This window comes from Rhizobacter sp. SG703 (assembly GCF_012275445.1).
In the GTDB taxonomy this organism is placed as follows: domain Bacteria; phylum Pseudomonadota; class Gammaproteobacteria; order Burkholderiales; family Burkholderiaceae_C; genus Rhizobacter.
Genome location: NZ_JAAZQK010000013.1, coordinates 112,145 through 167,055, shown reverse-complemented (window position 1 = coordinate 167,055; position 54,911 = coordinate 112,145). Strand labels below are relative to the sequence as shown.

The following is a 54,911-nucleotide window of genomic DNA, read 5'->3' as shown; positions in this document are numbered from 1 at the left end:
GCCGTCGCACATCATGACCAGCGCGGTCTCGTTGATGCGCGAGAAGGCGGCCACGCGGCGCCTGCGGCTGAACGCGGTGTGCGCGCCGGACCTCGGCAGCCTGCAGCTGGACCTGCGCAAGTCCAAGCAGATCGTCTTCAACCTGCTGTCGAACGCGATCAAGTTCACGCCCGAAGGCGGCGTGGTCACGCTCGCGATGAAGCGGGTGGCGCGCGCCGAGGTCGACGGCGTGCTCGAGGCGCAGGACACGCGCGTCTTCCGGCCGGCCGAGCGCACGCTGGCGTCGTTCCTGGAGATCCGCGTCGAGGATTCCGGCATCGGCATCGCGCCCGGCGGCATCGGGCGGCTGTTCCAGCCGTTCGTGCAGATCGACTCGTCGCTGTCGCGCGAGTACGAGGGCACCGGCCTCGGGCTGACGATGGTCAAGCGGCTGGTCGAGCTGCATGGCGGCGGGCTGATGCTGCGCAGCACGCCGAACGTCGGCACCACCTTCGTGGTCTGGCTGCCGTGGCGGCCGGCTGCCGACGAGACGCAGCGCGAGCCGCCGCTGCCCGAGCCGGTGGCGCTGCCGGCGTCGCACGGCGGGTCGCGCGAGGCCGCTCCCGATGCGCCGCTGATCCTGATCGTCGAGGACGACCCGCGCACCGCGACCTTGATGCGCGCGCAGCTCGAATCCGACGGCTACCGCGTCGAGGTCGCGCGCAGCGCCGAAGACGGCCTGACGCGGGCCGCGGCGCTGATGCCGGCCGCGCTGGTGCTCGACATCATCCTGCCGGGCCGCGACGGCTGGGACCTGCTGTCGCAGCTGAAGGAGCAGCCGCAGACCGGGCACATCCCGGTCGTCATCGTGTCGATCACCGCCGAGGCGCGGCGCGGCTTCGCGCTCGGTGCGTCGCAGGTGCTGACCAAGCCGGTGTCGAAGGACGACCTGCTGGCCGCGCTGGCGGCGGTCGGGCTGGACGGGCAGTTGCCGGCGGCGCGGGTGCTGGTGGTCGACGACGACCCGAAGGCCGTCACGCTGGTCGGCAAGCACCTGAAGTCGGCCGGCCTCGTGCCGATGCTGGCCTACAGCGGCCGCGAGGCGCTGGAGGTGGTGCGCCAGCAGCGGCCGGCGCTGATCGTGCTCGACCTGATGATGCCGCAGCTGTCGGGCTTCGACGTGATCGAGGCGCTGCGCGGGCGCAGCGACACCGCCGACATCCCGATCATCGTGTTGACCGCCAAGCTGCTGACGGTGCAGGACCGGGCGCTGCTGAGCGGGCGCGTGCAGCAGGTGATGGAAAAATCCGATTTCCAGCCGGCCAGCCTGCTGGCCGAGGTGAGGCGGGCGCTGGCCAAGGGCCGGCCGCGACAGGCACGAACGGCCTGACAACGAACAAGGCGAGGACACTCCATGGCACGCATCCTGGTCGTCGAAGACAACGCACAGAACCGCAAGCTTGCGCAGCTGGTGCTGCAGAAGGGCGGGCACGAGGTGATCTGCGCCGAAGGCGGCGAGGAGGGCGTGCGGCTGGCCCGCGAGCAGCTGCCCGAGCTGGTGCTGATGGACATCCAGATGCCCGGCATGGACGGCCTGGAGGCGACGCGGCTGCTGCGAGCCAGCCCGGCGACGGCGGGCCTGAAGATCATCGCGCTGACGGCGCTGGCGATGAAGGGCGACGAGGAGCGCATCCTGCGGTCCGGCTTCGATGCCTACCTGGCCAAGCCCTTCGACTACGCCGAACTGGTCGGGATGGTGCAGCGGCATCTCGCGTAGGCCGGAGCCGGCCGACAGGCCGCGACCGATCGAGCAACGCCCCTCGCGGAACCGGCTTCGCCGGGCCGCCGGGTGGCGCCCTTCGGGGGCCGAGCCCGGACACGAACAGTCCTGAGGATTGTTCGTGCCTGGCGAGGAGCTGGGCCTCTGGCCCAGCGCGGCCTGCGAGGCAGGAGCGATGGCGACCGGGGGGCACAATACTTCCATGAGCAACAAGATCCTGTTCGGCTTCCACGCCGTCACCGTGCGGCTGAAGACCGCGCCGAAGTCCATCCTCGAGATCCACGTCGACGCGAGCCGCCGCGACCAGCGCATGCGGCAGTTCGTCGAGCGGGCGAACGAGGCCGGTGCCAAGCTGGTCGACAGCGACGACGACCGGCTGCAGAAGCTGTGCGGCACGCACCGCCACCAGGGCGTGGTCGCTCGGGTCGAGGCGATGGCGATGAGCCATTCGCTGGACGACACGCTCGACGCCGTCGAAGAGCAGCCGCTGCTGCTGGTGCTCGACGGCATCACAGACCCGCACAACCTCGGTGCCTGCCTGCGCGTGGCCGACGGCGCCGGCGCGCATGCGGTGATCGCGCCGAAGGACCATGCGGTGGGCATCAACGCCACCGTGTCCAAGGTGGCCAGCGGCGCGGCCGACACGGTGCCGTACTTCATGGTCACCAACCTGGCACGGACCTTGAATGAACTGAAGGAGCGCGACATCCTGATCGTCGGCACCTCGGACGACGCGCAGCAGTCGCTGTACGACATCGACCTGGCCCGGCCGGTCGCGCTGGTGCTCGGCGCCGAAGGCAGCGGCATGCGCCAGCTGACCGGCAAGACCTGCGACGTGCTGGTGCGGCTGCCGATGCGCGGCGCGGTCGAGAGCCTGAACGTCTCGGTGGCCAGCGGCATCTGCCTGTACGAGGCGCTGCGCCAGCGGATGAAGCAGCCCGACTGACATCGCCCACCGGAGCACGCCATGCCGACCATTGCCGTCAACCACCCGCTCGTCCGCCACAAGATCGGGCTGCTGCGCGAGGCCGACATCTCGACCAAGAAGTTCCGCGAGCTGACCCACGAGCTCGCGCGGCTGCTCGCCTACGAGGCCACGGCCGACTGGCCTTTGACCCGGACGACGATCGAATGCTGGAGCGGTCCGGTCGAGATCGACCAGATCAGCGGCCGCAAGGTCACGGTGGTGCCGATCCTGCGGGCCGGCCTCGGCATGCTCGATGGCGTGCTCGACATGATCCCGAGCGCGAAGGTCAGCGTGGTCGGGCTGTCGCGCAACCACGAGACGCTGCAGCCGGAGCATTACTTCGAGAAGTTCGTCGGCCACCTCGACGAGCGCACCGCGCTGATCGTCGACCCGATGCTCGCCACCGCCGGCTCGATGATCGCGACCATCGACCTGCTGAAGCGCCGCGGCTGCACCGACATCCGCGCGCTGGTGCTGGTGGCCGCGCCGGAAGGCGTTGCCGCACTGCAGCAAGCCCACCCCGACGTGCGCTGCTGGACGGCGTCGATCGACAGCCACCTGAACGAGCTGGGCTACATCATCCCGGGCCTCGGCGACGCCGGCGACAAGATCTTCGGAACCAAGTGAATTCGCGGCCTGCAGCGTGCTGCAGTGCCGCATGAATGTTCGTTGGATACCCCTATTGGCCCCGGGCCGTTCACCAAAGCGTCACCGCTTCGGATCACACTCTGCGTTCGTGCTGAGCACGGTGTGACGGTCGCGACACCGTCGTTAACTGTGGAGCGACGTTGAGTGACATTCAGACCCTTGAAGGACCGCTGTTCGAACCCTATCGTCTGTCGGTGACCCGAGGGAGACCCCCGATGAAGAGCCCGTTTCGTTTCTGGATGACCGGTGGCATCGCGATGATCGTCGCAGCCCTGGGTGGTACCCGCGCCTTCGGCGCTGAAGAGCGCCTGACGCGTGCCAGCGTCAGCCGGTTCGGCGTGACCGAGACCGTGCAGCGCATCGAAGCCTGCGCCGAGCGGCACGGCATGCCGGTGCTGGTGCGCCTGCAGCAGAGCGTCGGCGAAGACAACGAGCGCCAGCGCCTGGTGATCGTGTTCGAGTCGACGCAAGGCGGCACGCCGGTGTTGATGACCAGCTCCGACGCGTCGCCCGACCTGCTGTTGCGGGTGGTGGTGCAGCGCGGCGCGAACGGCAGCACCGAGGTGATGTGGCGCGGCGCGGCGCTCGACGAGTTGCCCGACGGGCTGTCGCCGGAACTGCTGCACGATCTCGCCGACCTGCCGGCATTGGTGGCCGAAGCGCTGACCTGATCGGGCCGGTCGCCCGGACGCCGATCCGGGGTTCGTCGTCCACTGCGAAGGCTGCTCCCGGATTCAGATCCACCCGAGGGCGCCGACGATGGCGCCGAGTGCGACCAGCCACAGCGGGCTCAGACGCGTCTTCAGCATCACCGCGACCGTGACGGCGATCAGCACGATCGCAGCGGGCCGGTCGCGCACCGGGTCCGCGAGGATCCAGCCGGTGGCCAGCAGCAGGCCGAGCGTCAGCGGCGCGAGGCCGGTCTTGAACGCCCGCACGCCCAGCGTGTCGCGGCGCGAATGGCTCCAGCGCGTCGCCCACAGCGCGAGCGTGGTCGACGGCAGCATGATGCCCAGCAGCGTGGCCGCGGCGCCTGCGAGGCCGGCCGCGTTGAAGCCGAGCACCGCGACGAAGAGCACGTTCGGTCCCGGCGCCGCCTGCGCCAGCGCGACCGACGCGGTGAACAGGTCGTCGCTGAGCCAGTGCCGCTCGCCGACCACGTAACGGTGCATGTCGGGCGCGGTGGTGATCGCGCCGCCGACGGCCAGCAGGCTCAGCATCAGGAAATGGCTGAACAGCGCGAACAGGTCGCCGGCGCTCAGCCCGTGCAGCCCAAGCTCGTTCAACCGACCCCCTTTGCCCTGCGGGCAGTCCCCCCGAGGGGGAGCGAGCACCTTCGGAACGACCGTGCGGTGCTCATCGGCGCAGCCTCCACCAGGCGGCCGCGATCCCCAGCGAACCCAGCCCGGCCAGCACCCAGACCAACGGCCAGCGCATCAGCGCGACCATCACGAAGGTGCAGGCGCCGATCGCCAGGCTGAGCGGCAAGCCCATCTCGTTGCGCTTCAGGCTGGTCGCCAGCTTCAGCCCGGTCGCGATGATCAGCCCGGCCGACACCGCGCCCATGCCGCGCAACGCGCCGCTGACCATCGGGTGCTGCGCGGCCCGTGCATACAGCGCGGCCAGCAGCAGCACGATGACGAGCGGCGCGAGCAGCATGCCGGCCAGCGCGGTGAACGCGCCGCGCAGCCCGAAGAAACGGTCGCCGATCATCAGCGACAGGTTCACGATGTTCGGCCCCGGCAGCACCTGGGCGACCGACAGGATCTCGACGAACTCGTCGCGGCCGAGCCAGCGCTCGCGCTCCACCAGTTCGCGCTGCGCAACCGCCAGCACGCCGCCGAAGCCTTGCAGCGCAAGGCGGTTGAAGACGCGGAACAGCTCGCGAAGCGAACCCGGCTGGCGCAGCGCAAGCTCGGTGTCAGGCATCGCGGAACACCGGTGGGCGGGGAGCGTCGGCGGCGGCCTGCGGGCTCAACGGATGACCCGCATCGCTTCGGGGTTCACCAACCGGGTCGGTGTGCCGTTGATGAAGTTGACGACGTTGTCGAAGGCGGCGCTGAAGTAGAGCTCGTAGCTGTCCTGCTCCACGTAGCCGATGTGCGGCGTGCAGACCGCGTTCTCGAGCCGCAGCAGCGGGTGGCCCTGCAGGATCGGCTCGCTCTCGAACACGTCGACCGCCGCCATGCCGGGGCGGCCGCGGTTCAGCGCCGACACCAGCGCGCCTTCCTCGACCAGCTCGGCGCGCGAGGTGTTGACCAGCAGCGCGGTCGGTTTCATGCGGGCCAGGTCGTCGGTGGTGACGATGCCGCGGGTCTCGTCGACCAGCCGCAGGTGCAGCGACAGTACGTCGCAGGTCTCGAAGAAGGCCTCGCGCGAATCGGCCGCGTGGTGCCCGTCGGCCCGCGCCTGCTCGCGCGAGCCTTCGCTGCCCCAGACGACGACATTCATGCCGAAGGCCCGGCCGTAGCCGGCCACCATCTGCCCGATCTTGCCGTAGCCCCACAGGCCGAGCGTCTTGCCCTTCAGCACCATGCCGAGCCCGAAGTTCGGCGGCATCGACGCCGATTTGAGGCCCGACTGCTGCCAGGCGCCGTGCTTCAGGTTGCCGATGTACTGCGGCAGCCGGCGCATCGCCGCCATGATCAGCGCCCAGGTCAGTTCGGCCGGCGCGACCGGCGAGCCGACGCCTTCGGCCACCGCGATGCCCAGCCGCGTGCAGGTCTCGAGGTCGATGTGCGAGCCGACGCGGCCGGTCTGCGAGATCAGCTTCAGCTTCGGCAGCTTTTCGAGCAGCTGGCGCGGGAACTGGGTGCGTTCGCGGATCAGCACCAGCACTTCGGCGTCGCGCAGGCGCACCGCCAGCTGGCCGATGCCCTTGACGGTGTTGGTGAACACCTTGGCATTCAGTTGCTCCAGGCGCTGGGCGCACTTGAGCTTGCGGACCGCATCTTGGTAGTCGTCGAGGATGATGATGTTCACGGCTTTGATTGTGCATGCTCGGCGGGGCGTCGCCACCCCACGCCGGCAGGATGTGGCCAGGAAGGCTAGCATCCGCCCCCACACCCCTTTTGTTGCCCTCATCCGGAGACCGCGATGTCCCTCACCATGTACTCGGCCAGCGTGCCGATCTTCCTGCGAACCCTCGGCCACATCGGCAAGTGGCTGGACAAGGCAGAAGCCCATGCGCAGGCGAAGAAGTTCGACATCGGCGTGCTGCTCGGCACGCGCCTGTCGCCCGACATGCTGCCGTTCACGCGGCAGGTGCAGATGACCAGCGATGCGGCGAAGTTCGGCGCGGCCCGGCTGGCCGGCATCGAGTCGCCGAAGTTCGACGACGTGGAGACGACGCTGCCCGAGCTGCGCGAGCGCATAGCGAAGACGGTGGCCTTCCTCGAGTCGATCCCCGCCGAGAAGATCGACGGCAGCGACGACAGGGATGTGACGATCCCGCGCCGCGACGGTCCGCTGACGCTGAAGGGCGAGGTCTACCTGCGCACCTTCGTGCTGCCCAACTTCTACTTCCACACGAACATGATCTACGCGCTGCTGCGCCACAACGGCGTCGAGCTGGGGAAAAGCGACTATCTGGGTCCCCTCGGCGCCTGAGGGGTGCGCATGTGTGGCGTATGACGCCGACGCACCAAGCGGCCGCCGCGGAACCGGCTTGGCCGGGCCGCTGGCGGCGCCCCCTTGAGGGGGAGAGAGCGTCAGCCCGAGGGGGCCCGCTGAAGGCGCTTCGGGGGTGGGTCTGTCAGAGCGGGACGAATTCGGTGTCGCGGCCAGCCATCGGGAACGCGGCGTCGAGCTGGCGGCGCACCGCCTTGCGGTCCTCGGGCGGCAGCACGGCGAGCAGCGTCTCGCTCAGTTCGAGCAGTTCGCCGATGTCGCCGGCGATGCGCAGCTGGCGCTTCAGCAGCGCCGCCGACGCCCCCTGCAGCCCGGCGGCCGATTGCATGAAGCACTGCTTCATCTCGACGAAGACACGGCGTGCCGCAACGCGGGCCAGGCGCTCCTGCGGCATCCCGGGGATGCTCTGGAGGGTGGCGAAGTCGAGGTCGAACGAGGAGCGTGCGGTTTTCATGTCGATGGCCTGGGGCTTCACGTGCATGGCTTTCGGCCGACGCACGCGCAGGTGTAGGTGCACCGGCATTCTGTACAGCGGTGGCTGACGCAGATCGCACGAAATGAGGTGCTTCTGCCTGCCGTTCATCGCGCCGGCTACGCTGTGCGGGAACTGACGAGGGGGAACGAGCGATGACATGGCTGAAACGTGGCGCCCTGGGCCTGGTGATCGTGTTGCTGCTGGCGGCAGCGCTGCTGTGGACGTATGCGCGGCGCACGTTGCCCCAGGTCGACGGCGAGCAGCGCGTCGAAGGCCTGCGGGCCGAGGTGCGCATCGAGCGTGACGCGCAAGGCGTGCCGACCATCCACGCGGCATCGCGCGAGGATGCGATGTTCGGTCTCGGCTTCGCCCATGCGCAGGACCGGCTGTGGCAGCTCGAGACGCACCGCCGCATCGGGGCCGGCCAGCTGGCCGAGGCCTTCGGCGAGCCGGCCCTGGACACCGACCGCTTCCTGCGCGCGCTCGGCGTGCGCCGGGCCGCGCAGGTGCAGTGGGAACGGGCCAGCCCGGCCACGCGGTATGCACTCGAGGCCTACAGCGCCGGCATCAATGCGTTCCTGGAGGGCTCGCTGAAGGCGCGGCCGCCGGAGTTCGTGCTGCTCGGGCTGCAGCCGCAGCGCTGGACGCCGGTCGACAGCCTCGCCTGGGCGACGATGATGGCCTGGGACCTCGGCGGCAACTGGTCGACCGAGCTGCTGCGCATGCGCTTGTCGCTGAAGATGCCGGTCGAGCGGATCAACGAGCTGCTGCCGCCATACCCCGGCGAGAAGGCGCTGCCGACCGCCGACTATGCGGCGCTGTTCCGCGGGCTGAAGGTGGACGGCACGCTCGGCCGCCAGGCGCTGCTGACGGCGCCCGAGTCCGGCGTCGAAGGCGTCGGCTCCAACAACTGGGTGGTCGCCGGCTCGCACACCGACAGCGGGTTGCCGCTGCTCGCGAACGATCCGCACCTGAAGCTCAGCGCGCCGTCGCTGTGGTACCTGGCGCGGCTCGACGCGCCCGGCTTCCAGGTGGCCGGCGCGACGATGCCGGGGTTGCCGATCGTCGTGCTCGGCCAGAACGACCGCGTCGCCTGGGGCTTCACCAATACCGCGCCCGATGTGCAGGACCTCTACCTGGAACGCATCCGCCCCGACGACGCCACCCAGTACCAGACGCCCGACGGCTGGGCGGCGTTCGAGCACAGCACCGAAGTGATCAAGGTGAAGGGCCATGCCGATGTGACGATGACGGTGCGCCGCACCCGCCACGGGCCGGTGATCTCCGATGCCGGCGGCCCGACCGAGGGCCTGACCGGCGCGCCGAACGCGCCCACCTATGCACTCGCGATGCGCTGGACGGCGCTCGACCCGGATGCCGATTCGGTCGATGCTGGCATCGGTTTCAATGCGGCCCGCTCGGTCGACGAGTTCATCGCGGCATCGGCGGAGTACGTCGCGCCGATGCAGAGCATGGTGGTGGCCGACGTGCAGGGCCGCATCGCGATGGTGGCGGCCGGGCGCGTGCCGGTGCGCGGGCCGGCCAATGACTTGAAGGGCCTGGTGCCGGCGCCGGGCTGGGATGCGCGCTACGACTGGGTCGGCAGCGTGCCGGCCGGCGAGACGCCGCGCGAGGTCGATCCTGCGCGCGGCTGGATCGCGACCGCGAACCAGCGCATCGTCGGGCCGGACTACCCGCATTTCCTGACCAGCGAGTGGGCCCCGCCGTACCGCCACCAGCGCATCGAACAGCTGCTGGCCGCGACGCCGAAGCATTCGATCGACAGCCTGCGGGCGATCCAGCGCGACCAGTTGTCGCTGGCGGCACTGAAGCTGCTGCCGGTGCTGAAGCGCGCGGTGTCGACCCACCCGCTGGCCGCGGCCGCGCAGCGCGAGCTGGCGTCGTTCGACGGCACGATGGCGGCCGACCGCGCCGTGCCGCTGATCCTGTCGGCCTGGACGCGGCAGCTGACGCAGGCGGTGTTCAGCGACGAACTCGGCAGCGCGCTGTACGAGCGGCAGCTCGGCAGCCGCAGCTTCCGCGAGGCGCTGGAAGGCGTGCTGGAGCGCCAGGACGGCTGGTGGTGCGACAACAAGACGACGCCGGCGGTCGAGACCTGCGCGCAGCAGGTGGACGCGGCGTTCACGCGGGCGCTCGACGAGTTGCAGCAGTCGCAAGGCGCCGATGTCTCGGCCTGGCAATGGGGCCGGGCGCACCAGGCGCGGGCCGAGCACCGGCCGTTCAGCAAGGTGAAGGCGCTGGCCCGCTGGTTCGAGCTGCGTGCGCCGGTCGGCGGCGACACCTACACGGTCAACGTGTCGCGGGTCGGGTTGCGGCCCGATGCGACGACCGGCGAGCTGTACCTGGACGAGCACGGCCCGTCGCTGCGTGCGTTGTACGACCTCGGCGACAAAGGCCGCTCGCGCTTCATGCAGTCGAGCGGGCAATCGGGCATCGTGTTCTCGCCGCTGTACCGGAACTGGGTCGACCGCTGGGCGCGCGTCGAGGATGTGGCGGTGTGGGGCGGCGTGGCGGAGCACACGCTGGTGCTGCAGCCGCAACCCTGAGGTCCTGGGCGCCGGGCCGGTTGGGCCGGCCGGAGCGCCGCATGGATCAGCGCGACAGCAGCGCCACGATTTCGCGCGTGCCTTGCAACTGCGCGCCCAGTGCTGCGAGCGCGGTGTTCTGGCGCGCGATGATCTCGTCGGCGCTCGACGTGGCATCGGGCCAGGTGCCGTGGGCGTCGCTCGCGAGCGTGACCTCGTAGCCGAGCGTGAGGGCGGCCTGCGAGGTGTGCGTGACGCAGACCTCGCTCTGCAGCCCGCATACCAGCAGCCGGCGGACGCCGGATTCGCGCAGCAGCGCATCGAGTGCGGTGTTCTCGAACGCGCTCCAGGCCTGCTTCTCGACGCAGGCCTCACCGGGCAGCGCTGCGACGGCGGGGTGCAGTTGCCATTGCGGCGTGCCCTTCACCAGCACGCCCTGCGGTTCACCGTGCTGCACATGCAGTACCGGCAGGCCGGCCGCGCGTGCCGCGTCCAGCAACTCGGCGGCGCGGTCGAGCAGGCGATCGCCTGCGTCGATCGGGTCGCACTTGACGCCGTCGAAGGCGCCGGTCTGCAGGTCGATCACCAGCAGCGCTTGTGTCTTGTCGACGGCCATCAGGTCTTCTCCCACGGCGTCAGGTCACACCTGGCCGAACAAGGCCTTGCGTTGCGCGGTGTAGGCCCACCACGGCGCGGCGGGGGCACCGCCCATGAAATCGGTGGCGGCCATGAAGGTGTCGAGCACGCAGGGGTCGTGGCGCTCGCCGGTGATCGCGCACAGCCGCTGGTACAGCACGAACGCATCCTTGCCGCGCAGGTCTTGCGGCGCCTCGATGCCGATCAGCCGCAGGTCGGCGGCCAGCGCCGGGCCGATGTTGGGCAGTTGTTCGAGCGACTTGCATTCGGCGGCACTGGCCGCCTTGGGAGCCTTGATCACCACGGCAGCCTCCGTCACACCAGCATGTTGTTGCGGATCAACCCGACCGCCAGCCCCTCGAGTTCGAAGTCGACGTCGCCGAACGGCACGACGATCGGCTCGAAATCGGGGTTCTCCGGCAGCAGCTCGATGCTGGTGCGGGTGCGCTTGAAGCGCTTCACGGTGACTTCGTCGCCGAGCCGCGCGACGACGATCTGGCCGTTCTTCGCGTCCTTGGCCTTCTGCACCGCGAGCAGGTCGCCGTCCATGATGCCGGCGTCGCGCATGCTCATGCCACGCACCTTCAGCAGGAAGTCGGGCCGGCGGGCGAACAGGCTGGCTTCCATCAGGTAGGTCTGGTCGATGTGCTCCTGCGCGAGGATCGGGCTGCCGGCCGCGACGCGCCCGACCAGCGGCAGCGTGAGTTGCGACAGGCTGGGCAGCGGCAGGCTGAACTGCTTGCCGCGGCTCTGGTTCAGCGCACGCAATGTGTCAGACTGCAGACGGATGCCCCGCGAGGTGCCCCCCACCAGTTCGATGACGCCCTTGCGGGCCAGCGCCTGCAGATGTTCCTCGGCGGCGTTGGCCGACTTGAAGCCGAGCTCGTTCGCGATTTCGGCGCGGGTCGGCGGTGCGCCGGTGCGCTCGATCGCGCTCTGCACCAGGTCGAGGATCTGCTGCTGGCGGTCGGTGAGCTTCGGGGTTTCGTTCATCGCGGGGCCTCGGGTTGCGGATTCGCGCGGCGCAGCGGCCGCGGACTGAACATCCATCCAGTGACTGTATTTTTATCCAGCTTCGTGAAAAATGCAAAGAACTGACCAGACCATCGTCGTGCTCGGCACCGGCGGCACCATCGCCGGCATCTCGACCGCGCCAGGCGACAACATCGGCTACACCGCGGCGCAGCTCGGCGTCGCGCAACTGGTGAAGGCGGTGCCGGCGCTCGCCGCGGTGCCGCTCGAGCCCGAGCAGGTCGCCCAGGTCGACAGCAAGGACATGAGCGACGACGTGTGGCGCGCACTGCTGCGCCGGCTGGCCCACCACCTGGCGCGGCCGGAGGTGGCCGGCGTCGTCGTCACGCATGGCACCGACACGCTGGAGGAGACCGCGTGGCTGCTGCAGCGGGTGCTTGCGCCCGGCAAGCCGGTGGTGCTGACCGCTGCGATGCGGCCGGCCACCTCGCTGCAGCCCGACGGACCGCAGAACCTGCTCGATGCGGTGACCGTCGCGCAGCATCCCGGCGCGCGCGGCGTGCTCGCGGTGCTCGGCGGCGTGGTGCATGGCGCGGCCGATGTGCGCAAGGTCCATACCTATCGGATCGAGGCCTTCGAGTCGGGCGATGCCGGCCCGGTCGGCCGCATCGAGGAAGGGCGGCTGCGGCTGTTCCGCCCGTGGCCGGCCGGCGAGCCGCTGGCCGCCGCGCTGGCGGGCCGGCTGGTCGACGGGCCGGCGTGGCCGCGCGTCGACATCGTGCTGAGCCACGCAGGCGTCGACGGCGTGCTGGTCGATGCGCTGGTCGAGCGGGGCACGCGTGGCATCGTGGTCGCCGGCACCGGCCACGGCACCGTTCACCACGCGCTGGAATCGGCGTTGCTGCGCGCCCGCTCGGCCGGCGTGCGGGTGCTGCGCTGCAGCCGCGTGGCCGGCGGCCCGGTGTTCGCGCAGCCGGACGATGTGCTGCCGGCCGGCGGCGAGCGCTCGCCGTACCAGGCGCGCATCGAGCTGCTGCTGCAGCTGCTGGCCGACTAGGAAGCGCGGTCCGGAGCCGGGCCGAACCAGCGCCGCAGCGCGTCGTCCAGGCCGTCGGAGACGTGCCCGTCGCCGGCCCAGGCCACGCAGGCATCGGGACGGACCAGCATCGACAGCCCGGTGTCGACCGCGACGCAGCGCACCCGCTGCGTCAGCGCTTCCGCGCGTCGAGACGCCTCGCGGCCGGGCGACGCATCGAGCAGCACGCCGCGGCCGTCCTGCATCAGCGCGACCAGCGACGCATCGCCGATCATCCGGCCGACCTCGTCGCGCGCCGACCCGAGCTCGTAGCGGGTCGACAGGCCGCTCATCATCTCGCCGATGACGCGATTGACGTTGTCGAAGTCCATCAGCTTCGCGACCAGGTCCCGCATCGCACCCGCCTGCGGATCGGGCCGCAGGATCGCGACCTGCGCCAGCGTGTTCGCCAGCACCGCTGCGGCCGCGGGGCGGCGCTCGGCGGTGTAGGTGTCGAGCAGGCGTTCGGGCATCTCGCCGCGGACGACGGCTGCGAGCTTCCAGCCGAGGTTCGCCGCATCGACGAGCCCGAGGCTCAGCCCCTGCCCGCCGAACGGCGAATGGACGTGCGCCGCATCGCCGGCCAGCAGCACCCGGCCGTGGCGATAGGTGTCGGCCAGCCGCGTGTTGTCGGCCCAGCGGCTGCCGCTGTCGAGCGCGTTGACGCGCACGTCCTGCCCGCTGATGCGGCGCAACACCGCTTCGATCTCGTCGCGCGTGACGGCGGCCTCGCGGTCTTCGGGCGGGCCGCTGAAGTCGAGCATGAACAGGCGGCCCGGCGCCGGCCCGTGCGAGAACACGCCGCCCGGGGTGCGATGCCAGCCGACGGGCAGCAGGCGGTCGGGGTGGTCGATCTCGGCGATCGCCTGGTAGAGCGTCGAGGTCGGCGCCGTGCCGGGGAATGCGAAGCCGGCCAATTTGCGGACGCGGCTGCGCCCGCCATCGCAGCCGACGAGCCAGCCGCAGCGCAGCGCGCCGGTGCCGGTTGCCGAAGCCCAGCGCACGTCGACGCCATCCGGTTGCTGCTCGACGCCGATGACCTCGCAGCCGCGGCGCACGTCGATGCCGAGTGCATCGGCACGGTCGGCCAGCATCGCCTCGACGCGCTGCTGGTCGACCGGCCGGGCACGGCGCTGCGGCTCCTTCTGCGCGTCCTTGCGGATCAGCGCCAGGCCGGCGAAGTGGCCGCTGAATTTCGACCCCGGCCCGCGCGCCGCCGCACCGGGCAGTGCGGCGAATGCCTGCATTGCCGCGACGCTGCGTGCCTCGGCCGCGTCGAGGGCTGCGCCCATCCCGCGGCGCGCCAGCGCTTCGCTGCCGAGCGGTCCGACCGACATCGCCTTGATCGCCGAGCTCGGGGCGGCCAGCCGCTCCAGCACCAGCACGCGCGCGCCGCCCACGCGCAGCTCGATGGCTGTCAGCAGCCCGACCGGCCCCGCTCCGACCACCACCACATCCACCGATTCGTCCATGGACTTCATCCAAAAATGTACTGAGTATAGTAAATGTACTCAGTACAATAAAGCCATGTCAATCCCGACCGACCTGCGATCCCGAAAGCGCCTGGCCACGCGGCAGGTCATCTCCAACGCCGCGACGCGCCTGTTCCTGGAGCGCGGCTTCGACCGGGTGACGGTGGACGAGATCGCCGCCGCCGCCGACGTCGGGCGGATGACGGTGTTCAACCACTTCCCGCGCAAGGAAGACATGTTCTTCGACCGCGACGAAGAGGTCCGCGAGGCGTTTCGCGACGCGTTGCGGCAGCGCGATCCGGGCGTCACGCCGGTCGAGGCGCTGCGCCGGCTGGCGCACCGGCTGGTCGAGGAATGCAGCCCGTACCTCGAGTTTTCGATGGACAGCCAGGGCTTCGTCGCGACCATCGAGGGCAGCGACACGCTGAAGGCCCGGGCACGGGCGATCCGCGACGAGATCGCGCAGGTCGTCACCGAAGCGCTGGCCGACTCCGCGGGGCGGGACGCCGCCGACCCGGCCGCGCACCTGGCCGGCGGCCTGCTGCTGGCAGTCTGGACCGCGGCGCTGATCCAGGCGCACCGGAGCTTCCGCGAGACACAGGATGCGGCGCAGGCGACGGCGCTCTTCCTCGCCCTCGTCGACAAGGGAACCCTGGGCCTGAACGCCGCGATGGCCGGCACGCCCTACGCCTGAAGCGCGCAAGAAAAACGGCCCGCGAGGGGCCGTTCTTTCCGAAGCGCAGGGCGCCGTGGCGACGGGGCTCAGGCCAGCGTCAGCGTCACTTCCACGTTGCCGCGCGTCGCGTTCGAGTACGGGCAGATCTGGTGCGCCGTGTCGACGATCTTCTGCGCGACCGAGCGCTCGACGCCCGGCACCGTGATGGTCATCGCGACCTCGATGCCGAAGCCTTGCGGGATCGGGCCGATGCCCACGCTCGCGGCGATCGACGTGTCGGCCGGCAGCGCCACCTTGTGCTGGCCGGCAGCGACCTTCATCGCGCCGATGAAGCAGGCCGAGTAGCCGGCCGCGAACAGCTGTTCCGGGTTGGTGCCGACGGCGCCGTTGCCGCCCAGTTCCTTCGGCGTGGTCAGGCGCAGGTCGAGCACGCCGTCGGATGATTTCGAGGTGCCTTCGCGGCCGCCGGTGGAGGTGGCGTGGGCGGTGTACAGGGTCTTTTCGAGCTTCATGGTGTCTTCCTCTTCAGGGGTGGGGGATGGGTGGGTGAGGGGTGGGAAAGCGAATCGGGATACAGCGTTCACGCATGCGCCGCATCGGGCGCGTCATCCAGCAGCTGCTGGCGCAGCTGCTGCAGGCGTTGGGTCAGGTCGGTCAGCTCGCCGACGCTGCAGCCGCTGGCCTGCGCCAGCTGCGACGGCACGCTGCGCGCCTTCTGGCGCAGCGCGCGGCCTTCGGGCGTCAGGCTGACGATCACGCGGCGCTCGTCGTCGGCGGCGCGCTGGCGCTGCAGCCAGCCGGCGGCTTCCATGCGCTTGAGCAGCGGCGTCAGCGTGCCGGAGTCGAGGAACAGCCGCTCGCCGAGCTCGCCCACCGTCAGCCCGTCGCGCTCCCACAGCACCAGGAACGCCAGGTACTGCGGGTAGGTCAGGCCGAGCGGCGCCAGCAGCGGCTTGTACAGCTTGGTCATCGCGAGCGAGGTGGAATACAGCGCGAAGCAGACTTGGTTATCGAGCTGCAGCCAGTCGATGTGGGCGGGCAGGGCCGGTGCGGGCACCGCGGCGGAACCGGTTCGACGAGGGCGGTGGGGCGTGACCATGGACGAGACTGTATCGTCGATCAAGCAATTAGATTGCGAGCAATATAATTGTCGAGCAGCCAACAGGGAGATCGTGGGCTAGACCGCACGCGTAGGGTGGAACCGGGCAGGGTCACCGGCTACGCAGCCAGCTGTGGAAAGGCCTTGTACAGGTCCAGCACCTTGCGGGCCGCCGACTGCGCGACCTTACTCATCACCGCCGGCGTCACGCTTTCGCGCATGCGCAACGCGCCGCTGTCGACCAGCTGGCAGACGTTCGACGCGATCTCCCGTGCGGTGTCGGTGCGCGACGAAGCGCCGGAGGTGGAGCGCGACTGCGCGCGCGTCGGCAGCGCATCGCGCGCGGCGTTGCTGCCGCGGGTGCGCGCGCCCTCCGGCGTGGCAGTCCGCGACGGCAGGCCCGGGCGGTTCAGCGTGGGGCCCGACAATCCTTGCGAGGGCGGGCGCTTGATCTCGTTGATGGACATCGCGGGCCTCAGACCTTCATGAACATGAGCGTGTGGTCGGATTCGGCCGGCTGGCCGAGCAGCGCCGAGGCCTTCTGCTGCTCCTCGCGCAGCAGGTAGCTCAGCGGGCTCTCGACGCCGTCGGCCGGTCCGTCGACTTCCTTCGTCGTCGCCATCAGCAGCGTGATCGCATCGGCGCGAAAGCTGTTGCGGTCGCCGCTGTGGCCCTGCATCAGCTCGTCGGTCACCTCGTCGATCAGCGCGCGAAAGCGCCCGAGCAAGGCCGGGTTCACCGTCGGCGGGGCGGTCGGCTCGGCGACGCGCGCACTGCCGTTGCGCTGCCCGGCGTTGCTGCCGGACCGGTCGCCTGTCTGCGCTTTCTGGAGGGCCATCATGGGAACGGACGATAGGCGGCGAGCCCCGTCGTTCGCGCCGGCGACCGGAAGCCGCGTGCGGCGGCGCGAAGCTCAGGCGCCCAGCGCGTCGAGTTCGCCGGTCACCTCGAGCCAGCGGCCTTCGGCGGCTTCGAGCTCGTCGCCCAGCTGCTTCAGCCGCTTGCCCTGCTCGACGCGCTGCGCCGGGCTCAGGTCGGCGCGGCCCGACGCCTCGGCGATGTTGGTCTTCTCCTGCGTCAGCGTCGCGATGCGCTTCTCGAGCGTCGCCAGCTCGGTGCGCAGCGGCTTGGTCTGCTCGGCCGCCTTCTGGCGCTGCTGCGCGCCGGCCTTGCGGTCGTCCTTGCCGGCCTTCGGTGGGTTGGCCACTGCGGCGGCCGCGGCGGCCTCCGCCTTCCTGGCCTTGGCCTTCGCCGAACCGGCCTCGCGCGCTTCCTTCGCCATCTCGCGCGAGGTCTCGAGCAGCCACTTCTGGTAGTCGTCCAGGTCGCCGTCGAAGGGTTTCACCGCGCCCCCGGTGACCAGCCAGAACTCGTCGCACACCTCGCGCAGCAGCGCGCGGTCGTGGCTCACCAGCATCACCGTGCCTTCGAATTCGTTCAGCGCCATCGACAGCGCCTCGCGGGTGGTCAGGTCCAGGTGGTTGGTGGGCTCGTCGAGCAGCAGCAGGTTGGGGCGCTGCCACACCAGCATCGCGAGCACCAGCCGCGCCTTCTCGCCGCCGCTCAGCGAGCCGACGGCCTGCGTCACCATCTCGCCGACGAAGCGGAACGAGCCGAGGAAGTCGCGCAGCTCCTGCTCGCGCGCCTGCGGGCCGACGTCGCGCGCGAGGCGGATCATGTGCATCAGCGGGCCGTCGTCGAGCGACAGCACGTCGAGTTCCTGCTGCGCGAAGTAGCCGATCGACAGCCCCTTGCCCTCGGTGACCTCGCCGGCCACCAGCGGGATCTCCTTCGCGATGGTCTTCACCAGCGTCGACTTGCCCTGGCCGTTGGCCCCGAGGATGCCGATGCGCTGGCCGGCCAGCACCGAGCGGTTCACGTTGCTGACGATCGGCACGCCGGCGTAGCCGCATGACATCACCGAGAACGCCAGCATCGGGTTCGGCAGCGAGACCGGCTCGCGGAACTCGAACTGGAAATCGCTGCTCGTCAGCACCGGCCCGAGCTTCTCCATGCGCGCCAGCGCCTTCACGCGGCTCTGCGCCTGCTTGGCCTTGCTGGCCTTGGCCTTGAAGCGGTCGATGAACTTCTGCAGGTGGGCCATGCGCTCCTGCTGCTTCGCGAAGTTGGCCTGCGCCTGCATCAACCGCTCGGCGCGCATTTCCTCGAACGCGGTGTAGTTGCCGGTGTAGCGGGTCAGCCGGGTCTCGTCGAGGTGCAGCGTCACCTTGGTGATCGCGTCGAGGAACTCGCGGTCGTGGCTGATCACGATCATCGTGCCCTCGTAGCGTTGCAGCCAGGCTTCCAGCCACACCAGCGCGTCGAGGTCCAGGTGGTTCGTGGGCTCGTCGAGCAGCATCAGGTCGGCCGGGCACATCAGCGCGCGCGCCAGCTGCAGCCGCATGCGCCAGCCGCCCGAGAAGCTGTTGACCGGGTCGTCGACCTGGTCGACGCGAAAGCCCAGGCCCATCAGCAGCGCCTGCGCGCGCGGGCGGGCCTCGAAGCCGCCGGCCTCGGCGATCAGCTGGTGCGCCTCGGCCATTGCATGGCCGTCGTCGGCCGCCTCGGCCGCGGCCAGCGCGGCATTCGCGGCATTCAGCCGGGTGTCGCCTTCGAGCACGTAGTCGGTGGCCGAATCGTCGGTTTCCGGCATCGACTGCGCGACCTCGCCGACCAGCCAGCGCGGCGGGATCGACACGTCGCCGGCATCGGACTGCAGCCGGTGCGTCAGCAGCGAGAACAGCGAGGACTTGCCGGCGCCGTTGCGCCCGACCAGGCCGACCTTCTCGCCGGGCTGCAGCGTGACGCTCGCGTCCTGCAGCACGATCTTGGTGCCGCGGCGCAGCGTGACGTTCTTGATGACAATCATGGGTAACTCACCAACGGGAAAAAAGCATGGAGAAGAAAGCCACCGAGGGCCTGACCACCCGGCTGCTGCACGCGGATCGCCGCGGCGGCGTCGAGCATGGTGCCACGCACAAGCCGCTGCATCCGTCGTCGGCCTTCGGCTACGACACGGCGCGTGAACTGGTGTCGGTTTTCAAGGGCGAACGCAGCGGGCATGTCTACGCGCGCCAGGGCAATCCGACCAACGTGGCGCTGGAGACCAAGCTGACGCTGCTGGAAGACGGCGTCGGCACGGTCAGCTTCGCGACCGGCATGGCGGCCATTGCGTCGTTGATGTTGGCGCTGCTGAAGCGCGACGACCACATCGTCGCGAGCCGCTTCCTGTTCGGCAACACCGCCAGCCTGCTGAACACGCTCGAAGGCCTGGGCTGCGGGCTGACGCTGGTCGACGCGACCGATGCGGCCGACGTCGAACGCGCGATCACGCCGCGCACGCGGCTGGTGTTCGTCGAGACCATCGCGAACCCCGGCACGCAGGTCGCCGACCTGGAAGCCATCGGCCGGCTGTGCAGCGAGCGCGGGCTGCTGTACGTGGTCGACAACACGATGACGACGCCCTACCTGTTCCGCCCGAAGACGGTGGGCGCGGGGCTGGTCGTCAATTCGCTGACCAAGTCGATCGGCGGCCACGGCAACGCGCTGGGCGGCGCGGTCACCGACACCGGCGTGTTCGACTGGAGCCGCTTCGCCAACATCGCCGAGCCGTACAAGAAGGGCGAACCGCGCGGCTGGGGCCTGCTGCAGATCCGCAAGCGCGGGCTGCGCGACATCGGCGCGACGCTCGCGGCCGATGCGGCGCACCGCATCGCCACCGGCGCCGAGACGCTCGCGCTGCGCATGGACCGCGCCTGCGACAACGCGCTGCGCCTGGCCACCTGGCTGGCCGCGCAGCCGGGCGTCAAGCGGGTCAACCACCCCGGGCTCGAGACGCACCCGCAGCACGCCAACGCGAAGCGCTGGTTCAAGGCGGGCGGCGCGCTGATGAGCTTCGAGCTCGACGATGCGCGCGACTGCCTGGCCTTCCTCGACGCGCTCGCCGTGGTCATCAAGTCCAGCCACCTGGGCGACAACCGCACGCTCGCGATCCCCGTCGCGCACACCATCTTCTGGGAGATGGGCGCGCAGCGGCGGCAGGCGATGGGCATCGCGGATTCGCTGATCCGCGTGTCGGTGGGGATTGAAGACCATGAGGATCTGCGCGCGGATTTCGAACGCGCGTTGCAGGCAACGTCCGTGGCCGCCTGAGGCGCTCAGCGTTTCCAGCGCTGGAGCGCTTCGCGGGTCACCAGCAGCACCTGGTCGTCGCCGGCGCTGGTGTCCAGCCACGCCACTTCGAGCTTGCGGAATGCATGCTCGAAGTGCGGCCGCTCGTTGCCGATCTCCAGCAGCAGCACCGCGTCGGCGGTCATCTTCGCCGGCGCGTCGTGCAGGATGCGGCGCACCAGGTCCATGCCGTCGTCGCCGCCGGCCAGCGCGAGCGCCGGCTCGTGGCGGTATTCCTCCGGCAGCGCGGCCATGCTGGTGCTGTTGACGTACGGCGGGTTGCACAGGATCAGGTCGTACGGCCCGCCGACGTTCGCCAGCAGGTCGGACTGCATCAGCGTGATGCGCCGGCCGAGCTTGTGCTTGTCGACGTTGATGCGGGCCACCGCCAGCGCGTCGTCGGAGATGTCGGCCGCGTCGACGACCACGTCGGGATAGGCCAGCGCAGCGATCACCGCGAGGCTGCCGTTGCCGGTGCACAGGTCGAGCACGGTGTGCGTCTGGTCGGACAGCCAGGCGTCCAGCGTGCCTTCGCCTTCGCCGTCGACCAGCAGCTCGGCGATGAACGAGCGCGGCACGATGCTGCGCTCGTCGACGTAGAACGGCACGTTCTGCAGCCAGGCTTCGCGGGTCAGGTAGGCGGCCGGGCGGCGCGAGCGGATGCGCTCGTCGACCAGCGCGAGCGCGGTCGCTTCTTCGTCGGCCGACAGCTCGCGCTGCGCCTGCTCTTCGAGCGCGTCGAGCGGCATGCCCAGCGCCCACAGCACCAGCCAGGCCGATTCGTCGAACGCGTTGGTGGTGCCGTGCCCAAACGAAACGCCCGCCGTCTTGAGGCGGGCGCTCTGCGCGGTGATGAGATCGATCAACTTCATAGCAGCAAGCCTTCCAACGTGCGCCGGTAGATGTTCTTCAACGGGTCGAGGCTCGCGACCTCGACGTTCTCGTCGATCTTGTGGATGCTGGCGTTCAGCGGCCCGAACTCGACCACCTGCGGGCAGATCTTCGCGATGAAGCGGCCGTCGGAGGTGCCGCCGGTGGTCGACAGCTCGGTGCGCACGCCGGTCTCGGCGAGGATCGCCGCGCCGATCGCGTCGCTCAGTTCGCCGATCGGCGTCAGGAACGGCTCGCCGCCGAGCGTCCAGGCCAGGTCGTAGCGCAGCCCGTGCGCGTCGAGCACCGCCTGCACGCGCGACTTCAGCGACTCGGGCGTCGATTCGGTCGAGAAGCGGAAATTGAAGTCGATCACCACCTCGCCGGGGATCACGTTGCCGGCACCGGTGCCGCCATGGATGTTCGACATCTGCCAGCTGGTGGCCGGGAAGTAGCGGTTGCCGCGGTCCCATTCGACCGCGCCGAGCGCCGCCAGCGCCGGCGCGGCGCGGTGGATCGGGTTGTCCGCCAGGTGCGGGTACGCGATGTGGCCCTGCACGCCATGCACCGTCAGCTTGCCCGACAGCGAACCGCGCCGGCCGTTCTTGATCATGTCGCCCAGCGTCGAGAGCGAGGTCGGCTCGCCGACGATGCAGTAGTCGATGCGCTCGCCTCGCTGCGCCAGGCGCTCTTTCAGCATGCTGCAGACCTTGACGGTGCCGTCGACCGCCGGGCCTTCTTCGTCGCTGGTGATCAGCAGCGCGATGCCGCCGCACCGGTCGCCGTGCGCCGCGACGAACTCCTCGATCGCGACCACCATCGCGGCGATCGAGGTCTTCATGTCGGCCGCGCCGCGCCCGTACAGCTTGCCGTCGCGGTGCGTCGGTACAAACGGGTCGCTCTGCCACTGCGCGAGCGGGCCGGTCGGCACCACGTCGGTGTGGCCGGCGAACATCAACCGCTTGCCGCCTTTGCCAGGTCGCAGCGCCCACAGGTTGGTCACGCGGAAATCGGCCGGGCCGCTCTCGATCGTCTCGCAGTCGAAGCCGAGCGGCGCGAGCCGTTCGATCAGCAGCGCCTGGCAGCCGCCGTCGTCGGGGGTGACGGAGCGGCGGCTGATCAGGGCTTCGGTCAGTTCAAGCGTGCGGGACATCAGAAGCGGGTCGAGAACCCGGTGTTGCGGTCGTCGTGCACGTCCAGCGTGATCTCGGTGAAGGTCGGCTGGTCGTCTGTCTCTTCCTTCTTCGGGACCTGGCGCGACACCGGCTCGGTGTCATTGGCCAGGCGCCACATCAGGTTGGTCGGCGAATCGGAGAACGCGAGGCCTTCGTCGCGGGTGATCACGCCTTCGGTGATCAGGCGGGCCAGGTCGGACTCGAAGCTCTGCGAGCCTTCGGCCATCGACTTCTCCATCGCTTCCTTGACGCCGTTGAAGTCGCCCTGCTCGATCAGCTCGGACACCAGCTTGGTGTTCAGCAGCACCTCGACCGCCGGGCGGCGCCCGCCGGCGGTGGCGCGCACCAGCCGCTGCGAGACCACCGCGCGCAGGCCGGCGGCCAAATCGGCCAGCAGTGCGGGGCGCGATTCGGGCGAGTAGAACGACAGGATCCGGCCGAGCGCGTGGTAGCTGTTGTTCGCATGCAGCGTCGACACCACCAGGTGGCCCGACAGCGCGTACGAGATCGCCATCGTCATCGTCTCGCGGTCGCGGATCTCGCCGATGTAGATGCAGTCGGGCGCCTGGCGCAGCGCGTTCTTCAGCGCCACCTGCAGCGACTGCGTGTCGCGGCCGACCTCGCGCTGGTTCACCACCGAGCGCTTGTTGCTGAACATGAACTCGATCGGGTCCTCGATGGTCAGGATGTGGCCGGCCATCTGCTGGTTGCGCTGCTCCAGCATCGACGCGAGCGTGGTGCTCTTGCCGGTGCCGGTGGCGCCCACCATCAGGATCAGGCCGCGCTTCTCCAGCACCAGCGTGTTCAGCACCTGCGGCAGGTTCAGGCTGCCGAGCGCCGGGATGTCGTGCGGGATGCAGCGGAACACCGCGGCGATCGAGCCGCGCTGGCGGAACGCGCTGAGCCGGAAGCTGCCGACGCCCGACAGCCCGATGCCGACGTTCAGCTCGCCGGTGTCTTCCAGGTCTTCGAGCTGGGTCGGCGTGAGCAGCTCGGCCAGCAACTGGCGGGGCTGCGTGGCGGTGAGCGGCTGGTCGCTCAGTTGCAGGATCTGGCCGTTGATCTTGATCAGGATCGGCGTGTTGGCCGACAGGTAGACGTCGGAGGCGCCCTTGTCGGCCATCATCCGCAGCACGCGTTCCATGTTGCCGCCGTTGGAGGCTGTCATCGCTGTGTCCTTTCGGGACATTGTTGAACGGAGGAAAGCATCATGGCACGCCGGCCGGCGGGTTCGCGGGTCAGGCGCGCAACAGTTCGTTGATGCTGGTTTTCGCGCGGGTTTGCGCATCCACGCGCTTGACGATGACGGCGCAGTACAGGCTGTACTTGCCGTCGGCGCTCGGCAGGTTGCCGCTGACCACCACCGAGCCGGCGGGGATGCGGCCGTAGCTGACCTCGCCGGTGGCGCGGTCGTAGATCTTGGTGCTCTGGCCGATGTAGACGCCCATCGAGATCACCGAGTTCTCCTCGACGATGACGCCTTCGACCACTTCGGAGCGGGCGCCGATGAAGCAGTTGTCCTCGATGATGGTCGGGTTGGCCTGCAGCGGTTCCAGCACGCCGCCGATGCCCACGCCGCCCGACAGGTGCACGTTCTTGCCGATCTGCGCGCACGAGCCGACGGTGGCCCAGGTGTCGACCATCGTGCCTTCGTCGACATAGGCGCCGATGTTGACGTACGACGGCATCAGGATGACGTTCTTCGCGAGGTAGCTGCCGTGGCGCGCGACGGCCGGCGGCACCACGCGCACGCCGGCGGCGCGCACTTCTTCGTCGCTGATGTGCGAGAACTTGGTCTTGACCTTGTCGAAGAAGGTGAGTTCGCCGGCATGCATCAGCTGGTTGTCGTTCAGGCGGAACGACAGCAGCACCGCCTTCTTGACCCACTGGTTGACCTTCCACTGGCCGACGGCCTCGCGCTCGGCGACGCGGATGCGGCCCTTGTTCAGGTCGGCGATCACCGATTCGACCGCCTCGCGCACTTCCGGCGAATTGACGGCGGTGATCTGGGCGCGGCCTTCCCAGGCGAGGTCGATGACGCTTTGCAGTTGCTGTTGGCTCATGGGGGTTCTCGGAATCACAAGGATTTGACGAAGGAAACGATGCGCCCGGCGGCTTCGAGGCATTCGGCGACCTCGGCCACCAGGGCCAGCCGGATGCGGCCCGCGCCCGGGTTCAGGCCCTGCGCTTCGCGTGCCAGCAGGCTGCCCGGCAGCACCGCGACATTGTATTGAGCCAGCAGCCCGCGGGCGAAGGCAACGTCGTCGCCGCCGGGCACGGCGGCCCACAGGTAGAAGCCGGCGTCGGGCAGGCGCACGTCGAGCACCTCGGCCAGCAGCGGCGTGACCTGCGCGAACTTGCGGCGGTACTGCTCGCGGTTGTCGACCACGTGGGCCTCATCGCGCCAGGCGGCGATGCTGGCCTGCTGCACCATCGGGCTCATCGCGCTGCCGTGGTAGGTGCGGTACAGCAGGAACTGCTTCAGCACGGCCGCGTCGCCGGCCACGAAGCCGGAGCGCATGCCCGGCACGTTGGAGCGCTTGGACAGGCTGGTGAACACGACGAGGTTGCGGAAGTCGTGCCGGCCGAGCTGCCGCGCGGCGTCGAGCGCGCCGAGCGGCGGGTCTTCGCGGAAGTAGATCTCGGAATAGCACTCGTCGGACGCGATCACGAAGCCGAAGCGCTCGCTCAGCGCGAACAGCCGCTTCCATTCGTCGAGCGGCATCACCGCGCCGGTCGGGTTGCCGGGCGAGCAGACGTAGAGCAGCTGCGTGCGCGCCCAGACCTCGTCGGGCACCTGGGCCCAGTCGGCCGCGAAATTGCGCGCCGGGTCGCTGTTGGCGAAGAAGGTCTGCGCGCCGGCCAGCAGCGCGGCGCCCTCGTAGATCTGATAGAACGGATTCGGGCAGACGACGGTGGCGCCGGGGCGGGTCGGGTCGACGAGGGTCTGCGCCAGCGCGAACAGCGCCTCGCGCGATCCGTTGACCGGCAGCACCTGCGTGGCGGCGTCGAGCGTGACGCCGTAGCGGCGAGCGACCCAGTCGGCGCAGGCCTGGCGCAGCGCGATGTCGCCGGCGGTGGCGGGGTAGCTGGCGAGGCCGTCGAAGTGGGCCGACAAGGCGTCGAGGACCAGCTGCGGGGTGGCGTGGCGCGGTTCGCCGATGCCGAGGCTGATGGGCTTGAAGGCCGGGTTGGGGGTGATGTCGCGGGTGAGGGCGCGCAGGCGCTCGAAAGGGTAGGGGTGGAGCTTGGCGAGCAGCGGATTCATGCGGCGATTATCGGTTCTTGCTTGCAAAGGCGCGGGTGGGGAGGGCGTGGCGCGCCGGACGGGACGGTCCTCGGCCCTCGGGGGCCGAGGACTTCCCTCCGCTGGCTGGCTTCATGGCCCGTCGCCGAAACTCCCTCCGCTCGCTTCGCTCGCTGTGGTCAAACAGTCGGCGGCAGTCAGTTCACGAACGCGCTGCGCGCGGGGCCATGAAACCAGCCAGCTCCGGCGCCCCGTCCCGATTGGCGCGCCACGCCCTCCCCACCCGCGCCTTTGCCGGCACCGCTGTCTTGGGGTGGAGGGGAAAGATTGAAGTGACCGACGCCGATCAAGCCAACCCAGTAGCCACACCATGCGCCGGCATCTGAACCACCGGCTGCGGCTTCCAGCCCTTCTTGCGGTGCTCGGCCACCACGTTCGTGTAGATCCCGCCGCGCACGTACCACTTCGCCGTGATGCGGATGAAGCGCGGGTCGGTGGCCTTCACGATGTCGTCGAGGATGTCGTTCGTGACCTTCTCGTGGAACGCGCCTTCGTTGCGGAAGCTCCACATGTACATCTTCAGGCTCTTCAGCTCGACGCACAGCTGGTCCGCGATCATGTCGATCGTGAAGTGCGCGAAATCCGGCTGGCCGGTCAGCGGGCAGTGGCAGGTGAACTCGGGCACCTGGAACTGGATCGCGTAGTCGCGCTTCGGGCTCGGGTTCGGGAACACGTCGAGCTGCTTGCTCGGCATCGACGGCGGCTTGGCCGGCGCCTCGCGCATGCGCAACGGCGTGCTCGGGAGCGGGACTTTCGAAGACAACTTGGTCGAGGGCGACTTGGACAACTTGGCCATGGGAGCGTCACGTTTTGAGAGGGTTTCGGCAGGCTGCCGCAACAGGGCGCGATGGTATCATCGCGCCTCGCCAGAAATCCGCGTACGCGTGGAATTCCCCAAATAAATCAATGACTTAGGCGCCTCGCGGCACCCCCGCCGCGACCCGCCGGGACTGCTCTCCATGCGTCTGAACTCCATCAAGCTGTCGGGCTTCAAGTCATTTGCCGAACCGACGCACTTCCAGCTGCCGGGCCAGCTGGTCGGCGTGGTCGGGCCCAACGGCTGCGGCAAGTCCAACATCATGGACGCGGTGCGCTGGGTGCTGGGCGAATCGAAAGCCAGCGAACTGCGCGGCGAATCGATGCAGGACGTGATCTTCAACGGCTCGGGCAACCGCAAGCCGGCCAGCCGCTCCAGCGTGGAGCTGGTGTTCAGCAACGAAGACGCCCGCGCCGGCGGCCAGTGGAACCAGTTCACCGAGATCGCCGTCAAGCGCGTGCTGACCCGCGACGGCACCAGCAGCTACTACATCAACAACCAGCCGGTGCGCCGCCGCGACGTGCAGGACGTGTTCCTCGGCACCGGCCTCGGCCCGCGGGCCTACGCGATCATCGGCCAGGGCACCATCAGCCGCATCATCGAAAGCAAGCCCGAGGAACTGCGCCTGTTCCTCGAAGAAGCCGCCGGCGTCTCGAAGTACAAGGAACGCCGCCGCGAAACCGAGAACCGGCTGAAGGACACGCGCGAGAACCTGACCCGCGTCGAAGACATCCTGCGCGAGCTGAACGCCAACCTCGACAAGCTCGAGAAGCAGGCCGAGGTCGCGACCCGCTACCGCGGCCTGCAGGAATCGGGCACGCTGAAGCTGCACCAGCTGTGGTTCCTGAAGCACCGCGATGCGGCGAGCGAACAGGAGCGCGTGAAGAAAGAGGTGCTCGAAGCCACCAACGGCCTCGAAGCCCGCATGGCCGAGCTGCGCCACGGCGAGGCCGAGCTCGAAACCATCCGCCAGGCCCACTATGCCGCCAGCGACGAGCTGCACACCGCGCAGGGTGCGCTGGCCGAGGCCTCGCTCGAAGTCAGCAGGCTCGAGGAACGCATCCGCTACGTCGTCGAAGGCCGCCAGCGCGTCGAGCAGCGCCTGACCGAGCTGAAGGTGCAGAGCGAGCAGTGGGCCGAACGCTCGCAGCAGGCGCAGGACGAGCTGGAGCAGATCGCCGAGCAGATCGCCGCCGCCGACGAACAGGCCGAGGTGCTGGCCGCGCAGGCGGAGGAACAGGCCGGCAACCTGCCGCAGGTCGAAGACGCGGTGCGCGCCGCGCAGAACCGCAGCAACGAACAGCGCGCCGCCGTCAGCAGCGTGCAGCAGCAGATCCAGGTGCTGGCCGCCGAGAGCCGCAACCTCGACGACCAGCGCCGCCAATTCAATGCGCGCCGCGACCGGCTCGACGGCGAGCGCCGCCAGCTCGCGTCGCCCGACATGGTGCGGCTGGCCGAGCTGAAGCAGCAGTCGGCTGCGGCCGACGAGCAGCAGGGCGTCGCCGATGCCCGGCTGCACGAGCTGCAGGAGCAGGTGCCGGCGCTCGACGAAGCGCGCCGCGACGCGCAGGAGCAGGTCAATGCGCAGGGCGGCCGCCAAGCCGACCTGAGCGCCCGCCTCGACGCGCTGCGCGCGCTGCAGGAAAAAGTGCAGACCGAAGGCAAGCTGAAGCCGTGGCTCGCGAAGCACGGCCTCGAAGGCCTGCAGGGGCTGTGGACGAAGATCCACATCGAGTCCGGCTGGGAAACCGCGCTCGAAGCCGCGCTGCGCGAACGCATCAACGCGCTCGAAGTGGGCCGCATCGAGACGGTGCGCGCCTTCGCGGGCGACGCGCCGCCGGCCAAGCTGGCCTTCTACACCCCACCGCAAGCGGCGATCTCGAACACGCACCAGACGCTGTCGAAGCTGAGCGACCTGCTGCGCCTGGGCGATTCGGGCCTGAAGGCCCTGCTGAACGACTGGCTCGAAGGCGTCTACACCGCGGCCAGCATCGACGAAGCGCTGGCCGAGCGCTCGAAGCTGACGCACGGCGAAGTCATCATGACCCGCGAAGGCCATGCGGTCAGCCAGTTCGCGGTCGCCTTCTACGCGCCCGATTCCGAGCAGGCCGGCATGCTGGCGCGCGCGCAGGAGATCGAGAACCTGGAGCGCCAGCTGAAGGCGCAGACGCTGATCGCCGAAGAGTCGCGCAGCGCGCTGGTGCGGGCCGAGGCGGCCTACACCGATGCATCGCAGCGGCTGGTCGGCGCGCGCCGCGAAGCCGCCGAGACGCAGACCCGCGCGCACCAGCTGCAGGTCGAGCTGCTGCGCCTGTCGCAGCAGGCCGAGCAGACCAGCGCGCGCCGCGAGCAGCTCGACGCCGAGCTCGCCGAGATCGACGCCCAGCTCGAAGAGCTCGACGAACGCCGCGCCACCGGCGAAGCACGCTTCGAAGAACTCGACATGCAGCTCGCGACCACGCAGGAGCGCCATGCCGAACTCGACGAAGCCGTGATCGCCGCCGAACGCAAGCTGGCCGATGCGCGCGAGCAGCTGCGCTCGCTGGAACGCCAGGCGCAGGAGGCGCAGTTCTCGTCGCGCGCGCTGGCGGCCCGCCGCGGCGAGCTGCAGCGCAGCATCGAGACCGCGCAGCAGCAGGTGGCGTCGAACGACGCGTCGCGCGAGCAGCTGCAGGAAGAATTGGTGAAGCTGACCGATGCGTCGGCCCACGTCGGGCTCGAGGACGCGTTGGCGGTGAAGCTCGACCGCGAAGCCGCGCTCGGCAGCAAGCGCAGCGAGTACGACGACCTGACGCTGCGGCTGCGCCGCGCCGACGAACAGCGCATGGCGCACGAGCAGAGCCTGCAGCCGCTGCGCGACCGTATCACCAAGCTGCAGCTGGAAGAGCAGGCGGCGCAGCTCGGCGGCGCGCAGTTCCTCGAGCAGCTCACCGCCGCCGAGGTCGACCTCGCGACGCTCGCGCAGAACATCGCCGACAACAACGTCAAGCTGTACGGGCTGCAAGGCGAGATCGACCGCATCAACCGCGACATCAACGCGCTCGGCGCGGTCAACCTGGCGGCGCTCGACGAGCTCACCGCGTCGCGCGAGCGCAAGACCTTCCTCGATTCGCAGAACGCCGACCTGAACGAGGCGATCGGCACGCTCGAAGGCGCGATCCACAAGATCGACCTCGAGACGCGCGACCTGCTCGCCAGCACCTTCAACCAGGTCAACGAGCACTTCGGGCGCATGTTCCCGAGCCTGTTCGGCGGCGGGCAGGCCAAGCTGATGATGACCGGCGACGAGATCCTCGACGCCGGCGTGCAGGTGATGGCGCAGCCGCCCGGCAAGAAGAACAGCACGATCCACCTGCTGTCGGGCGGCGAGAAGGCGCTGACCGCGATCGCGCTGGTGTTCGCGATCTTCCAGCTGAACCCGGCGCCGTTCTGCCTGCTCGACGAGGTCGACGCGCCGCTGGACGATGCCAACACCGAGCGCTACGCGAAGCTGGTGAAGCAGATGTCCGAAGGCACGCAGTTCCTCTTCATCAGCCACAACAAGATCGCGATGGAGATGGCCGAGCAGCTGATCGGCGTGACGATGCAGGAGCAGGGCGTGTCGCGCATCGTCGCGGTCGACATGGAAGCGGCGGTCAGCTTGGCCGAGGCGGCGTGATGGCTGACTCGTCGCCGGCCGAGCGCCGGGCCGCTCCCAAGCCGGCCGGCATCCCCTCGGCGGATCGGCGAATGTACCCATTCGACGAGGGGCTCCATTGAGCACCTTGACCGTCTCGCTGGCCGCGCTTGGCGGCATCGTGCTGGCCGGCGTGGTCGCGCATGGCGCGTGGCAGGCCCGCAAGGCCGGGCCGCGGCGGCCGATGGAGGCGCTGCCGCCGCCGGGCGGTCCCTCTGCTGCAGCGGCACCGGCCGAGCAGCGCGAGCCGGTGTTCGGCGAGCCGGCGTCGGGTCCGGTGGGCGACGATCCGTCGCCGCGCCTCGACCTCGGCAGCGCGCTGCAGCCGCCGCCGATGCGCCGCACCACGGTGCGCATCGATGCGCTGATCGACGCCATCGCGACGCTGACGCTCGACGCACCGGTCAGCGCCGAATCGGTGCTGCCGCACCTGCCGCCGACGCGCCGTGCCGGCAGCAAGCCGTTCCTGATCGAGGGCCTGAACGCCGACAGCGGCGAGTGGGAACCGCCGACCGCCGGCCAGCGCTACGGCGAGTTCCAGGCCGGGCTGCAACTGGCCAACCGGATGGGTGCGGTCAACGAGATCGAGTACTCCGAATTCGTGCAGAAGCTGCAGGCCTTTGCCGAATCGATCGGCGCGATGGCCGATTTCCCCGACATGCTCGATGCGGTGGCGCGGGCGCGCGAACTCGACGGCTTTGCCGGCGAGCACGATGCGCAGCTCGCGGTGCACCTGCAGGCGCGCTCGGCGGCGTGGAGCGTCGGCTACATCCACCAGCATGCATCGCGCCACGGCTTCGTGCCGGGTGTGGTGCCGGGTCGGCTGGTGCTGCCGGCGAGCGACGAAGGCGCGCCGCCGGTGCTGACGCTGAGCTTCGATTCGCAGGCGGCGCTGGCCGACGACCCGAACAAGTCGGTGGTGCGCGACGTGACGCTGAGCTTCGACGTGCCGCAGACCGATGCACGCGCCGAGCCGTTCATCGCGTGGCAGGCGAGCGCGCAGGCCTTGTCGCTTGGCATGGACGCGGCGATCGTCGACGACAACGGGCAGCTGCTGCGGCCCGAAGGCTTCGCGGCCATCGGCGGCGAGCTCGGGCAGCTGTACCAGGCGCTGGAAACGCACGACCTGGCGGCCGGCACCGCCGCGGCCAGGCGCCTGTTCTCGTAGTCAGGATGCCAATCCGGGAGTCGTCCGGCACATCCCGGACTGGCATCCGGGCTACCGCATCGCCTTGACCGCCTGCCCCAGCTCGATCACCGCCAGCGCGTAGTAGCTCGACCAGTTGTAGCGCGTCACCGCATAGAAGTTCGGCGTGCCGGCCACATAGCTCGGCGCCGCATCGCCGTTCTGCAGCTCGATCAGCGCGAGCTTGTCACCGGACTCGCGCGCGGCGGCCGGCAGCGCGGCGCCATGCGCGATGAACTCCTGTGGCGTGAAGCTCGGCACGATGTCGGGCACCAGCAGCGCCGCGCGGTCGGCGACGTCCACCGGTGCGGCCACGTCGAAGTGCGTCGGCATGCCGCGCTGCCAGCCGAACTCGGCCAGGTAGTGGGCGATGCTGCCGACCACGTCGGCGCCACTCGCGTGCAGGTCGACGCGGCCGTCGCCGTCGAAGTCGACCGCATAGCGGTTCCAGCTGCTCGGCATGAACTGCCCCATGCCCATCGCGCCGGCATAGCTGCCCCTCAATGCGAGCGGGTCGACAGCCTCGCTGTGGCACAGCACGAAGTACTGCTCCAGCTCGTCGCGGAAGAAGCCGCTGCGATCGCGCCGGCCGGTCGGGAAATCGAAGGCCAGCGTGGCCAGCGCATCGATCACCCGGAAGCCGCCCATCTGCTGGCCGTAGATCGTCTCGACGCCGACGATGCCGACGACGATCTCGGCCGGCACGCCATAGAGCTCCTCGGCGCGCGCCAGCCACTTCTCGTTGTCGCGCCAGAACGCGAGGCCGGCGCGGATGCGCTTCGGCTCGACGAAGCGGCTGCGGTAGGCGGCCCAGTTCTTCGCGGTGCCGGCCGGCGGCGGCATGATGAACTTCGCGACGTTCGGGATGTAGCGCGATTCGGCCAGCTGCGACTGCACCCAGGCCGCATCCAGCCCCTGCCGCTCGGCGAGTTCGGCGCCGAAACGCATCACGTCGTCGCGGCCACCGTAGATCACCGCGTCGGGGGCGTCCTCGGCGCGCACCGGGGCAGGGTGTTTCTTCTTCGGCGTCGCATCGGCGACGCCGGCCAGCAGGCATGCCACAGCGAGCAGCGCGGGAAGCAATGGGCGGAAACGAGGGGGCATCGGCAAATTATCGGCGTCGGCGCAGCCCCGTCATCTCGGGGCATTCGCGAACGTGTCCTTCCCCGCGTCCTTTCCCATGTCCTTCAACACCGCCTGCAGCGCACGCACCTGCGCCTGCACCGCGCGCAGCCAGGGCGTCGACGGCCGCTCGATCGCACTGCGGCCGTAGCGCTGCGCATCGAGCCCCAGCAGCAGCGCCGCCAGCGGCGCGCCGCGCGGGCCGAAGCGCGCGTCGACCTGCGCCGCGAGCGCCCGCGGCGTGTCGTGCGGCAGCGCGGCCAGCCCCAGCCGCTGCAGCGCCGCGCGCAACTGCCGCGCCTGCCGTTGCCATGGATCCTGCCGGTGCCGGTCCCACCAGGCCCAGCCGGCGCCCAGCAGCGCCAGCGTGCTGAGGGTGCCGATCAACAGCAGCGCCAGGTCCTCCCAGCTCGGCGAGCTGAAGCCGAGGTTCTTCAGCAGGTCGAGCTGCTGGCCGCGCGAGTAGTTCAGCACCCACTGGTTCCAGCGGTTGTTGACCGATTCCCACGCGCCGCGCAGTTGCGCCAGCAGCGCCGGGCTGACGGAGCCGATCGCACCGGCCACCAGCCCCGGCTGCCGCGCGAGACGGGCGCTGCGCGAGATGCGGTCGGGCGCCACCGCGGCGGTCGGGTCCGCGCGCACCCAGCCGACTCCCTGCTGCCAGTACTCGGCCCAGGCATGCGCCGAGCTCTGGCGCACGAGGTAGTAGCCGTCGACCGGCACCGGGTCGGTGCCCTGGTAGCCGGTGACGACCCGCGCCGGCACGTCCATCGCCCGCATCACGATCACGAACGCGGCGGCGAAGTGCTCGCAGAAACCCAGCTTGCGGTCGAGCCAGAATTCGTCGACCGCGGTGCGCGGATCGGTCTCGCCGTACACGCCCGGCGCCAGCGTGTAGCCGAAGCCGGCGCTGGCGATGTGCTGCAGCACCGCGCGGGCGAGCGTGCCCGAGTCGGCCTTCGCGAACTCGGGCCGCTGCAGCAGCTGCGTGGCCCACGCGAGGGTGCGCGGGTTGTAGCCGGTGGGCAGCTGCACGAACTCGCGCAGCTCGGCGCTGCGCTGGGTCGGCCCGTGCTGGAAGCGCGTGTGCGCAAGCGCGTTGAAGCGCAGCCGCTCGGTGACCGGCCGCTGCGTGCGCCACGACAGGTCGTCGCGGCGCGACACCGGCAGGTTCTCGATCGGATCGACCTCGGAGGTGGCCTCCAGCAGCGGCAGCAGCGGCAGCCGCAGCGGTTCGAGCGTCACTTCGTAGCGGTATTCCGGGCCATCGGTGCGCAGCGCGGCGCGCAGCGGCGGTGCGAACTCGGAACGGAACACCGGCTGCCATTCCTCGCCGTCGTAGCGCCCGAGCACCGGGCCGCGGAAGTACATGGCCTGCGGCGGCGGCACCGGCCCGAGGAAGCGGATGCGCATCGCGACGCTGTCGTCGCTCGCGACCTCGGCGACCGAGCCCATGCGCATGCTGTTCGACAGGCCGGTCGTCGACAGGCCGTCCTGCGGCACGCCCCACAGCGGCCCGAGGCGCGGGAACATCACGAACAACAGCACCATCACCGGCGCGCCGAGCGCCGCGCTGCGCAGCGCGAGCCGTGCCGCCTTGCGCAGCTGCGGCTGCCCGACCGGCATGTGCGCGAGCACCAGCGCGGTCAGCAGCCCCCACACCGACAGCAGCATCGCGGCCGCTACCGGCAGCGACTGCGAATACAGGAAGTGCGTCAGCACCAGGAAGAAACCGAGGAAGAACACCACGAAGGCATCGCGCCGGGCGCGCAGCTCGAGCGTCTTCATCGACATCAGCACCACCGCGAGCGTGATGCCCGGCTCCTTGCCGAGCAGCGAGCGGAACGACAGCAGCGTCAGCCCGATCGCCAGCGCCAGCAGCCCGATGCGCACCCAGCGGCCGGGCAGCGCGCTGCCGGTCAGCGCCAGGCGGCCGCGCCACAGCAGCACGCCGCCGGTCAGCGCGGCGCACCACGGCGGCAGGTGCAGCAGGTGCGGCAGCACGGTCCAGGCGATCACCAGCAGCAGGAACAGCGTGTCGCGCGTCTCGCGCGGCAGGTGGCGCCAGCCGGGCCAGCGCGGCCACCAGCGGGTCGCGGTCATGCGCTCGCTCCGCGGGTGACGCCATGCAGTGCCAGCGCCTCCAGGCAACGCCGGCGCTGCAATTCGCCCTGCGCCGGATCGATCTGCAGCTCGGGCAGGCGCAGGCCGTAGTCGGCGCCGGCGCGCTCGGCGGCCAGCACCCACGCGGCCAGCCGCGACAACCGGTCTTCGGGCGCGAGGCCGGCGCAGCGTTGCCAGTCGAGCCACAGCTGCTGCTGCACGGTGGCGCTGGTGTCGCGGCTGACGAGTTCGCCGCCGGTCTCGAGGCTGCGCGCCGCCTTCTTCCAGACCACCAGCTTCAGCGGGTCGCCGCGCCGGTAGCCGCGCACGCCTTCGAGCTCGCTGCCGTCGGCGCGCCGGCCGGTGGCCGGGCCGCCGGGCGTCGGGTGGGCCGGTGGCAGCGGGGCCGGCGGGCGCTCGGCGCGCGGGTAGACCAGCACGTCGGACGCCGGCCGCCACACCGCCCATGCGCGGAACAGACCGAGCGGGAAGCGCGTCTCGATGCTGATCGCCGGCACCGGGTGCAGCCCGCGCGTGGCGGGCACGAAGCTGACGTGGGCCGGGGCCTGGCCGCCGGCCGGCACGTCGGCCCAGGTCAGGGTCGATGCATCGCCCGATTCGAGGCGCAAGCCGATGCCGAATCGCTCGGAGCCCGGGCTGGTCAGCGTGACCGCGAGCGGTGCCGCGTCGCCGGCGAACACCGCCGCCGGCGGGCGCAGGTGCAGCGTCATGCCGCGCAGCGTGTTGTGCGTCAGGTGCATCGAGACGATGCCGCTGCCGGCCAACAGGAAGGTCAGCACGTAGCCGAGGTTCAGCTGGTAGTTGATCGACGCGACCAGCAGCACCATCAGCGTCAGCGCGAACATCAGCCCCGCGCGGGTCGGCAGGATGTAGACGTTGCGCTGCGTCAGCAGCACGGTGTCGGTGCGCGGCAGCCGCGCCTGCCACCAAGCGCGAAAGCGCCGCCGCGCTGCGCCGGCGGCGAGCGTGAACGGGCGCAGCGGGAGCTTCAGCGCGTCGGCGGCCTGCATGGTGGCGGCAGGCTCCGGGTCAGGGCAGCGCGATCGACTCGATCATCGCGCGCACCTGCTCGCGCGCGCCGCGCCCGGCGCCGGCCACCGGCACCAGCCGGTGCGAGATCGACTGCGCGAGGATCGCCTGCACGTCGTCGGGGGCGACGTAGTCGCGCGCGTCGAGCAGCGCATGCGCCTTCGCGGCGCGCAGCACCGCGATGCCGGCGCGCGGGCTCAGCCCGTCGACGAACCAGGTGCCGCTGCGCGTCGCGCCGATCAGCGCCTGCAGGTAGTCGAGCAAGGCATCGGACGCATGCACCCGCAGCACGTCCTGCTGCGCCGCCAGCAGGTCCTGCGGCGTCATCACCGCCTGCAGCGCGCCGATCGCTTCGCGCCGGTCGATGCCGGCCAGCAGCGCGCGCTCGCTGGCGTGGTCGGGGTAGCCGAGCGTGATGCACATCAGGAAGCGGTCGAGCTGCGACTCGGGCAGCGGGTAGGTGCCGAGCTGGTCGGTCGGGTTCTGCGTCGCGATCACGAAGAACGGCTTCGGCAGCGCGCGGGTCTCGCCTTCGATGCTGACCTGGTGTTCTTCCATCGCCTCCAGCAGCGCGCTCTGCGTCTTCGGGCCGGCGCGGTTGATCTCGTCGGCCAGCAGCACCTGCGCGAACACCGGGCCCGGGTGGAACACGAAGGCTTCCTTGCTGCGCTCGTAGATGCTGACGCCGATCAGGTCGGACGGCAGCAGGTCGGCGGTGAACTGGCTGCGCGAGAACTTGAGCCCGAGCGACACCGCCAACGCATGCGCGAGCGTGGTCTTGCCGACGCCGGGAACGTCCTCGATCAGCAGGTGGCCGCCGGCCAGCAGGCAGGCCACGCAGTCACGGATCTGCGGGCGCTTGCCGACGATGATCGTGCTAATCTGGTCGATCAGGCGGTTCAGGTGGGGAAGGGCTTTCAACAGGTCCGTGCTCATGCTGCTCACGTTAACTCAAACCGCCTTGAATCCAGACCCCGAACACCGATGCCCACTGCGTTCTTCAGCCATCCCGAGTGCCGGCAGCACGACATGGGCCGCGGCCATCCCGAGTGCCCGCAGCGCCTGGACGCGATCAACGACCACCTGCTGGCCACCGGCCTCGACATGGCGCTGGAGCGCCGCGAGGCGCCGCTGGTCGGCCTGCACGACGTGGTGCTGGCACACGAGAGCCTGTACGTGACCGAACTGCAGGCCGTGCTCGAGGAACTGCAGGCGTCGGGCGAAAGCCGCGCGATGGACCCCGACACCGTCGCGAACGGCGGCACCTGGCGCGCCGCGCAGCGCGCCGCCGGCGCCGCGGTGGCCGCCACCGACGCGGTGCTCGACGGCCAGGTCGACAACGCGTTCTGCGCGGTGCGCCCGCCCGGCCACCACGCGACGCGCAACCAGACGATGGGCTTCTGCTTCTTCAACAACGTCGCGATCGCCGCGCGCCATGCGCTCGACGTGCGCGGCCTGCAGCGGGTCGCGGTGGTCGATTTCGACGTGCACCACGGCAACGGCACCGAGGACATCCTGGCCGGCGACGAACGCGTGCTGATGGTCGGCATCTTCCAGCACCCGCTGTATCCGTACTGCGGCGAGGTGCCGAAGGGCGACAACATGCTGAACCTGCCGCTGCCGCCGTACACCCGCGGCGGCGAGATGCGCGACATCGTCGAGGCGATGTGGATGCCGCGGCTCGAGGAATTCAAGCCGCAGATGGTCTTCATCTCGGCCGGCTTCGATGCGCACCGCGAAGACGACCTCGGCCAGCTCGGCCTGGTCGAGGCCGACTACGAATGGCTGACGCGCCGCATCAAGGCGGTGGCCGACCGCCATGCCGGCGGGCGCATCGTCTCGTGCCTGGAGGGCGGCTACGCGCTCGGCGCGCTGGCGCGCAGCGTCGCGGCGCACCTGCGGGTGCTGGCCGACCTCTGATTCCCCGGGCCGCGCGGCGGTCCGCCCCGATCCACGAAACCGATCCGCAAAATCATTTCACCGATGAATTCATCCCTGGGCGTCCAAGATTTCGACGAACTGCTGCGCGACCTGGCCACCGCCAGCGCGCTGACCGAAGCGGCGGTGCTGCTCGGCTGCCTCGGGCTGTCGTGGCTCGCGTGCATGCTGCTGCGGCGCGTGCTGAAGATCAACGGCGCGGTCGTGTTCGGCCGCAACGTCGTCGACGGCGTGCTGTTCCCGCTGGTCGCGCTGGTGCTGGCGGTCATTGCACGGCACCTGCTGATGGGCGTCGTGAAGGTCGCGGTGTTCCGGGTCGCGATCCCGATCCTGCTGTCGCTCGCATTGATCCGCTTCGCGGTGCGGGTGTTGTCGGCGGCATTCCCGAATTCGAGCTGGATGCGCACCATCGAGCGCACGATCTCGTGGATCGCCTGGATCGCCGTCGTGCTGTGGGTCACCGGCGTGATGCCGGCGGTGATGGAAGAACTCGACAGCGTGCGCTGGCAGATCGCCGGCGGCATGGTCTCGCTGCGCACGATGATCGAAGGCGCGCTGACGGCCGGCGTCGTGATGGTGATGGCGCTGTGGCTGTCGTCGGCGATCGAGCGCAAGATCATCCACGGCACCGGCGACGACCTGTCGATGCGCAAGATGGTGTCGAACATCGTGCGGGCGCTGCTGCTGTTCGTCGGGCTGCTGTTCGCGATGTCGGCGGTCGGCATCAACCTGACGGCGCTCAGCGTGCTGGGCGGTGCGGTGGGCGTCGGCCTCGGCTTCGGCCTGCAGAAGATCGCGGCCAACTACATCAGCGGCTTCGTGATCCTGGCCGAGCGTTCGCTGCGCATCGGCGACATGGTCAAGGTCGACAACTTCGAAGGCCGCGTCACCGACATCCGCACCCGCTACACGGTGATCCGCTCGCTCGGCGGGCGCGAGGCGGTGGTGCCGAACGAGATGCTGATCACGCAGCGCGTCGAGAACCTGTCGCTGGCCGACCCGCGGGTGCTGATCCAGACGATGGTGCAGGTGGCCTACGGCACCGACGTGCGGGCGCTGCAGCCGAAGCTGGTCGACGCGATCCTGAAGGTCGAGCGGGTGATCGCCGACCCGCCGCCGGGCGTGCAGCTGTCGAACTTCGCGGCCGACGGCATGGACCTGACGATCAACTTCTGGATCCGCGACCCGGAGAACGGGCAGGGGCAGGTCAAGTCGGACGTGCACCTGACGGTGCTGGACGTGCTGAATGCCGAGGACATCCAGATTCCGTTCCCGCAGCGGGTGGTGCATACCATCGTGCGCAATGAAAGTCAGGCTGCAGCGGACGCGAACTGAAACAGAGCAAGCGCAGCGGGCGATTCATCAAGCAACGCGCCGGGGAACCGGCTTTGCCGGCCCCCTGGCGTGGCGCCCCTTGGGGGCAGGAGGAGCGAAGCGACGACTGGGGGGCTGACTACTTTGCGATCAGCGCGTTGAGTGCGCGCAGGTCGTCCGGCTTCAACTGCCCGGCGGCCTGCCGCAGCTTCAGGCTGTTGACCAGCACGTCGTAGCGCGCCTTCGCCAGGTCGCGCCGCGCATTGAACAGCTGGGTCTGCGCGTTCAGCACGTCCAGGTTCACCCGCACGCCGACCTTGTAGCCGAGCTGCGTCGCCTCCAGCGCGAGCTGGCTCGACGACTCGGCGGCCTCCAGCGCCGTCACCTGCGCCTGGCCCGACTGCACGCCGAAGAACGCCTGGCGCGTCGCCTGCGCGGTGCCGCGGCGCGCCGAGTCGAGCAGGTTGCGCGACTGCTCTTCGAGCTGCAGCGTTTCCTTCACGCGGTTCTGGATCGAGAAGCCGGCGAACAGCGGGACCGTCATCGTCAGCGCGACGTCGGAACTGGTGACGCGGCCGGATGCATCCACCGGTTTCGTGATCGACGTGTGGCCGCGCCCGTAGCTGCCGGTCAGGCCGACTGTCGGCAGGTGGCCGGCGCGAGCCTTCTCGGTCTCGAGCTTCGCGATGTCGTAGCCGAGCTGCGCGCGGCGCACCGTCGGCGCGGTGTCGGTCTGCGACACCCAGGCCTCGACGTTGTTCGGCGTGGTCGCCGGCAGCGCGACCGGGGTCGCCAGCGGCTTCGGCGCGACGCCGTCGCGGCCGACCAGCTGGTCGAGCGCGATGCGCTTGGTGCGCAGGTCGTTGTCGGCCGCGATCTCCTGCGCGGTGGCCAGGTCGAAGCGGGCCTGCGCCTCGCGGGTGTCGGTGATGGTCGCGGTGCCGACCTCGAAGTTGCGTTTCGCCGACGCCAGCTGCTCGGCGATCGCGCTCCTGTTGGCCTGGGCGGTGGCCAGCGCGTCCTGCGCCGCCAGCACGTCGAAGTAGGCCTGCGCCATGCGGACGATCAGGTCCTGCTCGGCGGTTTCCAGGTCGGCACGCGAGATGTCGACGCCCAGGTCGGCTTGGTCGATGGTCTTGTCGTTCGCGCGGTTGAAGAGCGTCTGCGACGCGTTCAGGCCGGCGGTGCCGGAGCGGCTGGTCGATTCGCTGAGCGGCGATTCGCTGTCGCTGCGCGCCGCCTGCAGCTGGGCCCCCACCTGCGGACGGCGCAGCGCATGCGCCTGCTCGGCCTTGTACTGCACCGACTCGGCCAGCGCCTTGGCCGCCAGGTAGGTCGCGTCGTAGCCGCGCGCCGTGTCGTAGAGCTCGGCCAGGCTTTGCGCCTGCGCGAAGGGCGCGGCACCGAACAAGGCGGCGCAGGCCAGCACCAGGCGGCTCGGCTTCGGCAAACGGGTCGGGGACACAGCGGACATGGGACGTTCCTTGGGGGAGGGTGATCAGGAATCAGTAAAGCGGCACGGACGCGTCGACCTCGCGCGACCACGCGTCGATGCCGCCGGCGATGTTGTACACGTCGGCATGGCCCGCGCGCTCGAGGAATGCGACGACCTGCAGACTTCGCATGCCGTGGTGACACAAACCCAGGACGGGCTGCGTCGCATCCAGTTCGCCCAGCCGCTGCGGGATCTCGCGCATCGGGATGCAGACGGTGCGCACGCCCGGCACCGCCAGCGACGCGGTCTGCACCTCCCACGGCTCGCGCACGTCGAGGATCACCGGCCGGCGATCCGGGCCGAAGCTCGCCAGCAGGGCCTGCACGTCGGTGACTCGAAGCTGTTGCATGGGGCCGTGTGTCCGTGGATCAGTGGTCGGAGATCAGAAATGGAAGCGCGACGGCTCGTCGAAGCCCAGCAGCCGCGGCGCGACGGTGTCGAACAACTCGACGCTGCGGAAATCGGCCTCGCCGACGCGGGTGACCAGCGTCGCGCGCATCACCGGCTCCTGGCCGACGATCGCGGCGAGGCGCCCGCCGACCTTCAGTTCGTTGAGCAGCGACGGCGGCACCGCGGCGACCGAGCCCGACAGCAGGATCACGTCGAACGGGCCGGCGGTCGGCAGCTTCTTCGAGCCGTCGCCCTCGACCACGCTGACGTTCGCGACCGCGGCGCGGCGCAGGTTGTCGGCCGCCAGCCGGGCCAGCTCGGGCACGATCTCGAGCGTCACCACCTGGCGCGCCTTGTGCGACAGCAGCGCGGCCATGAAGCCGGAGCCGGCGCCGATCTCGAGCACGCGCTCGTGGCGGCGCACGTTCAGTTCCTGCAGCAGCCGGGCCTCGACGCGCGGCGCCAGCATCTGCTGGCCGCCCGGCAGCGGCACCTCGGTGTCCATGAAGGCCATCGCCCGGTACGCGGCCGGCACGAAGTCCTCGCGCTTGATCACGCCCAGCAATGCCAGCACGCCGGGGTCGAGCACGTCCCACGGGCGGATCTGCTGCTCGATCATGTTGAAGCGGGCTTGTTCGACGGTCATGGCGGCGTTCCTCCGGAGGCAGGGTGGGGTGAGGGCAAACCCGGCATTTTAGGGGGCGCCCACCTGCTTTTCGCCCAGGTGGCGAGGTCGTCGAGGTAGCAGTAGATGACCGGCACGACCACCAGCGTCAGCAGCGACGAGGTGATCACCCCGCCGATCACCGCCTGGCCCATCGGCGCGCGCTGCTCCGAGCCTTCGGACAGCGCGAACGCGAGCGGCACCATGCCGAAGATCATCGCCAGCGTCGTCATCAGGATCGGCCGCAGCCGCACCTCGGCCGCGTGCAGCAGCGCCTGCTCGCGGGTCATCGGGGCCTCGTCGTGGTCGAGCCCGTGCTCGCCCTTGTGTTCGCCGGCCCGCGAGCGGATCGCGAAGTCCACCAGCAGGATCGCGTTCTTCGTCACCAACCCCATCAGCATCACGATGCCGATGATGCTGAACATGTTCAGCGTCGAGCGGAACATCAGCAGCGCCAGCACCACGCCGATCAGCGTCAGCGGCAGCGAGCTCATCAGCGCGAGCGGCTGCAGGAAGCTGCGGAACTGGCTCGCGAGGATCATGTAGATGAACACCACTGCCAGCGCCAGCGCACCGACCGCGTACGCGAACGATTCGTTCATGTTCTTCGTCGAGCCGCCGAACACGTAGCGGTAGCCGGGCGGCCAGCTGATGCCGTCGAGCGCGCGGCGGATGTCGGCCGACACGTCGCCGGAACTGCGGCCGTAGGCATTGCCGTCGATGTTGATCTCGCGGTTCAGGTCGCGCCGGTTGATCTGGTTCGGGCCGGTCGACGGCGTCACGTCGGCCACCTGCGACAGCCGCACCGAGCGCGCCGAGCCGTCGGCCGCCGCGCCCACGTTGATCGGCAGGCGCTGCAGGTCTTCCAGCGTGTGGCGGCTGTCGGGCGTCAGGCGCACGTTGACGTCGTAGTTCTCGCCGTCCGGCGCGCGCCAGTTGCCCACCGTGGTGCCGGCCACCAGCGTGCGCAGGCTGTTCGCGAGCGCGTTGACGTTCAGCCCGACGTCGGAGGCGGCGTCGCGCTTCACGTCGATCGCGACGGTCGGCTTGTCGGGCTTCAGCGTGGTGTCGAGGTCGACCAGGCCCGGGATCGCGCGCAGCTTCAGGTCGAGCTGGGCCGACAGCCGCGCGAGCTCGGCCAGGTCGGCGCCCTGGATCGAGAACTGCAGGCTCTTGCCGCCGCCCAGGTCGGTCGGCCCGATGTTGGTGACGGTGATGCCGGGGATGCGCGACAGCCGCTCGCGCAGCGGCACGCTGAGCTCGTTCAGGTTGCGGCTGCGGTCCTGGCGATCGACCAGCCGGACGTAGGTGGAACCGTAGATCTTGCCCAGCGCATTGCCGCTGTTGATCGTGGTGACGGTGTAGCGCACCTCGGGCATCTCGCGCAGCGCCGCGTCGATCTGCTTTGCGCGCAGCTCGGTGACCTCGATCGACGAGCCGACCGGCGTGTAGAAGTTGACCTGCGTCTCGGAGAAATCGGCCTTCGGCACGAACTCAGCGCCGAGCACCGGGATCAGGAAGAAACTGCCGACGAAGGTCGCGAGCGCGATGCCCAGCGTCGCCAGCTTGTGGCCGAGCGCCCAGCCGAGGATCTCCTGATAGGCATGCGACAGCCAGAGCGTGAAGCGGTCGAACGCGCCGGTGACGCGGCCGACGGTCTTGTCATACAGCGTGACCGGCGGGCCGCGGTGCACGCCGTGCGCGGCCGGGTCGTTCCAGACGCTCGACAGCATCGGGTCGAGCGTGAAGCTGACGAACATCGAGATCAGCACCGCGGCGACGATGGTCAGCCCGAACTCGTGGAAGAACTTGCCGACGATGCCGCCCATGAAGCCGATCGGCAGGAACACCGCGACGATCGACAACGTGGTCGCCAACACCGCCAGCCCGATCTCGTTGGTGCCGTCGAGCGCCGCCTGGCGCGCGCTCTTGCCCATCTGCACATGGCGCACGATGTTCTCGCGCACGACGATCGCGTCGTCGATCAGCAGCCCGACGCACAGGCTCAGCGCCATCATCGTGATGGTGTTGATCGTGAAGCCGAACACGTACATGAACAGGAAGGTGCCGATCAGCGCGATCGGCAGCGTCAGGCCGGTGATGATGGTCGAGCGCCACGAATTCAGGAACAGGAAGACGATCAGCACGGTGAGCGCGGCGCCCTCGAACAGCGTGCGCTTGACGTTGGCCACCGAGACGCGGATGCCGCGCGAGCTGTCGCGGTTGACCTCGACGCGGATGCCGGGCGGCGTCAGCGCGGCGGAATCGGCCAGCGCCTTGTTCAGCCCGTCGACCACCTCGATGGTGTTCTCGCCCTGCGATTTCTGCACCGACAGCAGCACGGTGCGCTGGCCGTTGTAGAGCGCGAGGCTCTCGATCTCCTGCGGGCCGTCGACCACGTCGGCGACCTGCCACAGCTTGACCGCCGCGCCGCCGTTCGGGCCGCGCCGCGCGACGATGATCTCGCGGAAGTCTTCCGGCCGCTTCAGCCGCGCGTTGACCTGCACCACGCGCTCCTGCTCGCGGGTGCGGATCGAGCCCATCGGCAGTTCCTGGTTCTCGCTCTTCACCGCGGCGACGACCTGGTCGACGCTCAGGCCCAGCGCATCGAGCGCGGCCGGCCGCACGTAGACATTGATCTCGCGCTCGACGCCGCCGATCACGCTGACCGCGCCGACGCCGCGCACGTTCTCGAGCCGCTTCTGCAGCACCTGCGTGGCCCAGGTGGTCAGCTCCTGCGGCGAGCGCTGCCCGTCGGTGGACAGCACCGCGACGTTGAATATTGGCTGGCTGGCCGGGTCGAAGCGCGAGATGCGCGGCTCCTTGACCTCGTCGCGCAGGTTCGGCCTGATCAGCGCGACCTTCTCGCGCACGTCGTCGGCGGCCTTGCGCCCGTCGACATCGAGGTTGAACTCGACGATGACGACCGCGGTGCCCTCGTACGAGCGGGAGTACAGCGAGTTGATGCCGGCGACGGTGTTGACCGCCTCCTCGATCTTCTTCGTGACCTCGCTCTCGACGATCTCCGGCGACGCGCCGGGGTAGTCCATCTGCACGACGACGGTCGGGAAGTCGATGTTCGGGAACTGGTCGACGGCAAGGCGCTGGTAGCTGAACAGCCCGAGCACGACGAAGGCCAGCATGACCATCGTGGCCATCACCGGGTTGCCGATCGAGACGCGGGTGAACCACATGGCGTGTCAGCGCCCGGCGGCGGCCGAGGCCGGGTCGGCCGCCGAAGCGGGAGCGGCCAGGCGCACCGCGGTGCCGTCGCGCACCTGGCCGACGGTGCTTCGCAGCAGCGTCGCGCCGTCGGCGACGCCGGCGGCGAGCTCGACCTGGCTGTCGCGCTCCAGGCTGCCGGCGATGCTGCCGCGGCCGCCGAGCGTCACGCTGCGCTGTCGCACCACGCCGTCGACGACGGCCAGCACATAGGGCCGGGCCTGGTCGACGCGCACCGTGCCGGCCGGCACCGCGAGCGCCGTCTTGCGCTCCAGCTCGATCGCACCGCGGGCGAACAGCCCCTGGCGCAGCCCGGGTTGCGGCAGCAGTTCGAGGTAGACCATCACCGCGCGCGTGCCCGCCTGCGTGCTCGGGTTGATGCGCACCACCTTCGCCTGCGCCGGCGCCGCGAGGCCGTCGACCTGCAGCGTGGCCGCCTGCCCGACCTGCACCGCGCCGACGTCTTCCGGCGCGATCGCCGCTTCGAGCTCGATGCGCGACAGGTCGACCACCTCGACCAGCCTGGCATCGACCGCGACGCGCTCGCCCGGCTGCGCGGCGCGCACCGAGACGATGCCGGCGATCGGCGCGAGCAGCTGCGTGTCGGTGCGCGCCTTGCGTGCGAGTTCGACGGCGGCTGCCGCGGCGAGGTAGTTGGCGTTCGCGGTCGCTTCGTTCGACACCGAGGTCTCGAGCCCGGTCGACGAGATGAAGCCCTGGGCCACCAGCGCCTTGTTGTTTTCGAGCGTGCGGCGCGCGATGTCGAGCTGGCCGCGCGCCGATGCGGCGTTCTGCTCGGCCTGGCGCAGCCGCCAGTCGACCTCGGTGGTGTCGAGCTGGCCGATGACCTGGCCGGCCTTCACGCTGTCGCCTTCGCGCACCGTCAGCGACTTGACCTCGGCCGCGACCTTCGCGCGCACCACCGCGCTGTTGACGGCTTTCAGGCCGCCCGATACCGCGAGCGTGCGGGCGAACGGTTGCGGGTGCAGCACCAGCAGGTCGCCGGGCGCGAGCTCCAGCGCCGCCGGCGCCCGGGCGGTGCCGAGCGCGGCCTGCTGCTGCTTGCGGGCGCTCAGCGCCCGGGCGACGAAGCCGCCGACCAGCACGACGACGACGACCGGGACGGCCCACTTCACCCAGCGCTTCATGAGAGGTCGAGCTTCGGGTGGAGCTCGATGCCGCGGGTCACGGTGTCCATGTGCTGGAAGACGAAATCGTGCGGGGACATCAGCGACGGCACCGGCGAGCAGGCGCCCAGCGAGTGCTTGTGCATGCACAGCATGACCATCGGCAGGATCAGCGAGTGCACGGTGGACTCGACGTCGACCCGGCGGAATTCGCCGGCGTCGATGCCGCGCTGCACGACGCCGCCGACCAGCTGCGAGCCCGGCTCGACCACCTGCTCGCCGTAGTACTCGGCGATGTCGGGGAAGTTGCGCACCTCGGTGACGATCAGCTTGAAGACGGCCGACGCCGGGCTCTCGAAGATGCGCAGCCACCAGCGCGGCAGCACCTCGCGCAGCACCCGGGCGTTGCTGCCGCTGAAGGCGCGCACCTCGTCGACGCCGCTCTGGATCTCGGTCGACACCCGTTCGCGGATCACCGCCTTCAGCAGCTCTTCCTTGCTCGGGTAGTAGAGGTAGAGCGTGCCCTTGGACACCCCGGCCGCCGCCGCGACCTCTTCCGACCGGGTCGCGGAGAAACCCTTTTCAGAGAAAAGCGCCAATGCCGCATCCAGCAGCTCCTGCGGACGGGCCTCTTTGCGGCGTTGACGGGGGATCGGGTGGGGGGTACTCATGGACCGGTACTGACTGACTGGTCAGTAATGTAGGCGATGGGGGCCGCCAGGGTCAAGCCGAAGGCGGCCGCTATCATCGGCGCTCCATTTTTTGCCGGGGAACGCGATTGGACTTCGTACTGTTGTTGAAGGCGGCGGTGATGGGCGTCGTCGAGGGGCTGACGGAGTTCCTGCCGGTGTCGAGCACCGGGCACCTGATCCTGGCGGGGTCGTTGATGCATTTCAACGACGCGCGGGGCAAGCTGTTCGAGATCGTGATCCAGTCGGCGGCGATCCTGGCGGTGGTGTGGGAATTCCGCGGCCGCATCGGCGGCGTGCTGGGGGGGCTGGGGCACGACCCGAAGGCGCGCCGGCTGCTGCTGAACGTCGGCATCGCGTTCCTGCCGCTGGCGGTGCTGGGCCTGCTGTTCGGCAAGATGCTGAAGGCCAACCTGTTCAACGCGCCGACGGTGGCCACGACCTTCATCGTCGGCGGGCTGATCATCCTGTGGGCCGAGCGGCGCCAGCACAGCGTGCGGGTGCAGTCGGTCGACGAGATGACGCCGCTGGACGCGCTGAAGGTCGGGATCGCGCAGGCCTTCGCGCTGATCCCCGGCACCAGCCGTTCGGGCGCCACCATCATCGGCGGCATGCTGTTCGGGCTGTCGCGCCAGGTGGCGACCGAGTTCACCTTCTACCTGGCGATCCCGACGCTGGGTGTCGCGTCGGTCTACTCGCTGTACAAGGAGCGCGCGCTGCTGTCGGCCGACGACCTGGGCATGTGGGTGGTCGGCATGGTCGCCGCCTTCATTTCGGCGTTCTTCTGCGTGCGCTGGCTGCTGCGCTACATCTCGACGCACACCTTCGTGCCGTTCGCGTGGTACCGCATCGTGTTCGGCGTGGTGGTGCTGGTGACGGCCTGGAGCGGCGTGGTCACCTGGGCGGATTGAATGGGCGGCGCTACGGCGCGAACGGCGTGAACAGCGGCGCCATCCGCAGCTCGACCCGGTCCTGCTTGGCCCGCCGCGACAGGTCGGCCATCGTCGCGCCGAAATCGTCGAACAGCAGCGGCATCGCCTGCAGCGGCTGATCCAGCGGCAGCCAGAAGTCGTCCCAGTGGATCGGCACGACGCGTTTCGCGCCGGTCAGCTGCACCGTCTCGTGCCAGTAGGCGCTGCGGTAGGCGTCGTCCTTGCGGCCGAGCGTGCCGACGCCGAGGAACACCGTGTCGACCTTCCGGCCGGCCAGCGCGCCGGGGATGAAGCCGGCGCTGCCCTCGATCAGCCAGCGGCCGCCGGATGCATGCTCGACGACGATGCTCCACACCTGGCCTTCGCGCCAGGCCGGCGCCCGCGTCGGCGGCACCACCGGCGCCATGATGTTCTCCACCGACACCCCGTCGCTCCACGGCGTCGGGCTGTGGCGCGACGCGATGAACGTCAGCTTGAACCTGCCGAGCGCGACGGTGTCGCCGGGCCGCACCTCGCGCAACTGGGCCGGCGGCAACCCGGCGCCGAAGCCGATCTGCATCGTCGAGTTGGAGCCGACCAGCACCGCGCCGGTGCGCAGCGCGACGGTCGGCGAGTCCATCGCGTGGTCGTAGTGGGAGTGCACCGGCACCACGGCCGCGAGTCGGGTGACGCCGAGGCGTTTCAGTGCGCTGTCGATCGTGGCGGCGTCGGGGCCGATGCGCCCGAAGAAGGTCGTACCCATACCCGGGCGCGAGAAGAAGCCGTCGGTCATCCAGGCGGTTTCGCCGTCGTCGAACAGCAGCGTTGCCACGCCGGCGAAGCGCACCGTGACCGCCGCGCCGGCGGGCGCGGCCGGCAGGTTCAGGGCTTGAAAGTCATCCAGCGAGGGATGACGCCGGGCCTGGACGACCACGAACGCGATGGCCACTGCCAGCAGCGCCGCCAGCACCAGCGCGGCGCGCCGAACCTGGCGGACGGTCACGAAACAGCGGTCACGAAACAGCGGTCACGAAATCAGGCAGCCGGATGCGCCAGGTCGCGCAGCACGGTCGGGCCCACGCGCCGCTCGATCTCGGCCAGCAGCGGGCGGCCCCAGCCGAGCGCGAACAGGACTTCGGCGGTGACGAACATCGGCCCGACCAGCAGCCCGACGATGTCGTCGACGAAGGCCGGCTTGCGTCCTTCGTAGTAGTGGCCGATGAACTGGATGACCCAGCCGAGCACGAAGCTGCCGATGCCCCAGCCGAGCCAGCTGGCGAGGCTGCCGCCCGAGACTTGCTGTGCGAGCGCCATCAGCACCCCGTTGACGAGGCTGACCGCGAGCCCGAGCGCGAGGTTGCCCCGCGTCAGATACCAGACCGTCGCGAGCCCCCAGAGGATCCAGGCGGGGGTCAGCGCGAGGTTGCCGAGCGTGAAGGCGGGTTTGGCGAGCAGCACGCCGACCGCGAACACGATCAGCGGGATGCCGGCGAAATGGGTGGTGATGTTGCGGCGGTCGCGGTGGTAAGCCGCGTACTGCGACAGGAGGTCCAGGGCCGAACGTTGTCTCGTCATGGTGTTCTCCGTGGTCTGAGGCCAGGGCTGCGGTCGGATGGGGCCATCTTAGAGCGGTTGCTGGCGAGTGCAAGTCAGGGACTGTGAAGACCTGCACGGGGCAAAGGCGCGGGTGGGGAGGCTGTGGCTCGCCGGACAGATCGGCCCGTCCTGATTGGCGCTCCCAGCCCATCCCCTCACCCACCGCGACGCGCGGAACAATTCTTGCGACGATGATCCGAGCAAAGCAGTCCCCTTCCAACCTTGTCCTGAGCGATTGGAGCTTTCATGCAAACGGGTCAACAGACAGGTCATCTCAAAGCCACGCTGAACGCCTGGCACCTGTGGGGACTGGCCGTCGGGCTGGTCATCTCCGGCGAGTATTTCGGCTGGAGCTACGGCTGGGCCAGCGCCGGCACCCTCGGGTTCCTGGTCACCGCCACCGTCGTCGCGGCGATGTACACCACCTTCATCTTCAGCTTCACCGAACTCACCACCGCGATCCCGAATGCCGGCGGCCCGTTCGCCTACGCGAGCCGCGCCTTCGGCCCGGTCGGCGGCCTGATCGCCGGCTTCGCCACCTTGATCGAGTTCGTGTTCGCGCCGCCCGCCATCGCGATGGCCATCGGCGCCTACCTGCAGGTGCAGTTCCCGGCCGCCAGCCCGAAGCTGATGGCCTGCGGGACCTACGTCGTCTTCATGGCGCTCAACATCGTCGGCGTGCGCACCGCCGCCACCTTCGAGCTGATCGTCACCGTGCTCGCGATCTTCGAGCTGCTCGTCTTCATGGGCGTCGTCGCCCCGGGCTTCTCGGTGGCCAACTTCGCCGCCCACGGCTGGGCCGGGCAGGACAGCTTCAGCCCGCTCGCGCTGTCGGGCATGTTCGCGGCCATCCCGTTCGCGATCTGGTTCTTCCTCGCGATCGAAGGCGTCGCGATGGCCGCCGAAGAAGCGAAGGACCCGCGACGCACCATCCCGGTCGCCTACATCGCCGGCATCGTCACGCTGGTCCTGCTGGCGATCGGCGTGATGGTGTTCGCCGGCGGCGTCGGCGACTGGCGCAAGCTCTCCAACATCAACGACCCGCTGCCCCAGGCGATGAAGACCGTCGTCGGCGAGAACAGCGGCTGGCTGCACATGCTGGTGTGGATCGGGCTGTTCGGGCTGGTGGCCTCGTTCCACGGCATCATCCTCGGCTACTCGCGCCAGATGTTCGCGCTGGCCCGCGCCGGCTTCCTGCCGGCCTGGCTCGCCGCCATCCACCCGCGCTTCGGCACGCCGCACCGCGCGGTGCTGGCCGGCGGCGTGATCGGCATCGCGGCGATCTTCAGCGACGAGCTGTTCTCGTTCGGCGGCCAGACGCTCACCGCCAACATCGTCACGATGTCGGTGTTCGGCGCGATCGTGATGTACATCATGTCGATGCTCAGCCTGTTTGCGCTGCGCAAGAAGGAGCCCGGCCTCGCACGGCCGTTCCCCGCCATCGGCTACCCGGTGTTTCCGGCCATCGCGCTGGTGCTCGCGCTGCTGTGCCTGGTGGCGATGGTCTGGTACAACCTGTTGCTGTCGCTGATCTTCGCCGGGCTGATGGCCGCTGCCACCGTGCTCTTCCTGGTCAGCGGGCGCGAGCGGCGGGCCGCTGCTCGTGCCACCGCCCTCGCCACCGAGCACGCCGCGCACCCCTGAGGCTCCATGCGCTACCGCCACACCATCGGCTCGCAGACCTGGCAGTTCGCCGACCTGAAGGCGGTGATGGCGCGCGCGACGCCGGCGCGCTCCGGCGACCAGCTCGCCGGCATCGCGGCCGGCAGCGCCGCCGAGCGCATGGCCGCGCGCATGTGCCTGGCCGACCTGCCGCTGCAGCACTTCCTCGACGAGGCGCTGGTGCCCTACGAAGACGACGAAATCACGCGGCTGATCGTGGACACGCACGACCGCGCGGCCTTCGCGCCGCTGTCGCACCTGACGGTCGGCGGCTTCCGCGACTGGCTGCTCTGCGATGCGGCGGATGAAGCCACGCTGGCGCGCGTGCGCCCCGGCATCACGCCCGAGATCGCGGCGGCCGTCAGCAAGCTGATGCGCCACCAGGACCTGATCCTCGTCGCGCGCAAGTGCCGCGTCGTCACCCGGTTTCGCAACACCATCGGGCTGCCCGGGCGGCTCTCGGTGCGGCTGCAGCCGAACCACCCGACCGACAGCCCGCGCGGCATCGCGGTGTCGATGCTCGACGGCCTGCTCTACGGCGCCGGCGATGCGGTGATCGGCATCAACCCGGTCAGCGACAGCATGCCGGCGCTGGTCGACCTGCTGCACCTGCTCGACGAGCTGATCCGCCGCTTCGAGATCCCGACCCAGTCCTGCGTGCTGACCCACGTCACCAACACCGTGCAGGCGATCGAGGCCGGCGCGCCGGTCGACCTGGTGTTCCAGTCCGTCGCCGGTACGCAGAAGGCGAACGCGAGCTTCGGCATCGACCTGGCCTTGCTGCGCGAGGCGCAGGCCGCCGCGCTGTCGCTGAAGCGCGCGACGGTCGGCGACTCCGCCACCGCCAACGTGATGTATTTCGAGACCGGCCAGGGCTCGGCGCTGTCGGCCGACGCGCACCACGGCGTCGACCAGCAGACCTGCGAGGCCCGCGCCTACGCGGTCGCGCGGGCGTTCTCGCCGCTGCTGACCAACACGGTGGTCGGCTTCATCGGCCCGGAGTACCTGTACGACGGCAAGCAGATCATCCGCGCCGGGCTGGAGGACCACTTCTGCGGCAAGCTGATGGGCCTGCCGCTCGGCTGCGACGTCTGCTACACCAACCATGCCGAAGCCGATCCGGACGACATGGACACGCTGATGACGCTGCTCGGCGCGGCCGGGCTGAGCTTCATCATGGGCGTGCCGGGCGCCGACGACATCATGCTCAACTACCAGAGCACCTCGTTCCACGACGCGCTGTACCTGCGCGAGCTGCTCGGCCTGCAGCGCGCGCCGGAGTTCGAGGCCTGGCTGCACAAGATGCGCATCACCGACGAGGCCGGCCGCGTGCTGCCGATCGCGGCCGGCCACAGCCTGATCGAGCGCATGGACCTGCCGAGGCTCGCGGCATGACCGAAGACCCGATCACCCGCGATCCGTGGGACGGGCTGCGCCGGCACACCGCGGCGCGGGTGGCGCTCGGCCGCGCCGGGGTCAGCCTGCCGACCGGCGAGCTGCTGCGCTTCGGCGTGGCCCATGCGCAGGCGCGCGATGCGGTGCACCTGCCGCTCGATGCCGACGCGCTGTGCGCGACGCTGCAGCAGGCCGGCTGGCCGGCGCTGCAGGTGCACAGCGCGGCACCCGATCGCGCGACCTACCTGCTGCGGCCCGACCTCGGCCGCCGGCTCGACGAAGCCTCGATGGCGCGGCTGGCCGACCAGCCGGGCGGCTTCGACGTGCAACTGGTGGTCGGCGACGGCCTGTCGTCGCTGGCGGTGAGCCGCCATGCGGCGCCGCTGATCGCCGAGGTCCGCGCGCAGGCGCCACCCGCCTGGACCTTCGGCCCGGTCGTCGTCGCGCGGCAGGCCCGGGTCGCGCTCGGCGACCCGGTCGGCGAGCTGCTGAAGGCGCGGCTGGTCGTGATGCTGATCGGCGAGCGCCCGGGGCTCAGTTCGCCGGACAGCCTCGGCGCCTACCTGACCTGGGCGCCGCGGCGCGGGCGCAGCGACGCCGAGCGCAACTGCATCTCGAACGTGCGGCCCGAAGGCATGCCGTATGCGCAGGCCGCGCGCAAGCTGGTGTGGCTGGCCGGCGAATCGCTGCGCCTGCAGCTGAGCGGCGTGGGCCTGAAGGACCGCAGCGACGTGGCCGAGCTGCCGCCGGCGTGACGGACGAAGCCGCAGACCGACCGGCCCTAACATCGCGGTCATGCAAAACACCCCGCTGATCCACTGGCATTCGATGTTCATGGGCGTCGCGCTGCTCGCGGCGGCCCGCTCCAAGGACGGCCGCAAGCGCAACGGCGCCTGCATCGCGAGCGCCGACAACAAGATCCTGGGCGTCGGCTACAACGGCCTGCCGCGCGGCTGCGACGACGACGATCCGTCGTACTGGAGCGACATCGACGACGATCCGGTGCAGTCGCGCCACAGCTACATCGTGCATGCCGAGGTGAACGCGATCCTGAACTGCGTCGTGCTGCCGCTCACCGCCAGCACGATCTACACCACCCAGTTCCCGTGCCCGCGCTGCGTGCAGTCGATCATCCAGGTCGGCATCAAGCGGGTGGTGTTCCTCGAGAAGAAATCCCACCAGGTCGCGCTGAACCAGGCATCCGACAAGATGCTGGCCGACGCCGGCATCGACGTGCTGTCGCTGGAGCAACTCGAAGCGCCCGCGGCCGAGTGGTGCGACAAGCTCGACGACTTCATCCGCGACACCGGGCCGGTGGTGCATGGCGCGGTGGCTGCCGGCGAACCGCCGCCGCCGGCATCTCCGCCGCCGAAGTAGCCCCGCCGCGCCTGCCATATCGCCGGATTGCCGGCCGCGCCTGCTGGCTATCGTGTGCAGCACGGCGCAGGTCTCGCGCCGCGATGCATGGAGGTCTCATGCCGGCCCTGACAGATTCGTTCTCTCCGTCGCAGTTCTCCCCGTCGCAGCTGCCGCCGGCGCCTGACGCCCTGCGCCAGCGGCCGCTGATTGCCGACCTGCTCGCGCTGTCGGGCTTTCGCACGCTGATGGCCCGCGAGGGAACCCCGGTCAACATCGCCCGCATGATGTTCGACCGGCCCTACGCCTACGAGCGCATCGCGGTGGCCCATGGCAGCGCCGATGCGGCGCTGCAGCGCGCCGCACTGCAGCTGTTCGGCCTGTACCTCGCGAGCGACCCCGACATCCATTGAGCCCGCCGCGGGCCTTCTCGTTACCATGGCCCCTCCAGCCACCAGCCGGGGGAACAGGATGAAGTGGGAAGGCAATCGCGAGAGCGACAACGTCGAAGACGCCCGCAGCGGCGGTGGTGGCGGCGGCGGTTTCGGCGGTCGCAGCATCGGCATCGGCTCGGTGGCGATCGCGCTGGTCGCCGGCTGGGTCTTCGGCGTCAACCCGCTGACGGTGCTGAGCCTGCTGAGCGGCGGCGGTGGCGGGGCGGTGCCCACGCAGCAGCAGGCGCCCGCCGGCAAGCCGCCGGCCGACGACAAGATGGCCCGCTTCGTCTCGGTCGTGCTGGCCGACACCGAAGACGTCTGGCGCGCCAAGTTCCAGCAGATGCGCAGCACCTACCGCGAGCCGAAGCTGCGGCTGTTCCGCGGCAGCGAGCCGACCGCCTGCGGCCGCGGCCAGGCCGCGATGGGGCCGTTCTACTGCCCCGGCGACCAGAAGGTCTACATCGACCTGAGCTTCTACGAGACGATGCGCACGCGGCTCGGCGCGCCCGGCGATTTCGCGCAGGCGTATGTGATCGCGCACGAGGTCGGCCACCATGTGCAGAACCTGATGGGCATCAGCGGCAAGGTCGACGCGATGCGCGGGCGCGTCAGCGAGGCGCAGCAGAACGCGCTGAGCGTGCGGCTGGAGCTGCAGGCCGACTGCTTCGCCGGCATCTGGGCCCACGACGCGCAGAACGCGCGCCAGATCCTGGAGCAGGGCGACGTCGAAGAGGCGCTGAACGCCGCGACCCAGATCGGCGACGACACGCTGCAGCGCAAGTCGCAGGGCACGGTGGTGCCGGAAACCTTCACGCACGGCACCAGCGCGCAACGCGTCAGCTGGTTCAAGCGCGGCTTCCAGACCGGCAGCGTCGAGCAGTGCAACACCTTCGAGGCGCGGCAGCTTTGAGAAGCTGAGCGGAATACACCCGTTCGGGCTGAGCTTGTCGAAGCCCCGGCGATTGCGAGCAGGTCCTTCGACAGGCTCAGGACGACCGGGGGTGGTTGCCCGCCTCGAACGCCAGTTCGCAGGCCTCGCCGATCGCCAGCAGCTCGCCTTCGGCCTGCCATGCCGCCAGCTCGGCGGCATCGGGGTGCCGGGCCAGCAGCTCGGCCAGCCGCAACCGGTCGTTCTCCTCGTTCGGTTGCCGCACCAGCCGGCCGCGTTCGCGGTAGTTGCGAACCGACGCGCCGGCCAGCCGCGCCGCCGCATCGGGCCGACCCGACAGCGCATGCAGCCGGCCGAACAGGTCGAGCATCGACCACATGCAGCTGTCTTCCGGC

At 70.0% G+C, this 54,911-nt stretch carries 53 protein-coding genes (2 of these 53 running past the window's edge); 21 read left to right on the top strand and 32 right to left on the bottom strand.

Translation table 11 applies throughout. The annotated features are described in order from the left end of the window. The 5 genes from FHT26_RS25095 to FHT26_RS25075 all read left to right on the top strand — a co-directional run. Positions 1–1,369, top strand: the final stretch of a protein-coding gene (locus FHT26_RS25095; RefSeq protein ID WP_168562816.1) for a response regulator. The gene continues 1,457 nt to the left of window position 1, outside the view; 1,369 of the gene's 2,826 nt are visible here — the last part of the coding sequence; its start codon lies beyond the left edge, outside the window; its stop codon occupies positions 1,367–1,369. A 24-nt stretch (positions 1,370–1,393) separates the two neighbouring features. After that, entirely contained in the window at positions 1,394–1,756 is a 363-nt protein-coding gene (locus tag FHT26_RS25090; protein ID WP_168562815.1) for a response regulator, read from the top strand. 205 nt (positions 1,757–1,961) lie between these two features. Beyond that, a complete protein-coding gene (gene rlmB, locus FHT26_RS25085; protein ID WP_168562814.1) occupies positions 1,962–2,705 on the top strand; it encodes a 23S rRNA (guanosine(2251)-2'-O)-methyltransferase RlmB in 744 nt (247 codons plus the stop codon). A 21-nt stretch (positions 2,706–2,726) separates the two neighbouring features. Beyond that, positions 2,727–3,353: a uracil phosphoribosyltransferase gene (gene upp / locus FHT26_RS25080; RefSeq protein WP_056807849.1), complete on the top strand. Its 627-nt coding sequence runs from the start codon at positions 2,727–2,729 to the stop codon at positions 3,351–3,353. Between the two features lie 236 nt (positions 3,354–3,589). Then, positions 3,590–4,045 (top strand): DUF302 domain-containing protein, encoded by a 456-nt coding sequence (locus FHT26_RS25075; RefSeq protein ID WP_157598294.1) that lies wholly within the window; start codon positions 3,590–3,592, stop codon positions 4,043–4,045. Between the two features lie 63 nt (positions 4,046–4,108). Here FHT26_RS25075 and FHT26_RS25070 read toward each other — a convergent pair whose 3' ends face one another. From FHT26_RS25070 to FHT26_RS25060, 3 genes are all read right to left on the bottom strand, one after another. Further along, positions 4,109–4,660 carry a chromate transporter gene (locus FHT26_RS25070; RefSeq protein ID WP_282597202.1) on the bottom strand — a complete coding sequence of 184 codons (552 nt, stop codon included), beginning with the start codon at positions 4,658–4,660 and terminating at the stop codon, positions 4,109–4,111. A 70-nt stretch (positions 4,661–4,730) separates the two neighbouring features. Then, positions 4,731–5,303: a chromate transporter gene (locus FHT26_RS25065; protein WP_168562813.1), complete on the bottom strand. Its 573-nt coding sequence runs from the start codon at positions 5,301–5,303 to the stop codon at positions 4,731–4,733. A 45-nt stretch (positions 5,304–5,348) separates the two neighbouring features. After that, positions 5,349–6,356, bottom strand: coding sequence for an NAD(P)-dependent oxidoreductase (locus FHT26_RS25060; RefSeq protein WP_168562812.1), 1,008 nt, complete (start codon positions 6,354–6,356; stop codon positions 5,349–5,351). Between the two features lie 114 nt (positions 6,357–6,470). Between FHT26_RS25060 and FHT26_RS25055 the strand changes: the two genes are divergently transcribed. Continuing rightward, positions 6,471–6,983, top strand: coding sequence for a DUF1993 domain-containing protein (locus tag FHT26_RS25055; protein WP_168562811.1), 513 nt, complete (start codon positions 6,471–6,473; stop codon positions 6,981–6,983). A 145-nt stretch (positions 6,984–7,128) separates the two neighbouring features. Here FHT26_RS25055 and FHT26_RS25050 read toward each other — a convergent pair whose 3' ends face one another. Continuing rightward, on the bottom strand, positions 7,129–7,458 hold the full coding sequence (locus tag FHT26_RS25050; protein WP_168562810.1) for a hypothetical protein: 330 nt from the start codon (positions 7,456–7,458) through the stop codon (positions 7,129–7,131). A gap of 173 nt (positions 7,459–7,631) precedes the next feature. Here FHT26_RS25050 and FHT26_RS25045 point away from each other — a divergent pair, with 173 nt between their 5' ends. Next, on the top strand, positions 7,632–10,046 hold the full coding sequence (locus FHT26_RS25045; protein ID WP_168562809.1) for a penicillin acylase family protein: 2,415 nt from the start codon (positions 7,632–7,634) through the stop codon (positions 10,044–10,046). Between the two features lie 46 nt (positions 10,047–10,092). Here FHT26_RS25045 and FHT26_RS25040 read toward each other — a convergent pair whose 3' ends face one another. Genes FHT26_RS25040 through lexA form a run of 3 tightly spaced genes read right to left on the bottom strand, consistent with a single transcriptional unit; the run spans position 10,093 to position 11,654 of the window. Then, positions 10,093–10,641: a cysteine hydrolase family protein gene (locus tag FHT26_RS25040; RefSeq protein WP_168562808.1), complete on the bottom strand. Its 549-nt coding sequence runs from the start codon at positions 10,639–10,641 to the stop codon at positions 10,093–10,095. A 24-nt stretch (positions 10,642–10,665) separates the two neighbouring features. Beyond that, positions 10,666–10,962: a helix-hairpin-helix domain-containing protein gene (locus FHT26_RS25035; RefSeq protein ID WP_349238220.1), complete on the bottom strand. Its 297-nt coding sequence runs from the start codon at positions 10,960–10,962 to the stop codon at positions 10,666–10,668. A 14-nt stretch (positions 10,963–10,976) separates the two neighbouring features. Continuing rightward, complete coding sequence (gene lexA, locus FHT26_RS25030) at positions 10,977–11,654, bottom strand: transcriptional repressor LexA (RefSeq protein ID WP_056807832.1); 678 nt, start codon at positions 11,652–11,654, stop codon at positions 10,977–10,979. 91 nt (positions 11,655–11,745) lie between these two features. On the opposite strand from lexA, the gene FHT26_RS25025 reads away from it, so the two are divergent. Beyond that, positions 11,746–12,690 (top strand): asparaginase, encoded by a 945-nt coding sequence (locus FHT26_RS25025; protein WP_168562807.1) that lies wholly within the window; start codon positions 11,746–11,748, stop codon positions 12,688–12,690. Here the strand turns inward: FHT26_RS25025 and FHT26_RS25020 are convergent. Next, positions 12,687–14,180, bottom strand: a complete 1,494-nt coding sequence (locus FHT26_RS25020; protein WP_168562806.1) for an FAD-dependent monooxygenase — start codon at positions 14,178–14,180, stop codon at positions 12,687–12,689. The genes FHT26_RS25025 and FHT26_RS25020 overlap by 4 nt on opposite strands. Positions 14,181–14,235: 55 nt before the next feature. Here FHT26_RS25020 and FHT26_RS25015 point away from each other — a divergent pair, with 55 nt between their 5' ends. Beyond that, the gene (locus FHT26_RS25015; RefSeq protein WP_168562805.1) at positions 14,236–14,874 is read left to right on the top strand and encodes a TetR/AcrR family transcriptional regulator; all 639 of its coding nucleotides are present in this window, start codon (positions 14,236–14,238) and stop codon (positions 14,872–14,874) included. Between the two features lie 68 nt (positions 14,875–14,942). Here FHT26_RS25015 and FHT26_RS25010 read toward each other — a convergent pair whose 3' ends face one another. The 5 genes from FHT26_RS25010 to FHT26_RS24990 form a co-directional block, all read right to left on the bottom strand. Continuing rightward, positions 14,943–15,368, bottom strand: a complete 426-nt coding sequence (locus FHT26_RS25010) for an organic hydroperoxide resistance protein (RefSeq protein ID WP_168562804.1) — start codon at positions 15,366–15,368, stop codon at positions 14,943–14,945. Positions 15,369–15,436: 68 nt separating this feature from the next. Continuing rightward, on the bottom strand, positions 15,437–15,955 hold the full coding sequence (locus FHT26_RS25005) for a MarR family winged helix-turn-helix transcriptional regulator (RefSeq protein WP_168562803.1): 519 nt from the start codon (positions 15,953–15,955) through the stop codon (positions 15,437–15,439). A 119-nt stretch (positions 15,956–16,074) separates the two neighbouring features. Continuing rightward, complete coding sequence (locus FHT26_RS25000) at positions 16,075–16,422, bottom strand: hypothetical protein (RefSeq protein ID WP_168562802.1); 348 nt, start codon at positions 16,420–16,422, stop codon at positions 16,075–16,077. Between the two features lie 8 nt (positions 16,423–16,430). Beyond that, positions 16,431–16,793 (bottom strand): hypothetical protein, encoded by a 363-nt coding sequence (locus FHT26_RS24995; RefSeq protein ID WP_168562801.1) that lies wholly within the window; start codon positions 16,791–16,793, stop codon positions 16,431–16,433. Between the two features lie 75 nt (positions 16,794–16,868). Next, positions 16,869–18,824 (bottom strand): ABC-F family ATP-binding cassette domain-containing protein, encoded by a 1,956-nt coding sequence (locus FHT26_RS24990; RefSeq protein ID WP_168562800.1) that lies wholly within the window; start codon positions 18,822–18,824, stop codon positions 16,869–16,871. Positions 18,825–18,850: 26 nt separating this feature from the next. On the opposite strand from FHT26_RS24990, the gene FHT26_RS24985 reads away from it, so the two are divergent. Next, entirely contained in the window at positions 18,851–20,107 is a 1,257-nt protein-coding gene (locus tag FHT26_RS24985) for a cystathionine gamma-synthase family protein (RefSeq protein WP_168562799.1), read from the top strand. Positions 20,108–20,112: 5 nt separating this feature from the next. Here FHT26_RS24985 and prmB read toward each other — a convergent pair whose 3' ends face one another. The 6 genes from prmB to queF form a co-directional block, all read right to left on the bottom strand. Next, positions 20,113–20,997 carry a 50S ribosomal protein L3 N(5)-glutamine methyltransferase gene (gene prmB / locus FHT26_RS24980; protein WP_168562798.1) on the bottom strand — a complete coding sequence of 295 codons (885 nt, stop codon included), beginning with the start codon at positions 20,995–20,997 and terminating at the stop codon, positions 20,113–20,115. Beyond that, a complete protein-coding gene (dapE, locus tag FHT26_RS24975) occupies positions 20,994–22,148 on the bottom strand; it encodes a succinyl-diaminopimelate desuccinylase (protein ID WP_168562797.1) in 1,155 nt (384 codons plus the stop codon). The genes prmB and dapE overlap by 4 nt, the downstream gene beginning before the upstream one ends. Further along, positions 22,148–23,338, bottom strand: coding sequence for a PilT/PilU family type 4a pilus ATPase (locus tag FHT26_RS24970; protein WP_246868095.1), 1,191 nt, complete (start codon positions 23,336–23,338; stop codon positions 22,148–22,150). The genes dapE and FHT26_RS24970 overlap by 1 nt, the downstream gene beginning before the upstream one ends. Before the next feature lie 70 nt (positions 23,339–23,408). After that, a complete protein-coding gene (gene dapD, locus FHT26_RS24965) occupies positions 23,409–24,233 on the bottom strand; it encodes a 2,3,4,5-tetrahydropyridine-2,6-dicarboxylate N-succinyltransferase (protein ID WP_168562796.1) in 825 nt (274 codons plus the stop codon). Between the two features lie 14 nt (positions 24,234–24,247). After that, positions 24,248–25,438, bottom strand: coding sequence for a succinyldiaminopimelate transaminase (gene dapC, locus FHT26_RS24960; RefSeq protein ID WP_168562795.1), 1,191 nt, complete (start codon positions 25,436–25,438; stop codon positions 24,248–24,250). A 325-nt stretch (positions 25,439–25,763) separates the two neighbouring features. Continuing rightward, positions 25,764–26,201, bottom strand: a complete 438-nt coding sequence (gene queF, locus FHT26_RS24955; RefSeq protein WP_168562857.1) for a preQ(1) synthase — start codon at positions 26,199–26,201, stop codon at positions 25,764–25,766. 235 nt (positions 26,202–26,436) lie between these two features. Here queF and smc point away from each other — a divergent pair, with 235 nt between their 5' ends. Together smc and FHT26_RS24945 are read left to right on the top strand one after the other, a co-directional pair. Further along, on the top strand, positions 26,437–29,952 hold the full coding sequence (gene smc, locus FHT26_RS24950; protein ID WP_168562794.1) for a chromosome segregation protein SMC: 3,516 nt from the start codon (positions 26,437–26,439) through the stop codon (positions 29,950–29,952). A 97-nt stretch (positions 29,953–30,049) separates the two neighbouring features. Continuing rightward, positions 30,050–31,138 carry a cell division protein FtsZ gene (locus FHT26_RS24945; protein ID WP_168562793.1) on the top strand — a complete coding sequence of 363 codons (1,089 nt, stop codon included), beginning with the start codon at positions 30,050–30,052 and terminating at the stop codon, positions 31,136–31,138. Between the two features lie 51 nt (positions 31,139–31,189). Here FHT26_RS24945 and mltB read toward each other — a convergent pair whose 3' ends face one another. The 4 genes from mltB to FHT26_RS24925 are packed head-to-tail and all read right to left on the bottom strand — an operon-like array spanning position 31,190 to position 36,367. Further along, positions 31,190–32,260 (bottom strand): lytic murein transglycosylase B, encoded by a 1,071-nt coding sequence (mltB, locus tag FHT26_RS24940; RefSeq protein ID WP_168562792.1) that lies wholly within the window; start codon positions 32,258–32,260, stop codon positions 31,190–31,192. A 30-nt stretch (positions 32,261–32,290) separates the two neighbouring features. After that, positions 32,291–34,381 (bottom strand): transglutaminase TgpA family protein, encoded by a 2,091-nt coding sequence (locus tag FHT26_RS24935; protein WP_168562791.1) that lies wholly within the window; start codon positions 34,379–34,381, stop codon positions 32,291–32,293. Next, positions 34,378–35,412, bottom strand: a complete 1,035-nt coding sequence (locus FHT26_RS24930; protein ID WP_168562790.1) for a DUF58 domain-containing protein — start codon at positions 35,410–35,412, stop codon at positions 34,378–34,380. Before FHT26_RS24930 ends, FHT26_RS24935 begins: the two co-directional genes overlap by 4 nt. Before the next feature lie 19 nt (positions 35,413–35,431). Next, entirely contained in the window at positions 35,432–36,367 is a 936-nt protein-coding gene (locus FHT26_RS24925) for an AAA family ATPase (RefSeq protein ID WP_168562789.1), read from the bottom strand. 48 nt (positions 36,368–36,415) lie between these two features. Between FHT26_RS24925 and FHT26_RS24920 the strand changes: the two genes are divergently transcribed. Continuing rightward, the gene (locus FHT26_RS24920; protein WP_168562788.1) at positions 36,416–37,351 is read left to right on the top strand and encodes a histone deacetylase family protein; all 936 of its coding nucleotides are present in this window, start codon (positions 36,416–36,418) and stop codon (positions 37,349–37,351) included. A 63-nt stretch (positions 37,352–37,414) separates the two neighbouring features. Further along, entirely contained in the window at positions 37,415–38,704 is a 1,290-nt protein-coding gene (locus tag FHT26_RS24915) for a mechanosensitive ion channel family protein (RefSeq protein WP_168562787.1), read from the top strand. Positions 38,705–38,822: 118 nt separating this feature from the next. On the opposite strand, the gene FHT26_RS24910 is transcribed toward FHT26_RS24915, so the two are convergent. From FHT26_RS24910 to FHT26_RS24885, 6 genes are read right to left on the bottom strand one after another with little or no spacing between them, the layout of a single operon-like run. Further along, complete coding sequence (locus FHT26_RS24910; RefSeq protein ID WP_168562786.1) at positions 38,823–40,157, bottom strand: TolC family outer membrane protein; 1,335 nt, start codon at positions 40,155–40,157, stop codon at positions 38,823–38,825. A gap of 31 nt (positions 40,158–40,188) precedes the next feature. Beyond that, positions 40,189–40,527 carry a rhodanese-like domain-containing protein gene (locus tag FHT26_RS24905; protein WP_168562785.1) on the bottom strand — a complete coding sequence of 113 codons (339 nt, stop codon included), beginning with the start codon at positions 40,525–40,527 and terminating at the stop codon, positions 40,189–40,191. 33 nt (positions 40,528–40,560) lie between these two features. Next, a complete protein-coding gene (locus FHT26_RS24900) occupies positions 40,561–41,214 on the bottom strand; it encodes a protein-L-isoaspartate O-methyltransferase family protein (protein WP_168562784.1) in 654 nt (217 codons plus the stop codon). Next, complete coding sequence (locus FHT26_RS24895) at positions 41,211–44,426, bottom strand: efflux RND transporter permease subunit (protein WP_168562783.1); 3,216 nt, start codon at positions 44,424–44,426, stop codon at positions 41,211–41,213. Before FHT26_RS24895 ends, FHT26_RS24900 begins: the two co-directional genes overlap by 4 nt. Positions 44,427–44,432: 6 nt before the next feature. Further along, positions 44,433–45,602 (bottom strand): efflux RND transporter periplasmic adaptor subunit, encoded by a 1,170-nt coding sequence (locus FHT26_RS24890; RefSeq protein ID WP_168562782.1) that lies wholly within the window; start codon positions 45,600–45,602, stop codon positions 44,433–44,435. Next, positions 45,599–46,252, bottom strand: a complete 654-nt coding sequence (locus tag FHT26_RS24885; protein ID WP_168562781.1) for a TetR/AcrR family transcriptional regulator — start codon at positions 46,250–46,252, stop codon at positions 45,599–45,601. Before FHT26_RS24885 ends, FHT26_RS24890 begins: the two co-directional genes overlap by 4 nt. 107 nt (positions 46,253–46,359) lie before the next feature. Between FHT26_RS24885 and FHT26_RS24880 the strand changes: the two genes are divergently transcribed. Then, a complete protein-coding gene (locus FHT26_RS24880) occupies positions 46,360–47,181 on the top strand; it encodes an undecaprenyl-diphosphate phosphatase (RefSeq protein WP_168562780.1) in 822 nt (273 codons plus the stop codon). Between the two features lie 10 nt (positions 47,182–47,191). Here the strand turns inward: FHT26_RS24880 and FHT26_RS24875 are convergent, their stop codons facing one another. Next, positions 47,192–48,184, bottom strand: a complete 993-nt coding sequence (locus FHT26_RS24875; RefSeq protein ID WP_210427578.1) for an MBL fold metallo-hydrolase — start codon at positions 48,182–48,184, stop codon at positions 47,192–47,194. Positions 48,185–48,216: 32 nt separating this feature from the next. Beyond that, complete coding sequence (locus FHT26_RS24870) at positions 48,217–48,756, bottom strand: Mpo1 family 2-hydroxy fatty acid dioxygenase (protein WP_168562779.1); 540 nt, start codon at positions 48,754–48,756, stop codon at positions 48,217–48,219. A 267-nt stretch (positions 48,757–49,023) separates the two neighbouring features. Between FHT26_RS24870 and eat the strand changes: the two genes are divergently transcribed. From eat to ypfJ, 6 genes are all read left to right on the top strand, one after another. Continuing rightward, on the top strand, positions 49,024–50,421 hold the full coding sequence (eat, locus tag FHT26_RS24865; protein ID WP_168562778.1) for an ethanolamine permease: 1,398 nt from the start codon (positions 49,024–49,026) through the stop codon (positions 50,419–50,421). A 6-nt stretch (positions 50,422–50,427) separates the two neighbouring features. Next, entirely contained in the window at positions 50,428–51,834 is a 1,407-nt protein-coding gene (locus FHT26_RS24860; RefSeq protein WP_168562777.1) for an ethanolamine ammonia-lyase subunit EutB, read from the top strand. Further along, the gene (gene eutC / locus FHT26_RS24855; RefSeq protein ID WP_168562776.1) at positions 51,831–52,589 is read left to right on the top strand and encodes an ethanolamine ammonia-lyase subunit EutC; all 759 of its coding nucleotides are present in this window, start codon (positions 51,831–51,833) and stop codon (positions 52,587–52,589) included. Before FHT26_RS24860 ends, eutC begins: the two co-directional genes overlap by 4 nt. A gap of 40 nt (positions 52,590–52,629) precedes the next feature. Further along, positions 52,630–53,211, top strand: a complete 582-nt coding sequence (locus FHT26_RS24850; protein ID WP_168562775.1) for a deoxycytidylate deaminase — start codon at positions 52,630–52,632, stop codon at positions 53,209–53,211. Positions 53,212–53,309: 98 nt separating this feature from the next. Beyond that, positions 53,310–53,603 (top strand): hypothetical protein, encoded by a 294-nt coding sequence (locus FHT26_RS24845; protein WP_168562774.1) that lies wholly within the window; start codon positions 53,310–53,312, stop codon positions 53,601–53,603. A gap of 58 nt (positions 53,604–53,661) precedes the next feature. After that, positions 53,662–54,537 carry a KPN_02809 family neutral zinc metallopeptidase gene (ypfJ, locus tag FHT26_RS24840; protein WP_168562773.1) on the top strand — a complete coding sequence of 292 codons (876 nt, stop codon included), beginning with the start codon at positions 53,662–53,664 and terminating at the stop codon, positions 54,535–54,537. Between the two features lie 76 nt (positions 54,538–54,613). Here ypfJ and FHT26_RS24835 read toward each other — a convergent pair whose 3' ends face one another. Beyond that, positions 54,614–54,911, bottom strand: the final stretch of a protein-coding gene (locus FHT26_RS24835; protein ID WP_168562772.1) for an ATP-binding protein. 2,249 nt of this gene lie beyond the right edge of the window; the window shows 298 of its 2,547 coding nt (coding positions 2,250–2,547); its start codon lies beyond the right edge, outside the window; it ends in the stop codon at positions 54,614–54,616.

Excerpts from the sequence above, each read along its gene's own strand:
- FHT26_RS25075 (WP_157598294.1), top strand. The coding sequence starts at position 3,590 with ATGAAGAGCCCGTTTCGTTTCTGGATGACCGGTGGCATCGCGATGATC.
- FHT26_RS25015 (WP_168562805.1), top strand. The coding sequence starts at position 14,236 with ATGTCAATCCCGACCGACCTGCGATCCCGAAAGCGCCTGGCCACGCGG.
- ypfJ (WP_168562773.1), top strand. The coding sequence starts at position 53,662 with ATGAAGTGGGAAGGCAATCGCGAGAGCGACAACGTCGAAGACGCCCGC.
- FHT26_RS24860 (WP_168562777.1), top strand. The coding sequence starts at position 50,428 with ATGCGCTACCGCCACACCATCGGCTCGCAGACCTGGCAGTTCGCCGAC.
- FHT26_RS24970 (WP_246868095.1), bottom strand. The coding sequence starts at position 23,338 with ATGACAGCCTCCAACGGCGGCAACATGGAACGCGTGCTGCGGATGATG.
- FHT26_RS24870 (WP_168562779.1), bottom strand. The coding sequence starts at position 48,756 with ATGACGAGACAACGTTCGGCCCTGGACCTCCTGTCGCAGTACGCGGCT.
- FHT26_RS24885 (WP_168562781.1), bottom strand. The coding sequence starts at position 46,252 with ATGAGTACCCCCCACCCGATCCCCCGTCAACGCCGCAAAGAGGCCCGT.
- lexA (WP_056807832.1), bottom strand. The coding sequence starts at position 11,654 with ATGAACGAAACCCCGAAGCTCACCGACCGCCAGCAGCAGATCCTCGAC.
- FHT26_RS24900 (WP_168562784.1), bottom strand. The coding sequence starts at position 41,214 with ATGACCGTCGAACAAGCCCGCTTCAACATGATCGAGCAGCAGATCCGC.
- eutC (WP_168562776.1), top strand. The coding sequence starts at position 51,831 with ATGACCGAAGACCCGATCACCCGCGATCCGTGGGACGGGCTGCGCCGG.
- FHT26_RS25040 (WP_168562808.1), bottom strand. The coding sequence starts at position 10,641 with ATGGCCGTCGACAAGACACAAGCGCTGCTGGTGATCGACCTGCAGACC.
- smc (WP_168562794.1), top strand. The coding sequence starts at position 26,437 with ATGCGTCTGAACTCCATCAAGCTGTCGGGCTTCAAGTCATTTGCCGAA.
- FHT26_RS24895 (WP_168562783.1), bottom strand. The coding sequence starts at position 44,426 with ATGTGGTTCACCCGCGTCTCGATCGGCAACCCGGTGATGGCCACGATG.
- FHT26_RS25010 (WP_168562804.1), bottom strand. The coding sequence starts at position 15,368 with ATGAAGCTCGAAAAGACCCTGTACACCGCCCACGCCACCTCCACCGGC.
- FHT26_RS25000 (WP_168562802.1), bottom strand. The coding sequence starts at position 16,422 with ATGTCCATCAACGAGATCAAGCGCCCGCCCTCGCAAGGATTGTCGGGC.
- dapD (WP_168562796.1), bottom strand. The coding sequence starts at position 24,233 with ATGAGCCAACAGCAACTGCAAAGCGTCATCGACCTCGCCTGGGAAGGC.
- FHT26_RS24935 (WP_168562791.1), bottom strand. The coding sequence starts at position 34,381 with ATGACCGCGACCCGCTGGTGGCCGCGCTGGCCCGGCTGGCGCCACCTG.
- FHT26_RS24925 (WP_168562789.1), bottom strand. The coding sequence starts at position 36,367 with ATGAGCACGGACCTGTTGAAAGCCCTTCCCCACCTGAACCGCCTGATC.
- FHT26_RS25005 (WP_168562803.1), bottom strand. The coding sequence starts at position 15,955 with ATGGTCACGCCCCACCGCCCTCGTCGAACCGGTTCCGCCGCGGTGCCC.
- FHT26_RS25055 (WP_168562811.1), top strand. The coding sequence starts at position 6,471 with ATGTCCCTCACCATGTACTCGGCCAGCGTGCCGATCTTCCTGCGAACC.
- FHT26_RS25065 (WP_168562813.1), bottom strand. The coding sequence starts at position 5,303 with ATGCCTGACACCGAGCTTGCGCTGCGCCAGCCGGGTTCGCTTCGCGAG.
- upp (WP_056807849.1), top strand. The coding sequence starts at position 2,727 with ATGCCGACCATTGCCGTCAACCACCCGCTCGTCCGCCACAAGATCGGG.
- FHT26_RS24995 (WP_168562801.1), bottom strand. The coding sequence starts at position 16,793 with ATGGCCCTCCAGAAAGCGCAGACAGGCGACCGGTCCGGCAGCAACGCC.
- rlmB (WP_168562814.1), top strand. The coding sequence starts at position 1,962 with ATGAGCAACAAGATCCTGTTCGGCTTCCACGCCGTCACCGTGCGGCTG.
- mltB (WP_168562792.1), bottom strand. The coding sequence starts at position 32,260 with ATGCCCCCTCGTTTCCGCCCATTGCTTCCCGCGCTGCTCGCTGTGGCA.
- FHT26_RS25050 (WP_168562810.1), bottom strand. The coding sequence starts at position 7,458 with ATGAAAACCGCACGCTCCTCGTTCGACCTCGACTTCGCCACCCTCCAG.
- dapC (WP_168562795.1), bottom strand. The coding sequence starts at position 25,438 with ATGAATCCGCTGCTCGCCAAGCTCCACCCCTACCCTTTCGAGCGCCTG.
- FHT26_RS24905 (WP_168562785.1), bottom strand. The coding sequence starts at position 40,527 with ATGCAACAGCTTCGAGTCACCGACGTGCAGGCCCTGCTGGCGAGCTTC.
- FHT26_RS24910 (WP_168562786.1), bottom strand. The coding sequence starts at position 40,157 with ATGTCCGCTGTGTCCCCGACCCGTTTGCCGAAGCCGAGCCGCCTGGTG.
- FHT26_RS25020 (WP_168562806.1), bottom strand. The coding sequence starts at position 14,180 with ATGGACGAATCGGTGGATGTGGTGGTGGTCGGAGCGGGGCCGGTCGGG.
- FHT26_RS24985 (WP_168562799.1), top strand. The coding sequence starts at position 18,851 with ATGGAGAAGAAAGCCACCGAGGGCCTGACCACCCGGCTGCTGCACGCG.
- FHT26_RS25045 (WP_168562809.1), top strand. The coding sequence starts at position 7,632 with ATGACATGGCTGAAACGTGGCGCCCTGGGCCTGGTGATCGTGTTGCTG.
- FHT26_RS24990 (WP_168562800.1), bottom strand. The coding sequence starts at position 18,824 with ATGATTGTCATCAAGAACGTCACGCTGCGCCGCGGCACCAAGATCGTG.
- FHT26_RS24915 (WP_168562787.1), top strand. The coding sequence starts at position 37,415 with ATGAATTCATCCCTGGGCGTCCAAGATTTCGACGAACTGCTGCGCGAC.
- FHT26_RS25025 (WP_168562807.1), top strand. The coding sequence starts at position 11,746 with ATGCAAAGAACTGACCAGACCATCGTCGTGCTCGGCACCGGCGGCACC.
- eat (WP_168562778.1), top strand. The coding sequence starts at position 49,024 with ATGCAAACGGGTCAACAGACAGGTCATCTCAAAGCCACGCTGAACGCC.
- FHT26_RS24920 (WP_168562788.1), top strand. The coding sequence starts at position 36,416 with ATGCCCACTGCGTTCTTCAGCCATCCCGAGTGCCGGCAGCACGACATG.
- FHT26_RS24890 (WP_168562782.1), bottom strand. The coding sequence starts at position 45,602 with ATGAAGCGCTGGGTGAAGTGGGCCGTCCCGGTCGTCGTCGTCGTGCTG.
- FHT26_RS24850 (WP_168562775.1), top strand. The coding sequence starts at position 52,630 with ATGCAAAACACCCCGCTGATCCACTGGCATTCGATGTTCATGGGCGTC.
- FHT26_RS24930 (WP_168562790.1), bottom strand. The coding sequence starts at position 35,412 with ATGCAGGCCGCCGACGCGCTGAAGCTCCCGCTGCGCCCGTTCACGCTC.
- prmB (WP_168562798.1), bottom strand. The coding sequence starts at position 20,997 with ATGAAGTTGATCGATCTCATCACCGCGCAGAGCGCCCGCCTCAAGACG.
- queF (WP_168562857.1), bottom strand. The coding sequence starts at position 26,201 with ATGCGCGAGGCGCCGGCCAAGCCGCCGTCGATGCCGAGCAAGCAGCTC.
- FHT26_RS25090 (WP_168562815.1), top strand. The coding sequence starts at position 1,394 with ATGGCACGCATCCTGGTCGTCGAAGACAACGCACAGAACCGCAAGCTT.
- dapE (WP_168562797.1), bottom strand. The coding sequence starts at position 22,148 with ATGTCCCGCACGCTTGAACTGACCGAAGCCCTGATCAGCCGCCGCTCC.
- FHT26_RS24845 (WP_168562774.1), top strand. The coding sequence starts at position 53,310 with ATGCCGGCCCTGACAGATTCGTTCTCTCCGTCGCAGTTCTCCCCGTCG.